Raw genomic sequence first — 57,671 nt, forward strand, 5'->3', positions numbered from 1 at the left:
AGACCAACAGGTCCGATACCGATTACAAGAACAGTATCACCGAACTGAACATCTGCGAGCTCTACACCATGGAATCCGGTAGGAACCATATCTGAAAGCATGCAGGCATCTTCAAGTGTCATACCCTCGGGCATGTGTGCAAGGTTACCGTCAGCGTCGTTAACGTGGAAGAATTCTGAATCAAGACCATCCTTGAAGTTAGAGAACTTCCATCCTGCAAGCATTCCGCCGGAATGCATTGAGTATCCTGCCTGTGCCTCAAGTGAGTTCCAGTCAGGTGTAATAGCAGGAACAAGAACCTTGTCGCCGGGCTTAAAGTCTTTAACCATACTACCAACTTCTACAACCTCAGCACAACCCTCGTGTCCAAGGATCATATTGTGACGATCTCCTACTGCACCTTCCCATACTGTGTGTACGTCGGATGTACAAATAGCGATCGCAAGAGGACGGCAAATCGCATCCATCGGGCCGCAAGCCGGGCGTTCTTTTTCAATCCAGCCCACCTCGCCAATTTTGAGCATCGCAAAACCTTTCATTTACCTTCTCCTTTTCTTTTGTATTTTAGTACCCCAAAGCATGTAACAATATAAACATTATATCGTAGGCGCGATTGCTCTGTCATTAAATTTTTAACAAAATAAAGCCCAAAATTGTTTTTATTTTTTTATTTATTCTGCCTTTTCAATTGTATATAAGTCGCTATCGTTTTCTGTAACACCGCCGAAATACGAGAGCTGTTCATCCTCAAAATAAACACCGTAAGAAATTCCGTCGTTCTTTCCGTCTTTCACTCCGTAAATCTCGACATCTCCTTCGATCGGAACCCCAAATACCGCCGGCTCATTTGTTAACATGAACGGGTCCGAATACGCTTCTCCGTTAACATAAATCTGAACATAATCAGCGTCTTCATCGGCATAATCCCATAAATACATATACGTGTAGTCTTCCTCTGTGTTGACTGATACATAATATCCGTCGCCTATAAAGCCATCATCTTCATCCGCTATCTTAGCGCCGGGACCGAGATTTTCAGATATTCGTGTATCCAAAGCTTCCTGCGCTTCAGCGCTTGTATCAACTTCTACGTTCGTAGTCATTACCGATGAAAAAATACCTGCAGCAAGAGCCACTCCCAAAAGAATCCAGGATCCTCGCTTTATTCGGGTAACAAAGTTCGTTCCCGCGCTTTCTTTTGGAGTTGCCTGAGTTTGCACAGCATCACTTCCCAAAGCATTCTGTGTTTTTTTATCCAAAACCTGTATCTTATCCATGGCTTCAACCTCCCTGCTCTACATTATCGTATTTACGAAGTGCCATAGGATTCTTGTTTAAGTAAAAGCACATTGCACCTCTGCAAAGAACGATCTGCACGATCATCATTAATATAGCAAGCTCGTGGCTGGGACCGTTTACAACCGTAAATCCTTTTGCAAGTCTTTCTTCTGCGATCGTCAATATGGAAAGATGCATTGTAAGCATCATTATCAAAGGATATAACCACGGCAATTTGTAAAAGCATTTTCTGAATGCGGGAATTATTCCGGTTATCGCAAATATCGAACCCGATATTGAACAAAAGATAACTCCGACAGTCGTCACGGCGTAGCCTGTCTTAAGCATTACAAAAATATCGGAGGTCATTATAAACGCCAGACTAAATCCGTATATAATTGTCCAAAGAAGCACACCAAAAAACCATATTATTGCAGGTAAATTTGATGCATCAAATTTTGATTTAGATTTATTTTCCATAACACTTACGCCTCCATAACATCGCTGTCGGTAACAGTGATCAATGTTTCTTTTGTAAGGTTGCTTTCCTTACTGAGTCTCATAGCCTGATTGTTTAATGAGCTTTCGATTATATTTCTCACATATCTGGCATTGCTGAACTTACTGTCTTTTCTCGCAAGCTCAAATTTATCTCTGAGAGCTTCTTTTGCGGTATCGCTTAATTCATATCCTTTATCCGAATACATTACATTGGCGATATCCATAAGCTCATCGGTTGAATAATCCGAGAATTCTATGATATTGGCAAATCTTGATCTGAGTCCCGGATTTGTTCCAAGGAAGCCTTCCATTTCATCACTGTAGCCCGCGAGGATAACAACCAGACTTTCGCGGTTATCATCCATCATTTTCATAAGCGTATCTATAGCTTCCTGTCCGAAATCATTCTCGCTTCCCTGAGCTAAGGTATATGCTTCATCTATGAACAAAACTCCGCCGAGCGCCGACTCAATAACCTGTCTTGTCTTTATAGCCGTTTGTCCGACATATCCCGCAACAAGCCCCGATCTGTCCGTTTCCACAAGCTTATTGGTAGGAATCACTCCCATGTTATACAAGACATCCGCTATCGTTCTTGCCATCATTGTTTTTCCGGTTCCCGGATTTCCTGCAAAGATCATATGCATTGTCTGTGTATCATCTGTCTTAAGTCCCGCTTTCTTTCTCTCTGCCTGAAGCTTAAGTCGTGCATTCAAGCTGCTGATGTACTTTTTGACAGAAGAAAGTCCAATAACTTTGGAAAGCTCTTTTTCAAGATCAAATTCTTTTTCCTCATCAATTCCGAAGTCGTCCGGAATAAGAAGCTCCATGTCCTGCGACGAATCATTCATGATTCGCTTGGACTGCTTGATAATAGCGGCTTCTATCATATTTCTAACAAGTCTTCCGTTACCGCTGTCATTCTTTCCTTTTATCTGATGCTTCTCAAACTGCTGCTTGAGCATATCCTTACAGTCGTCCGATATCTTATATCCCTTGGAAGAAGCCGTAAGCTTTGCTATCTCGAGCATTTCGTCTGAAGTATAATCCTCAAACTCTACAATATTGGGGAATCTTGAGCGAAGTCCCGGATTGGTATTAAGGAACTCTTCCATCTCCTCTTTATAACCGGCAAGGATCACTACAAGATCGTCTCTGTAATCTTCCATTCCTTTTACAAGAGCATCGATTGCTTCCAAGCCGAAAGCATCCTCTTTGCTTCTGTTAAGCGAATACGCCTCGTCGATGAACAAAACTCCGCCGACGGCATTTTTAATAACGTTAGTCGTTTTGATCGCAGTATGTCCCGCATACTGTCCGACAAGATCTGCCCTTGTAACCTCGCAAAGATGTCCTGAAGAAAGAACTCCGATAGACTTAAGATTCTTGGCAACAATCCTTGCGATCGTGGTCTTACCTGTACCGGGATTACCGGCAAAGATCATATGCATGGAGACATCGGAAGTCTTCATTCCCTTACCTTCACGCATCTTCTGAACTTTAAAATTGTTTTCAAGGCTGCGGACATATTCCTTAACCTTGGACAGACCAACAATATTGTCTAATTCCTTCTGTGATTCTTTTATCTCAAATGCTTTGTAATTCTTGGTGTAATCCGATAATCTGGCGGTCTTGCCTTCTGCATTTTCAATATAAAAACCGTTGTCGTATCGCAGGTTCACCTGAGAATCATCTGCTATAAGCCCCTGCAGTTTCATCTCCGAAAGCGGTCCGTAAATCTGCTCGTCAACGAACTCATTGAGTCCTTTTACACCTAGATTGGTCTTATAGTGTGAACTAATCTGTTCCTTAAGATCATCATTGTAAACAACATATGCGTGAAGGTTATCCTTACACTTACGGAACAGGCTCGCAAGAAGCGTAGCTGTCAGATCCTTGACCTGTTCGTCCTCAATGGGATTAATCTTAATGATATCTCCGAGAAGTTTAACAATCTTATTTCCAAGCATCGATATAATCTTTGTCTCAGGCGCTGTTGTGGCAAATACAAAGAACTTACCGTTAGATGCTATTTCCGAAATTGAATCAACATCAAATACGCCAGTCATTTCAACCAGACTTCCGTCTTTCATCATATAACGCTTTGACAATTTGTAAGTACCGTCCGAAAGCAGACTGTATATGATATCGAGCTGTGCGGCCGTAGCCTTTTCGATATTCTTAAATACTATCGTCTCTGAATGGTTATTTAAATTTTTATATAAGTCGGATAAAAAGATAGCGTTGTCTGTATCCGAAGAATAATCATTGATATCCAACTTGGAAACCGCATCGTATCTAAAGATGCCATTCTGCTTAAGAAGTGAACTGATGCAGCTGACCGCATAGGTTTTTCCTGAGTTTTCAGGTCCTATGAAAAGTATCGCATTTCTTGGTCTGCTGTTATCAAAACCTCTGACATAAGGTCTCTGAAAAGCCTTACATATAGCGATCCTATCAGCTTCTGCGCCAACCCATGATCCTTCGAGCTCTTCATGTAACTGTGCAAATACTTCATTTGCTTTCGCCATTATCTTTTCATCTGCCGTTGCGGGAACATAGGTATTTTTGGAAGAAGTGCTGCCGCCACCGACAATTGCCGATATAGCCTGCGCACCTATTGAAGACTGCATGGACTGAAGCATACTTGCGGGATCGCTCTGCCACTGCACGCTTTTACTTCCGCCCGTCTGAGATGAAGTCTGAAACTGGCTCTGAGCAGTCACAGCCATGTTCTTGGCAATAAAGCCTCTCTCTTTTATGATCTGAACAATCTGGTATTCCGGGAACAAAAATTTAAGAATATTTACAATACTTATTTCCATTTCAATCTCCCAACTTTCTTACTTTTTTCTCCAGTTTCTGTATTCACCGGAAGTAACTCTTCCGTCTGCAGGTCTCTTGGCATCTGCAGGTATCGCCCATTCATATCCAAAACGCGTCGCTCCTTCTATCTTCCCCTCGGAGCAAAGTATCTGAACACGCCGCGGCGTAACTTTCCATTTTTTAGCTATGTCTTTAATTGTTAAGTATCCTTCTATCATATTATCCCCTTGTTCCTTTTATAAGCGCCTTTTATGTACTATTTTTATACATAATGTTTCTGCATCTATTACATTTGTCTTAATAATCATATTCGAAGGAACGAAGTTTGTCAATTACTTTTTTACATTCTTTATGTGATTCTCTTAACAAATACTGTCAAACGTAGATTTCACCTGACTTTTTTTATTAAAAAAGAAGGTCGCAGCACTTAGCCACAACCTTCTTAAAATCAATTAACTATATTTCTCGGCTCGCCCTTCATAAATGCAAGCACATTCTTTTTAACTTCCTCAAGACACCTCTTTCTTGCCTCGGTACTGCCCCACGCCATATGAGGTGTAACAAAGAGCTTGCCGCTGTCCTGTATATCAAGAAGCGGTGAATTCTTCGCCATAGGCTCGGGGTTGAGTACGTCAAGTCCGGCAGCTTTTATCTTTCCTTCTTTAAGTGCATCTGCCAGGTCTTTTTCGTTAACGACTGCACCTCTTGCTACATTGATAAGAATAGCGGTTTCTTTCATCTTATCGAATGCATCTTTGTTAAAGAGCTCTCTGGTCCTGTCCGTCAAAGGACAATGGATGGAGATTACGTCGCATCTCTTTAAAAGCTCATCAAATTCCACTCTTTCATAATCTGTACAAGTGCTGTTACCGGAAGCCGAGTAAAAGATAACATTGGCTCCGAAAGCCGTAGCGATCTTGGCAACCTTCCTTCCGATATTACCCATACCGACTATTCCGTATGTCTTACCGTCAAGCTCCTCAAAAGGTATATCAAGACAGCAAAAATGCGGCTGATTCGAATATGCCCCGCTCTTTACATATTCATCATAGTGACGGCTGTTCTCCATAAGATAAAACAACAATGCAAATGTATGCTGTGCCACGGAGGCAGTTGAGTAATTAACAACATTGGCAACCTTAACTCCGTGCCTGTTGCACGCCTCTATGTTGGCATTATCATAGCCTGTCGCAAACTCGCATATAAGCTTAAGCTTAGGCGCCGCATCAAGGATCACATCGGATATCGCACTCTTATTTATCATAAGAACTTCCGCATCCTTAAGCCTTTCCGCAGCATTCTCATCCGTTATCTTATCCGGATAATAAGTCACTTCTCCAAGATCATCATATAAGCTGTAGTCCATGTCTGAACCAACGCTGTCTATATCAGCTACTACTACGTTCATAATTATCTCTGTCTGATCGCTTTCATCTGTTTTTTATTTTCGTACATCTCTCTGTCTGCACGCTTAAGAACAGAATACGCCGTTTCATCAATATTGTCATCATAAACCGCAACACCGATAGCCGCGGATATTCTCTCCCATGGCTGTAGCTCCTTATCGTTTTGAAGCTCTTCCATTCTACCACGCATCTTGGCGATAAGCATATCCTTATGCTCATAATCTCTGTTCTCAAGAAGAACCACGAACTCATCTCCGCCTATCCTAAATACCGGCGAATGCTCGAATGTATCGCAGATAAGCTTACACATATTCTTGATATAAAGATCTCCGCACTCATGTCCGAATGTATCGTTGATTCGCTTTAAGTAATTGATATCAACCATGATCATTCCGAACTTGGCTGTCTGAGTAATAATATCGGAATTAAGTCGTACCTCGGTCTTGTCATAAGCAGCCTTATTCTTAACTCCCGTAAGGGCATCTCGGAGCGCAAAGTCATTAACCTTGGTCATCTCGAGTGCCATATTGTCAATCTTATTTGCCGAAACAATGATCTCTTCAACATAGTTCTGCATATCTTTTGACATGCTGACTATCGTATCGGACAAGGACTCAAGCTCGTCACCCGTGTGAATTCCGGGATCTTCAAGCACAAGCATTGAAGGATCCTTTTGTAAATGGCTTCTCTTTGCAAAATCGGAAGCACTCTTCTCGATTTTCTGAAGAGGATCGATAACTCTTCTCTGCAGCCAGAATACCATGATAGCCGCAAATATTATAGCAAGTATGAGGGCGAAAAGAGCTATGACCATGACATACTCTTTTAATGCCTGATTGACTTCGGCAAGGCTGACACCCGTTGAAAGGATTGCAACAGGCTTACCGTCAGAAGTTCTTATGATTGCTTCTGCTCCGTACTCATCACCGAAATCACTGTGCTCAATCTTATATATTGGTTCTGTAAGTGTATTTTGTTCTTCATAAAGGCGTGGCAGATCGTCGGGGTTAAAAAACTGTCCGATAAGATCGCCAAGGTCGGGTATCGGAATATCGGGATTAAGATCGGCTCCCGTCTTTTCTCCTTCGCTAAGTCCCGACACAACCTGCATCAGATCATACTTGTCATCAACCTTAACAGCCTTGGTAAGAACGATATAATCAAGCCTCGACCATTTTCGCTCCTGCTCAAGAAACACCGTCATCTCTTCAAATTTCTCGGACTTTTGCTTAGTCTCGATACAATTATCAAGATCCTCGGCGTCAATCCTCTCGAGCGTAAGATTTACGACGTCTTCAAGTCTCTTAGTGTACATATCCATCATACTCGTCCTGAAGATATAGAAGCTGACAACACTCAACACCAGGCACAGGAACACAATGATCAACATGCATACCAGAATAATGTGGAACTTAAGCGAATTCTCATAATTTTTCTTCATCATTTTACCCTCATAAGATATGCTGAATAAAAACTACAATAGCCCTATGTAAATGAATTACTCTACTGAATTGATAAGTCCGAATATTTCTTCTTTTATCTGTTTATTTGTCAAAAGAGCATTCTCTCTTGAGTTTCTGTTTGAGTAGAAATAAAACTTGATCTTAGGCTCTGTTCCGCTTGGTCTTATCGCAAACCACGAACCGTTATCAAGGAAGATTCTGATAGCGTTCTGAGGCGGTATATCCTCATAGCCGTTAATATAATCAATTACCTTCTCAGTCCTTGCACCCGCAACCTCGGAAGGTATATTTTCTCTAAACCACTTCATCATACGCTGTATTCTCTGAGCCCCCGGAATACCCTCAAGTACGATATTGGGTTCATCCTCTGCAAAAAATCCGTACTTTGCATAAATCTCCTGAAGAACGTCCCACAGAGTCTTTCCCTGCTTTCTGTAATATGCAGCCGCCTCAGCAACAAGCATACCTGCCGAGATTCCGTCCTTATCGCGAATATCCTCGCATACCGCATATCCTACCGATTCCTCATATCCAAAGAGATATGTGTAACCGTTTTCGTGAAGATAAGGTATCTTACCGCAGATGTTCTTAAAGCCCGTTAAGGTCTCAAACATCTCTACGCCGTAAGCGCTTGCCATTATGGTAGAAAGAGTCGACGTAACAATAGACTTTACCATGGCACCCTTTTCGGGCAGTGTTCCTGCAGACTTATGCCCCTCAAGAACATAATTTACAAGAAGATATCCTGTCTGATTACCGTTAAGCGGTATATAATTGCCATTGTCATCGCGGATCTCAATAGCAAATCTGTCCGCATCGGGATCTGTCGCCATAAGAAGCTCAGCTCCAAACTCTCTTCCGTACTGCTCGCTTAATTTAAATGCCTTGGGATCTTCGGGATTGGGATATCCGACCGTTGTAAAATCGGGATCGGGATTTTCCTGCTCGGGAACGATCTTCCAGTTTGTAAATCCTCTGTCAGTAAGCATCTGTCTGAAAGGAATGGAACCGCAGCCGTTTAGAGGCGTATAAACAAGAGGAATACTAAGGTCGAGCTCATCGCCCTCGTGAATAGCCATTCCCTCTATCTTATCAAGATATTCTCTGTCATAATCGGCGGAAAGAACCGTGATCATTCCGGACTTTACGCCCTCATCAAAATCAGATGTCTTGATTCCCGTCCAGATATCAACTTTATTGATCTCTTCCGTCATTCCGTCAGCAACATCGGATGAAACCTGGCATCCGTCATCCCAATATGCCTTATAACCGTTATATTCCTTGGGATTGTGGGAAGCCGTGATATTGATTCCGGATGTTGTTCCAAGCCTTCTTATCATGAACGCAAGCTCGGGTGTTGGTCTTAAATCCGGAAATGTATATACTTTAATGCCGTTTGCAGCAAAGATTCCGGCTGCAAACTTAGAAAACTCTTTTGAAAAATGTCTGGGATCGTGAGCAATAACAATGCCCTTATCCATCGCTTCTTTTCCCTTGGAAACGATGTAAGCGGCAACTCCCTGTGAAGCCTTACCTACAGTAAAATAGTTCATTCTGTTGGTTCCGGCACCTACTTTTCCGCGAAGACCGGCAGTTCCGAATGAAAGATCCTGATAGAATCTGTCCTCAATCTCCTTGTCATCGCCCTTGATTCCAAGAAGCTCTGCCTTTAACGGATCGTCGTCCTTAAGATTTGTAAGCCATTCATTATATCTCGTAATATAATCCATAGTTTAACCTCCGCATATATCAATATTTTATCATTTTTTAGTCAATAAATCATCTTTTTCCAAACTGCCAAAATACCACTGCACTGCACGCCGCCACGTTTAAAGAATCGACATTGTGACTCATCGGTATCTTAACGCAGTAATCGCTGTCTTCTATGGTCTCAGGAAGAAGTCCGTAGCCCTCAGAGCCAAGTAAAACAGCAAGTTTCTCCTCACCACAAAGCCTATTGTCATCAAGCTCCGTCGTATCATCCCTAAGTGCAAGCGCAGCCGTCTTAAAGCCGTATTCCTTCAGGATACTGACAGGCTCCCCCTTCGGGATATATGTCCATGGGATCGCAAATATCGTACCCATGCTTACTCTGGCCGCTCTCCTGTAAAGAGGATCTGCGCAGCCCGAGGTAAAGAGTATCGCATCCATATTAAGAGCCGCCGCATTTCTTACTATCGCTCCTACATTGGTCGGATTCGTGACATTTTCAAGGACAGCTATCCTCTTTGCACCCATGCAGATATCGGAAACCTTCGGAAGAGGCTTTCTTTTCATAGCGCATAAAAGACCTCTCGTAAGATTATACCCCGTTATAGCCTTTAAAGCGTCACCTCTTGCCACATAGACAGGTATATCCTTGTCTATGGCCATACTTCTTTCTATAACAGTCTTTCCCTCTTTGGAAAGCTCTTTTTCATCAACAAGAATGGATGCAGGCTCGTACCCCGCATCCATTGCTCTCTCTATCACCTTGGCGCTCTCAGCTATAAACAATCCGAGCCCGGGCTCATAGATCCTGCTAAGCTGATTCTCTGAAAGCTCATGATATATTTTAAATTCATCAAGACTTAAATCATCAACAAATATCATATAATGTCCCATTCTCCGAATCGCACAGGCTCCGGATTATACGTATGCTCGGACAGCATCTTTTCCATCCATATCATGTCATACCAGGTTCCGAATTTATAGCCGCTGTCGTGGAATATCCCGACAGGCTTGTATCCGAGCTTTTCATGGAATCTTATGCTGTCGTCCGTAAGATGCTCATCAAGCTCATCAGCAGCCATGTAAGCTATGCAGGCGTTCACATTGAGGATTCCCATGTCTTTCAAAGACTTTTCAAGAACTGCATAAAGCATCATTCCTATGCCGTTTCTCTTAACGTCTTCCCTTACATAGATCGTTGTCTCGACGGAATAGTCATATGCCTTTCTTTCCTTAAACGTATTGGCATAGGCATATCCTACTATCACTCCGTTTTCTACAGCCTTAATATAAGGGTATTTCTTAGAAATATTAATTATTCTGTTTTTAAATTCTTCTATCGACGGCACTTCATATTCAAATGAAATTGCTGTCTTCTCAACATACGGAGCATATATTTCAAGAAGCTCCGCCGCATCGTCTACCGTTACTTTCTCTATAGTCATTTCAAAAACCTTTATCCAAAAACCTTCTTGCTCATCTCACCCGTAAGATACGCTATTGTTCCGTCCTTGAACGGGCTCTTTAAGCCGGCAGTGGCGAGCTCATTCTCATAAAAATCTTTGGCGGATAACTTACAGAGCAAAAGATAATGCTCCCAAGCCTCCTTGTAATCCTTATCCATCCACACTTTAAACTGCATAGCGACAACGCTTGCAAGAACATAATCAATGTAATAAAAAGGATCCCAGAAAATATGTCCCTGCCTCTGCCAATAACCGCCTTTATCAAAGAACGGATCACCATCGAAATCAAGCCATGGTCTGTAAGTTTTCTCCAGCTCTTTCCAGGCATTCTTCCTTTCAAGAGGAGTCATGCCGGGATTGTCATAGATAATATGCTGGAATTCATCAACCATGCATCCGTACGGAATAAATGTGATGGCATCAGCCATATGCATCTTGCGATAATCACCTGCTCTGTCTCCGAAGAACTTATCCATCCAGCCGTAGGTAAAGTATTCCATGGACATTGAGTGGATCTCAGCAGTCTCCATGGTAATATCGTTTTTCTCAATAATATCTTCATCTCTGGTGATATAACCTTGGAAAGCATGTCCGCACTCATGTGTAATAACATCGACGTCACCGCTTGTTCCGTTAAAGTTAGCGAAAATAATAGGAGCCTTGTACTTTGGAATAAACTCCATATATCCGCCCTGCTTCTTGGTCTTTCTTCCGAGCACATCAAAGAGTTCGCTCTCCATCATAAAGTCAAAAAACTCTTTGGTCTCAGGTGAAAGCTCGGAATACATCTCCTGTCCGGACTTAAGGATCTCTTCGGGAGTTCCGATTGGAGCGGGATTACCGTTTTTAAAGAACATATCGTCATCGTAGTATTTAAGCTCGTCTACACCGATCTGCTTTCTTCTCTCTTCCTGGAGTTTGACAACAAATGGTACAAAAGACTCTTTAACCTGCTTTCTAAAGTTCTCAACCTCGGCTCTTCTGTATGAATTTCTGTTCATACGGTTGTATCCAAGCTCAACATAAGATTCATAGCCAAGCTCTTTAGCCTGCTTGGTTCTGTTTTTTACAAGCTTATCGAAGATATCATCGATCTCATCCGTAACCGATAAAAAGAAGTCGGAAAGAGCCTTCCACGCTCTCTTCCTAACATCTCTGTCGTCGGAGGTCATCTTCTTATAAAGAAGGGAAATATTGTAGATCTCACCGTCTAAAGGAATCTTTGCAGATGCGATTATCTTGTCATATCTGGCAACAAGAGCATTTTCCTCCTGCATAAGAGGAAGTATCTTGTCGTTTATGGACTTATTGGCAAGCTCCATGTTCTTAAAAGCCACTTTACCGATCTTTTCTTCAAGATAAGGTCTGTACGGAGACTCATATACAACCTTCAGATAATCGTTTTTAAGCTGCGAAACAATAGGGGAAATCTCATCAATGTACTCTTTTTCTTTTTCATAGTACTTATCCGTGGTATCGATATCATAACGGAATCTACCGATGACGAAATTGGACCAGATCTCTCCTCTCATCTCATAGTACTTCTTGTGGAGCTCGAACTGCTCTTCTCCACTCTTAGCATTCTTGCTGTCGCGAATAAGCTCTTCAAAGAAAGCTTTTACCTTATCCATATCAAGGCGTTCATATGGAAACTCTGAAAATTTCATAATAATTAAATCCTACTTTCATTTCATTCGTTCCATTATTATAACACAAAATAAGAGGAGCGCCTGCATAAACAGGCGCTCCAATATCGTAACCATATACCCCTATAAGATTAACCTTTTCTCTAAAAAATCAGTTCTTTGCAAAAAGCTTTCCGCCACGCTTTGAAACTACGTCGAAGATAACAGCTGCAAGAAGAACGAGACCTTTAACCACCTTCTGCATGTTGGCATCGACACCCATAAGTGACATACCAAGGTTAATAACACCCATAAGAACCGCACCGATAATAACCCCGGGAACTGTACCGATTCCGCCGTAAGCAGATGCTCCACCGATGAAGCAGGAACCGATAGCATCCATCTCGTAGTTCTGACCATATGTAGGCTGAGCGGATGTAAGTCTTGCGATTGTAACCATAGCTGCAAGTGCTGCAAGGAATCCCATGTTTGTGTATGCAAGGAAGTAAACCTTATCTGTATTGATACCTGAAAGCTTTGTAGCCTTCTCGTTGCCACCTACTGCATAGAAGTGACGACCGATAGTTGTGTTACCTGTGATATAAGCATATACAAGAATAACAGCAAGAACCCAGATAAGAACAGTAGGAATACCCTTGTGCTGAGCAAGCTTATAAGCAAAAGCCATGATAACGGCAACGATTGCAACAAGCTTACCAACAAAGATCCAAAGTGCCTCAACCTCATAATTCTTGGTCTTTTTCTTGATGCGTGATCCGAACTGTGTAAGTACGTATACTGTAGCAGCTACAAGACCACCGAGAAGACATGTAAGGTTAAGTGTTCCGTTTCCGAAAACATCGTGGATATAACAATCTGCGCCACCACCAAAGAGGTTGACGAATGTAGTCTTATTAGTAATTGAAACTGTAAGACCGTTAAGTACTACGTTTGAAAGTCCTCTGAATGCAAGCATGCCTGCAAGAGTAACGATGAAAGGAGGAATTCTGACAAACGCGATCCAGAAGCCCTGGAATGCACCGATCGCTGTACCAACTGCGATCATGATAACGATCGTAAGCCAAACAGGAACACCCTTATTAACCATAAGAGTTGCACCAACGGCACCAACGAAACATACAACCGATCCAACAGAAAGGTCGATGTTACCACCGGTTAAGATACAAAGAAGCATACCTGTTGCAAGAATAAATACGTATGCGTTCTGTGAGATCAAGTTACTAACGTTCATGGGAAGAAGAAGCGCTCCGCCTGTTCTCCATGAAAAGAATGCCACTACAATGATCAAAACAAAGATCATAGTATATTTTTTTAAAAATCCAAGAATTTGCTGTCCGCTCATTATTTAACCTCCTTATTTCCGGATGACTGCAAGATATAAGTCATAATTTTTTCCTGAGTAGCGTCTTTACCATCAAGCTCTCCTACCATCTGGCCTTCGTTCATAACATATATTCTGTCACACATGCCAAGAATTTCAGGAAGCTCGGAAGAAATCATGATAACAGATTTTCCTTCCGCAACGAGCTGGTTGATAATACAGTAAATTTCATATTTAGCACCTACGTCGATACCTCTTGTAGGCTCATCGAGGATAAGTATGTCTGGATTAGCAAACATCCACTTAGCAAGAAGAACCTTCTGCTGGTTACCACCACTAAGGTTTCCAACATTCTGTTCTACAGTAGGACATTTTGTCTTAAGCTTTTCCTTATACTCTTTCGCAACAGATAATTCCTTATCCTTATCAATAACGGAACGATTACTTACTTCTTCAAGATTTGCAAGCGTTGTATTTATCTTGATGGGATTGGTAAGAATAAGTCCGTTTCCTTTACGATCCTCAGTAACATAAGCAAGCTTATGTTTAATGGCATCTTTAACCGATTTAAGGTGAACTTCCTTGCCGTTAATAAAGAGCTGACCGGAAATATTCTCTCCGTAGCTTCTTCCGAAAATACTCATGGCAAGTTCTGTTCTTCCGGCACCCATAAGTCCGGAAATGCCGAGTACCTCACCTTTTCTGACGTTAAGATTGACATTCTTTACTATCTTTTTATCAGTATATAAAGGATGGTAAACATTCCAATTCTTAACTTCCATCATCACATCGCCGATATGAGGTTCTCTCTTAGGAAATCTGTCTGAAAGTTCACGACCAACCATTCCCTTAATGATCCTAGCCTCAGAGATGTCATCAACACCCTTTGTAAGAGTCTCAATAGTTGAACCGTCACGGATAACCGTGATCTTATCGGCAACATAAGAAATCTCGTTAAGCTTATGAGAGATGATGATAGATGTAAGGCCCTGTTCCTTCTTAAGCTTGAGCATAAGATCAAGAAGTGCCTTAGAATCACTCTCATTAAGTGATGATGTGGGCTCATCGAGAATAAGAAGTTTTGCATTCTTGGAAAGAGCCTTCGCAATCTCAACAAGCTGCTGTTTACCAACACCAATATCCTTAATCAGTGTCTGAGTACTGTCCTTAAGTCCGACAATATCCAGATATTTACGAGCTAAAGCGTTTGTTTCGTTCCAATCGATCTTGAGAGAATTACCTCTCTCATTACCTAGGAACATGTTCTCAGCTATTGTAAGATAAGGAATAAGTGCAAGCTCCTGATGAATGATAACTATTCCTTTTTCTTCACTGTTCTTTATATCTTCGAATTTGCAAACCTCGGAGTCATATATGATATCACCTTCATAGGATCCGTAAGGATAAATTCCACTAAGCACGTTCATCAGTGTGGATTTACCAGCGCCATTCTCTCCAACCAGCGCGTGAATTTCGCCCTCTTCAACCTGAAGATTTACATTATCCAAGGCTTTCACACCGGGGAAGGTTTTGGTGATATTCTTCATTTCCAATAATATCTTCGCCAAGTTTACCCCTCCTTATTAAATAAATTAAGATTAGTCATTTTTTTCCTATAAAGAGGCGGGTCTTATAAGGCCCGCCCCCCTGTTTATATTGTTTTGTTTAAATCAATTACTTAAGATCATCCTCTGTGTAGTATCCTGAATCGATGAGAAGCTTCTTGTAGCTGTCCTTATCAGCGAATACAGGCTCGCAAAGGTATGAAGGAACTGTGATCACACCGTTATCATAAGACTCTGTATCATTTACAGGAGCTTCTCCGCCCTTCATGATAGAATCAACCATCTTTACAGTCTGAGCTGCAAGATCACGAGTATCCTTAAAGATAGACATTGACTGCTTGCCTTCGATCATAAGCTTAACGTTAGGCTTATCGCAATCCTGACCTGTAACTATAGGCCACTCACCTGTGTAGTTAGCCTTAAGTGAGTTGATTGCACCAAGTGCTGTAAAGTCGTTTGAGCAAAGAACTGCGTCAAGCTTTGTTCCGTCTGCATAGTTAGCAGAGATGATACCATCCATTCTTGACTGAGCTGCTTCTGTTGCCCATCCGGGTGTAGCAACCTTATCAAACTCAACCTGTCCGGACTTAACAACAAGCTTTCCTTCGTCGATGTAAGGCTGAAGAACTTCCATAGCACCGCTATAGAAGAAGTTCGCGTTGTTATCACCGGGATCTCCTGTGAAGATCTCAAGGTTGAAAGGACCAGCCTGGTTCTTAAGATCAAGCTTCTCTTCAATGTACTGACCCTGCTTTGTTCCTACCAGCTTGTTATCGAATGTAGCATAGTAAGTAACAGCGTCAGAGTTCATGATAAGACGGTCGTATGCGATAACAGCAACGCCGGCTTCCTTAGCCTGCTGAAGAACTGTTCCGAGTGAATCACCTTCGATAGGAGCGATTACAAGCACCTTTGCACCTGAGCTGATCATGTTCTCGATCTGAGAAACCTGTGTAGGTACGTCGTTAGATGCATACTGAAGGTCAACCTCATAGCCTGCTTCCTTGAGCTGTGCTTCCATGTTAGCACCGTCCTGGTTCCATCTCTGAAGATCCTTAGTAGGCATTGAAACACCAACTTTTCCGCCGGCAGCGGGTGCCTCTGCGGGTGCTTCTGCTTCTGCTGCAGGTGCTTCCTCTGCTGTCTCAGCAGGAGCTTCTGCTGCGGGTGCTTCTGCTGCAGGTGCTGCAGCTGAGCCGCATCCTACAAGTGCTGAAGTAACCATAGCAACTGAAAGAAGTGCGCCAATGATCTTTTTCTTCATAACTGTTATTTCCTCCCTATGAAATATAGTTTTTTGCAGATTTATATCTGCTCTTTACAAATAACAATCTAACACAAATAAAATAGGAATAATTTATGATGTTCTGTAAATTTTTACTGTCACTCAAAATAAAAAACCGACTATGCTAGCATTATTTTGCTGTCATAGTCGGATATATTAATTTTGTGCTATGCGCGATATTAATCTCGCATTATTGCGGCATTTTATCGCGGACATTGAGATAAACATCCTCTTTTAAATGGAAACCGCTGTTTATGATAACGTCATTTATATTTTCTTCGGTAACGATCTGAGGCTCGATCTTCATATAAGGTACATCATAGCTTCCGTCGTTTATCTGTGAAATATTGCTGTCGGACAGCTCCCTGTTCTTAACAAGCTCAACCGCACTGACCGCAGCCTGCTTCGCAAGCTTCTCGATAGGCTTGTACACCGTCATAAGCTGTGATCCCTCAACGATCCTCTGGCACGCTTCCAGATCGGCATCCTGTCCCGCAACCATTTTCTTACCCGCAAGCCTTCTCTCGGCAAGCGCATGAACCACTCTGCTTGCAAGATCGTCATTACCGCACATTATCGCATCGGCTTCTCTCACCGTGTCCATGTTTTCACTCATATATTCATATGCTATATCTGATTTCCAACCGTCGCAGTATATGCAGTCTATAACCTCACCGCCATTCCTTGCCAAAACATCCCTAAAGCCGCTCTCAACCTGAGGGACATTGTTATCGGACGGAGATCCGCAGATCATGATGACCTTTCCGTCACCAAGTCCCGCGTCCACAAACGACTGCGCCATCATATTTCCTACCATCTCATTGTCAAAAGAAATATAGAGATCAACATTCGCATCGTTGATAAGTCTGTCATAAGCTATTACAACAATACCCTCGTCCCTGGCCTTTTTAACGGATTCACTTAAAGCACCGGAATCAATGCAGATTATTACTATCGCATCCATGCCCTTTTTTATGAAGTAATCAATCTGCTTTTTTTGTTCTTCTATATCGCCGTTTGCATTCTGAACGTTAACTTCCGCACCAAGCTCTTTTGCCATAGACACAAATACGTCCCTGTCTCTCTGCCATCTCTCAATAACAAAAGAGTCAAAGCACATACCTATCTGTATCTTGTCGTCATACTCATCGTTGCTTGCGCTGTTTTCCGCATTTTCGCTGTCACAGCCAAAAAGACAAAAAGCCGTTAAGATAAAGGTGAGAAAAACTGATATAAGCTTAGTAGCATTTTTTTGTAACGTTCCTGCCATGATCTTATTTTCCTTCCTTGTACTCGGTGGGGGTTACGCCTACGTTCTTCTTAAAGCTTCTGCTGAAGTAATTGGGATCCGTATATCCGCAGGCAACACATATCTCCTTCATTGACATGTCCGAATTAAGAAGAAGCTCTTTGGCCTTGTCGATCCTGATATTGGTCAGGTACTCGATAAAATTAAGCCCACTCTCTTCCTTAAACAGCTTACTGAAATAGTAAGGCGAGATATTTACGGAACGCGATACGTCGTCAAGAGATATTTCTTTTGAGAAATTATCCTCAATATAACGCTTGGCGTTCTTTATTATGTCATTACTCTTTTCTTCTCTCTTACTTATGACGTTTCTGCACGCCGCAGTGAGCTTATTTATAAACCAGTCCTTAAGTCCGTCGGCCGTATCTATCGACATAAGCTCCGGAAGATAGTTGTCTCTTGATGAATACTTATAGGTCTGACCGCCGTTCATAAATGCGATCCTCTCGGCGTAAAGAGAAAACTCAAGAACCTTTATGCGCATGGACTGAAGATCGCCGTTTACGGCTCTTTTGCACATCCAGTCCGTATATTTGCCGGCAGTGACAAGCATTTCATTGAGATCACCGTTACTTACGGCGTCAAACATAGGCTTTTCAAGCTCTATCGGGTAATCGTCCTCATAGTTGCAAGCAATAACAAGGTCGTCGGCGTGTGCCACGGAACCTGTTGTCGCAATAAGCGCATTGAGAGCTTCCCTGTACGAATCTCCGAGTTCCCTTAGAGGCTTTACTCCGCCTATACCTATTCTGAAAGAAATATCGGTTTTCTTCTTAAGTCCCCTTGCAAGCTCTCTTGCCCTGTCGATAAGCTCCGTTCTTTCGTTATATTCCATCTTGGAATTTTCAAAAGGAATAAGAACCGCAATCTTATTGGCCATGACGTTTCCTATCTTACAGGAAAAATAGTCCTTTACCGCATCTCTTATCTCCTGATATCTTGTCGAGATCTTGACCGAGCTTCCGATCGCGTTGGTCATATGATTGCCTTCCTGCTTGTCACCACAGACGATAGCCATCATATAGCCGTAGTTTTCACTGATTCCAAGAATCGTCTTATAGTTGTCAAAGTCCTCTTCAAAGTGCTCCTGAAGAAGGATGTCATAGATAAGCCCGTTTTCAAGGATAGGTTCTATTGTCTCAAGCTTTTCTTTTATCTTAAGCTCGTTACTTCTCTTTTCTCTCTCGCCGTCGATCTTGGCCATGGCTTTTCGAAGAACGTCAACTACCTTGGCCTTTTCCATGGGCTTGTTGATATATTCAAGAACGCCCAGCTTGATTGCCTCTTTGGCGTAGTCGAATTTATCATAGGCTGACATAACGACAAATACGGTTCCCGCGGAAAAGCGCTTAATCTCCTTGATAGCCTCTATTCCGTTGATACCCGGCATGTGAATGTCCATGACGGCGATATCCGGCCTGAACCTCTCGGCGAGCTCTATTACACTTCTTCCCGTCTTGGCGTACTGCACCTCGCAGTCGTTTCCGAACTCCTTCTCGATTATGAACTTCATTGAATCGATGACTATTCCTTCGTCATCGGCGATCATTATTCTGTACATTGTAAATACCCGTAATTCCTATTACTTATAAAAAGAGCTTGTTTAGTGCCGTTCGTCATACGGAAGTCTTATTATAACCTCGCAGCCCTTATCTTTGCCCTCACTTGTTATGCTAAACGAATTCTCACTCTCTGTATAAAGACGAAGTCTCGAAATAACGTTGTCCATTCCGATTCCGTTATTGTCGTATTGGTGCTCCTTGCGCTGCCAGTTTCCGCTCATGATCTTTTCTATATCTTCTGCACTCACGCCCTTGCCGTTATCGAAAATACTGATGCAGACATTATTGTCTTCCCTGTAGACTTTAAGTATGATCTTGCCCTTATCACCCATCTCTCTGATACCGTGGTTTACGGCATTTTCGACAATCGGCTGCAGGATCATGTTGGGCATCGGTACATCAAGAAGCCTTTCGTCTACCTGCTTATCATAACCTATATCACCCGAAAAGCGAACATTGAGAATCCTGATGTAGTTATCTACAAGCGTAACCTCTTCTCTGATCGTCGCCTCGGTCTTTTTGCCGTTAACGTTGTATCTGAAGAAATCGGCAACCGTCTGTACATATTCATAGGTCTTGTCGGCGCCCTCCATCATGGCAAGCTGAGCCCCGGCATTAAGCGTGTTAAAAAGAAAATGCGGATTGATCTGCGCCTGCAGATACTTAAGCTGAGCATCTTTAAGGTGAGATTCCATCATCAGCTCTTTTTCCTGCATGTATCTTTCTTTTTCCATGCTCTCACGTATCTTCTCGATATACTGCTTAATACTGATGACCATCTTGTTGAAGGCATTGAGCACGGTTCCTATCTCATCGTTGTAGGTAAGCTCGGGAAGCTCCGTATCGAAATTACCTTCCGCAACTTCATTGGCTGAATCGGCAAGACGCCTAAGCGGCATGATCATGGTGCTTACAAAGCTTGTGATGATAAGGATATTGCCCGCCATAACCAAAGTGATCACGATAAAGCTTATAAACTCATAGTGTCTGAACGCTGTATTGAGCTCCGAATAATGCTTGGAGTTATTTACAAAGAGCTCAAGGTTAAGGCTGGTGATATACGCATTTATGTATTCGTACATAGCCGTTGAGTTCTCATAGTATGCGCGATATTTCTCAACATTACGTCCGCGCTTGGCTTCTATGGTCTGCGACACTTCATCAAGATAATTCTGCGACATATACTTGATATTTCTTTCCATTCTTCCGAAGGAAAGCTCGGTTATCTTGTCATCAAGCTTATCCGTGAGCATCAAAAAACGCTGCGCATTCTTATAATAGTTTTCAAGCGAATCCGAGGTCTTGGCACTAAGATACTCCGTCATCGAATCCTGTACGCTTGTCAGAGATGCCGACAACTCATTAAGATTTCTGTTGTCCTGATATACCATCTCCATCTCAACGGACATGCTGTTGATACCGAGAAGCAAAAAGATATTTACAAAAAAGATAATGATGTTTGTAAGCACGCATATGCTTATAATCTTGTACTGAAGGGGCTTATCAAGAAATCTATTCATCCTGCTGCGCCTCCTTCTCTTTTTTGTACGACGCAACATTATTCTGATTGATAAGCTTAACGTCAGCAGTATAGTACTGGCTGGTATTGCCAAACTCATAATAGTCTGACAGCGCGGTTATGCAGTACTCTCCAAGCTGTTTGGAATCTATGCCTACCGTCGCATAAACAGTACCTTTCTCAATCTCTCTTATGATCGCATCCGAATCATAATATCCGAGGATATAAGTCTCTCCAACCTTTGTAAAATCAACGACTGCCTGATATGTGCAGACCGTATTAAGCTCATTTAGGCATACGATGACATCCGGAATATCATCATTTGAATTCAAAAAGATATCCCTGATCGATTCTTCAACAGAGAATGCATTGGTATCAATTATAGTAATGATATTAAAAGAGAATTTGTCTCCGTCTTCTCCGCCCTGTTCTATTGCATCTTTTATAGCGGATATAAGTATATTCTGTCCGGTCTCTTCCGAACTTGAATTAACAAGGACAGCTATATTGGTAACATCATCCCCGGCTTCGGAATCGGTATTCTCGGACTTTTGATCTTTGTCCTTAATGATATTGAGGATCTGCTTGCCGTACTCTCTTCCTATGTTGTAGCTTCCGACACCGACAAAGCTAAGTCTGTTGGAGTGCGTGTTGTCACTGTACAGCGTAACTACAGGAATGCCCTCATCTTCCGCCTCGTTAATGAGCTCCGTCATCTTATCCGATTCGTTGGCATAGACCATGATACCGTCAACCTTAGAAGCTATCGCTATTTTCATAAGCTGTTCACAGGAATACTGCGTGGGAAGATTGTCTCCCAAAAGATCCACATAGATATTCTGCTCCTTGGCAGCTTCAAAAGCTCCCTTATATATCTCCTGCCAGAAGTCAGACTTATAGTTATCCGTGATCATAACGTAGTACTTGTCATACACTTTGTCATCGGTCGGAACGTTATACTTAAGAATATTGAACCTAAATATAACAAGACCCACGACAATTACAAGTATCACAAAAAGAATTGTAAGTGAGAGAATAACATTAGACTTATTAAGTTTATTTCTTATAAAACCCAGTGGCTTTTTACCCATATCATACATTATAGCATTACTTTGACAGTACGTTGTCAAAAAATAATTTTCTGTTCACCAGCCACGTATATACTTCCTGAGCTCTATCTTCTTCATCTCCCTCGTTATGGCTCCATCTGACGTCATCCATTTTCATTGAAGGGGCAATGGCTGACATTTCCTTTGGAAGATAATCGTCTATAATGTCCTCCAGAGCAGGTGAAAGCTTATCTCTGTATACTGTTTTTGAAGCTTCGGAGACATCACTGAATTTGCTAAGCTGTCCGTACCAGCCGCCAAGCTCGATACAATCGTTATAGGCAAATCTCTCATCCGAATAGAAATCATCCGTCATAGACTTGTCATAATCCCAGATCGGTCCGCCATATATCTTGTCATCGCCTGCAAGCTTGTACATAAAAAGGCTTCCGTCCGAATAATCCTGCAGAGCAAAGAAATCCTGCATAAGACACATGGTACTCCAACTCTCCACATCCAGATAATCATTGTAAGAAAGTCCCGTGTCGTGATTGATTCCATCTTCGCTGTACACAGCCTTTTCGACCTGCCTCACATAATCCGCGATATAAAAAGTCTCCTCTTTGGACGCATACTGCGGCGAATTGATAACAACGGTCTTATTCTCGGTATTAAACCAGCTGTTTACGTACTGCTCTTCCTGCGGCCTTCCTTCAAGATCAAATTCCATCAGATAGCTGCCCGTAATATCCTCGGGATCCTTGTCAAGAAGACTGTATTTTATCTCATCTCTCGTCTTTTCATCCAGAATTTCCGACTTGGGCACATCCGTCAAAAGTACTCTGTTGGCAATTTTATTGGCGTAATCAAGATTGTGCTCAAAGTCCACGCTTCCGCCTCTTGTATTGATCCTTGTGGAAAGAAGATAGAGCCCTGCGTATTCACCGTTCACATACAGATTCACATGCCTAAACTGCGGAGAATACTTCATCCCTATCATATCTGCTGCCTTGTAAACAATAGCATCCTTAAGATTCGAAGGATCCATATAATTAGCTATAAGCGCATACTTGGAAGACGGCGACATTCCGAACAATTCAATATCATCGGATAAATTGATCCTAAGAGGTCTCTTTGGACATGACGCCCACGTAGAGCCGCCTCTTCCGCCCGTAATGCAGTGGATCATCTTATCCTGCTGCCCTTTTGTATCAGTCGTTATCATCACGGCATTTATAAGCGCATATCTGTCCGTAAAAACAGCCTCCGAATCCTGTTTGGAGGTTGTAAGAAAAACAGAGTTTAAGCCATCTGCAACGCACACAGAAAGAAGGCCCTCGCACAGCACATTGCTGCGACGGTCCAAAAGTCTTATCTTGGCATCTTGTAACGAAGTGGAAATCTCAGAATCAGAACGATAAATATGTCCGTCTATTTCAAGCTCGGTGCCCTTTGGAAGCTTACATTTGTAGCTCCCCACCGTGTCCGTTGAATACGGCAAAAAGAGATACCATCTGCCGGCGTTAACAACCATACCGGATCCTTCTTTATCGGATTTTTCCATATCAAGATCATAGCTTTTGCACATACATATCTCATTGCCAAAAGCTGTCTTTCCGTAATAAACCGCAACCTTATCAAAGCCCGCATTAAAGCTGTCCCCGTCATCTTTGTCCTTTTGCATGACAAACGGAACCGATAACAGAAACAGCGAAATAACAAGAAAAATAAATACTTTTATATTTAATGCTTTCAAATGATCCCCCGACCCCAACTTTTTTATTTTATCTGCTTAATATAAAGAACTCCTCAAGCTTGTCCAAAAGCTCTCTTCTATCTATTGTCTTTAAAAGATATCCTTCAGGCTTAAGCGAAACAACACTCATTACGCTGTCCTTGTCACTCTTTCCCGTAAGGAATATAACAGGTATGTTCTTGGTATCCGTATCGCTTCTTAGCATCTCAAGAACCTGAGGTCCCGATGTAACGGGCATCTCATGATCAAGCAAGATAAGGTCTGCCTTGTTCTTGCCAAGCCACTTTATCGCCTGAAGTCCCGAACTTGCCATAGATACCTTGTACTTATCCTTAAGCCACTCTCTTACTAGATTTAGATAACTCGGATCATCGTCCACTACCAATATAGTCTTTTTAAACTCACCCTGTTCGGCCTTGTTGAACTGCTCCTTTACCGTCATGATATATTCAACATTGTCTATAGGGCGCAGCATTGACTTATAGATAAGCTCCAAAGGAACGCTCTTTTGGATAAATACAATATCGTTTTTCTCGCCTATAGGGATCATCATCTTATCTTCATCGGTAAGCTTATCGATCAAAAAACGCAACACTTTCTCGTCCGGTCTGTCACCGTCGTTCATATAGATAGTGACTAGATCGGTACCTTCCCAATCCATTCCGATCGCATTGACATCAAATGGTTCAAAAACGCCGATCATCCCGGATTCATTTATCTTTTGTACGAGTACTTTTACGAGAAAGGTCTCTTTTTCCCCGATAACCATAATACGTTTCTTTTGCATATGATCTCCTTGGAAGTAAACGCTTATATATATAATAATATCACAAAATTCTGATATCTGTTATTACGCATTGGTCACCTGTAAATGCCAGATATACATCTTCTTTGCCTTTTGGAACATTAGTCGTACATCTCAGATTTATACCGAAATTCTCGGTTTCCATAGTGATCTTGTTGCGTCTTCTCATAAATGTCACAGTGCATTCAAATCCCCTTTTATTCAGCTTCTTCCATTCATCCCAACCCTTGAAATCTTCTCCCCTGTGAACACTGATCTCGTTGTCTGCAAGATCGTTTTCCGTGGCATCTTCACCATCGAGACGAATACAGCAATGCTCTGTATAACCGCTACCCTCCGGAATTCTGTCATCTGATGAAAACAGCAGTATATACGCACAGTGCCAGATAAGATTCGCAGTCGGAAGACTCATTGTACGAAGCTTGATCCTCATGCCGTTGATAACGGGTATTGCTTTTGAATAAGCCTTTCTGTACCCCTCAACCTGAACATTCGGAATATCTCCCTCGATCCTGTCGGTATAGGTTATTTCCTGCACTATTCTCGGAATGTACTTTTCGTCAATCTGCTGCCCCGTATCATTAAATGACACATTCATGATATGACAATGCTCCCCCGTAAAAGCGAGATAACAATACCTTATCGCATCCGGCAGCGCCACTGTCACATCGAGAACATGCTTAGAATTGACAATCTTAAGCCTGACATGATCTCTGTATTTGGAAGCCTCAATCTCATAGTGAGTAACACCTTTTTTATCCTCACCGCTTCCTTCCTCAGCAGGAAGATCCTGAACTCGTATATCTCTCGCCTGCGTAGCGATCACATGACCGTCAAGCCATATCTCTGCATACTCAACATACTGAAGCAGTCTTATCTCTCTGTCATCGTTATGCACGCAGGCGTCATGTGAATCAAAAAGAATTATCGTAGGAATCGAAATATCCTCTTCAAATCCCACCTCTGCCTGGCTGTCCAACTTAATCTCCATCTTACTTTCAGTAATCCTGATTCCCTCAGAAACATGCTCCTTGTATTCATTAAAATGCATTGCTCCCGAAGTTATCAGATCATCACTCTTTCGCGATTCAAGATAATTATCCTTGTATCGCATCATATATTCCGTATCGTGATCGATCATATCAACCATGATCTCACAGAATTTCGGATCAAGCTGAGTTCCTGCCTTTTTGATGATTTCTTCTCTGACTGTACTCTGAGGCATGATCTCTCTGTTACTTCTCTTGGATGTCATCGAATCATACTCATCAGCCACCGCAACTATTCTGGCATACACAGGAATATTCTCCCCTGACAGTCCTTCGGGATATCCCTTACCGTCATATCTTTCATGGTGATACTTGGCGCCGATATAAAGAGACGGAAACTCATCTATATTTGAAAGAAATTCCGCACCTATCTCGGAATGTTGCTTAAAATATTTGTATTCTTCCGTCGTCAGCCCGGTATCCTTTTTTATTATCTCATCGGGTATTCCGATCTTTCCGACATCATGCATAAGCCCCGCAAAGTATGCCTCATCACATTCTTTTTCATCCATACCGGCAAGTCTTGCTATTTCCCTTGAATACTCAGCAACTCTTAAGGAATGTCCTTTGGTATATTCAACTTTCGCATCGATAGCCGTCACAAGCGCCGTCGCGGTTTTTTCATATAAACGCCTAAGACTTTCATGCTCTCCTTTTAAGTTATCAATCTCAATCTTGTTGGCTCTTTCCACTCTCTCATTCATATCAAGCAGCGCAAAAATATACAATCCGACAACCATCGATACCGCAGCAATATCAACAAATGAGAAGCCTGCGATGTAATACTGTGTCAGTGATGCAAATATACAAACAGCATCAAAAAGAAATACCGATAAAGCCAGCTTTCCTTTAATACTCTTTCTGTATATGAACAGAGTGATGATCTGCAATATCATGATCGAGTACGGGAAAATATAACTTACATAAAACAACGAAGACCTATGGTACAGGTTGTTTTCATCAAAAGTATAATAAAGTCCCGTAAACTGTGATAGGATCACAAGAAAAAGCGCTATAGCACCTAAAACATAAGATATCTTAAGAGTTATCGGAATCTTAGGTACATCACCTTCATTTCTTAAAATATCATCCAGATAAAAGTTTATTGTAAGTAAAACGAACACCGTCATGAAAAAGACAAAGAAATTGCCGACTCTGACCGCATAATAACTATGCGCATCAAGCAATCCTTTGTACAAATAGGAAATCCTGTCCGCTTCAAGCCATATCGCCGCGCCCACTTGCATCATCAAAAGAATAATCTTTCTGCGCCTTGACATGATCTTACTTATAAAGGTAAAAAGAGCTATGATGGCACATACGGATGCAAGCGCAAGCATAATATCAACTTGATATAGTTTAAGCGTATCCAACATTCTCGTTTTCCTTTCCCTACCGTTCTTTCGATGTCTTTACTCAATTCCCAATAGCTTTTCCATATCATCCCAGTTAAAGATCTTTAGATTCTTTCGCAGATCTTTCATCTTAGCGGCATCTTCTTTCGGGAGTCTGTATTCATCAACCTGATCAAGCACCATCAAAACACCGTCATAATCCATCATTGGAACAAGCTCTTTTAATGCTTCATAAGCATCAGAAAGATCCTCTGTAGATATTTCAGCCTTATTGGCATCACCTGCTTCATCAGACATTTCTCTGAGCTTTTCAAGCTTATGTTCATACTCTCTGTAGTCCTTCATCAGTTCATCGATGCCGTTACTGATATATTCAATATCATGCGCATTTCCCGCATCTTCCATAAGGCGGAATCTCTCTGAAAGATTAAGCGCTCCTATTATCCTTGAGGAACTCTTTAGTGCGTGCACCTTTATGGTATACAGCTTGATATCGTTATCCTTATACGCTCCCTCAATAAGCGCAGCATTATCTTCAATCGTATCAAGGAACATATTCAGCGAATCGATAAATGCATCTGCCCCTCCGCAGTATTTGATTCCGTCATCCACGGATATCTCCGGAATATTTCTAAGCCACTCATATTCATTAGGAAGCTCATTTTCTACAGCCTCGGCATCGGCATCCGTAGGCTTCATCATGATATTTTCAGGCAGATGCTTCATAATGGCATTCTCAACCTGAACCGTATCAATAGGTTTTGCAAGGAAACCGTTGAAGCCTTTTTCCAGATAGAACGATTCTCCAACCGTCTGATTGGCGGTAAGTGCATATACGGGAAGATCGGGATGATTTTTCCTTATATGCTCAAGAGTCTCGATTCCGTCCATTCCGGGCATCATATGATCAAGCAATACCACGTCGAATTTTCCCGTCTTTAATTTCTCAAGACACTCTTTTCCACTCTCGGCTGTAGTTATAAACATCTTTGTCGGTTTCAAAAGACCTTTTATAACCGCAAGGTTCATCGCATTATCATCTACAACTAGGATATCCGCTTCGGGCGCAATAAACTTAGGCACGTAAACGCCCTTGCCGGCCGTGTCGTTATCTTCATGGAATGCTCCTATCTCATGGTCGTCTATTATCTTCTGAGACAGCGTTAAGATAAATTCACTTCCTTCACCGTATTCACTCTCGCACCAGAGCTTGCCGTTCATAAGAAGCGCAAACTGCCTTGAGATATCAAGTCCGAGTCCTGTTCCCTGGATGGAGCTGTTCTTTTCCTCATCCAGACGTTCATAAGCATTAAAGAGCTTATCAAGATCTTCTTTCTTAACGCCTATTCCGGTATCTTTTACGGATATCCTAAGTGCGCATGAAAGCTCACTTTTTTCCGTAACCCAGACCTTTAAAACAAATCCGCCTTCTTCCGTATATTTAACGGCATTGGTAAGCAGATTAAGTATTATCTGTTTGATCTTTCCTTCGTCTCCGTACAGTCTTACGGGAGTGGTAGGATCGATATCAACATCAAAACTCAGCTTTTTGGCTTCACTTCTTACCCTGATCATCTTGATAACGGATCTTAGCATCTCTACAACGTCGTATTCCTGCTCGACAAGATGCATCTTCCCCGACTCAATCTTTGAGATATCCAAAAGGTCGTTTATAAGACTAAGAAGCGATTCCGTCGCTCCTTTTATGTCATGGGCATATCCAAGAACCGATTGATAATAACCCTCCGGTACACCTCGTCCATCCTCTCTTATGATCATCTCATCCATTCCCAGGATAGTGTTAATGGGAGTTCTGATCTCATGGGACATATTGGCAAGAAACCTTGATTTTGCCATATTAGCCTTCTCGGCTTCTTCCTTACTTTCCTGTATCTGCAGGTACTGCTTTCTTATGACGGTTCCGTTCATAACACGCCACACGATAAAGCCTACCAAAGAAACAAGCAGCGCGATCATAAGAATCCTGACTGTAATAAGTTCAAAGAACTGAGGTTCTTTTCTTATGTCAAAAGTAGTATCGTTAAAAACGGTCTTTCTGTCTCTTCCCAGGATCTGTATATGCAGAACATAGTTGCCGTATCCAAGCCCCGTATATTCCAGGTTGGACAGCCTGCTCTGCTCTATCGTCATACCTTCGTCATCCGTTCCTTCCAAAAATACCCTTACGGTCGGATTGGACATACTGTAATCAAGTACCGCAGGAATGATCTGGATTCGTCCGTTTCCGGCAGGGATTGAATACCCGCCGTTTTCATCCGGAAGTACCACTTCTCCGTCATATACAATCGAAGCTATCGCAACTTTAACAATAAGTTTTTCTTCCAGGAAGTTGTTGATATTAACCTTGGAAACTCCGGTCCTGCCGGCTATATAAAGATTTCCGTCATCCGAAAGAAAACTGTAACTATGCGCAACGGGTATACTGGTAACTCCGTTTACCATGGTATATAGTCTGTAATCCGATATATTGTCATCAAACAATTCCTGTTTTTTTACAACATACAATCCCTGCGATGACATAAACCAGTAATTGTCGACGTTATCCGAAAAAACATCAAAAACGTTGTTATACGGGAATGATTTTACTTCGGTAATTTCTCCGTCTTTCATATACTCCACTGAATTGGAAGTTATTATCCAGTAAAGCCCATTTACTTTATCTTTTTTTAGTCTCATGATAACGTCGCTGGTAAGCTTTCCTTCCATTTTTCTCGCGCCGCTATCATCTATAACATATACGCCGTCTCCATCTGTTCCCGCAAAGATCTCACCGTTATCGCCCTCGGTAACGGTAAGTATAACGGTATTCATCATTCCGTCATCGCTTCCGACAGTTCTTTTTACCTGATAGTCTTTTATATAAACAAGCCCATCATTGGTACCAACGGCAACAGTTCCGTCCGTCATCTCATATGCACAGCGGATCTCGTTGGAAGGAAGCCCGTTTTCGATAGTGTAAGATTTTATCGAGGTATCTTTTTCATAACAAATAAGCCCTTTATTCCCTGAAAAAGTGGAAATCCAAAGCTTACCGTTTTTATCTTTCATAAAGTGGCGTATTCTTATGTTTTTGAGATATTTTGTAAGATCGTTACTTACCGAATTATGCCCAAGTCCCGCTATATACAAGCCATCATCAGTTCCGACGTACAGTTCTCCGCCGTAGAAGCATGTGGCGTTGACCACTTCATCAGGGATTCCCGAAAGCGCGGTGAAGTTCTGGAAATTGTTTACTACAATTTTCATTACCCCCTGTCTGGAAGATACAAACCACATGTTTCCCTGATAGTCGGAGGTTTGCATTTCAATAGCCGCATCCATAGGAAGATTTTCAAGCACATTAAATCTTCCGACCTCGGTAAAATAACCGATCACCGAGCCCGAAGAAGCCCATATTCTCTTACAGTCATAGCTTAGCCAGTGAATATTACCGGCATCTGTCGCATCATAGCAAATAAGACTTTCGACATTTTGACCAAGGCTACCGTAATAGATATGCCCGGTTTCCGTTCCGAAATACAGGATTCCCGGTTCGCGGGGATCCGCAAGAATAGTGGTTATAAGACCTGTCCCAAGCTCTTCGCTTTCATAGTATTGGCTCACCGTATCACGGGATAATTGAAAAACGGCACCGTTCTTGGTCTGGCCGTAAACATTTCCGACAGCATCCGAAGTAAGCTTTAATACTCTCTCACCATTGATCCTGTCATCATCTATAGAATGAAGATTCATTTCTTTATCCACGTAGTCAACACCGGATGTTGTCGCAATATAGACATTTCCGTGCATATCCTCTGCGAAACACCTGATTGATGAAGACGACAATCCTTCGTCCTTTGAATAATGGATAAAATCATTTTTATCAAGAACAACCACACCGTTGTCATTTGTTCCGACCCAGATACGATTTTTACTGTCTTCAAATATATATCTTCCGTTTGTAAGTCCCATAGATGCGGGTAATCTTTCAAAAGATGAACCGTCATATCTTATGATTCCGGCATACCCGCCTATCCAGATGTAACCGTCGGAAGCTCCGAGAATACAGTTTGCTTCCGATGTTGGAATTCCGTTTGTCGCATCATAAACTTTGGCCATGTATCCGACATCGCCAAGCTGGCCGGTTGCCGCATATCCACCGCCGTTCAGAGATTCCTCTTCCTGCTCCTCGTCACCTTGTACATCTGCAAAAGCAGGTACCGATATATTTCCCAAGCAAAAGACAAAAAGAAGAATTGCAATATATATTTTTTTAATGTATTTGCCCGTCATTATCAGATACGACCTCCATTGTAACCGGTAATCATATCAGGAATATTTTCTCAGAATGTTCTTAACTTCGCTGAATGAATCAGCAAATGCCTCTACACACTTTGGATCAAATCTGGTTCCCGAACCGTCAAGGATTACATCCAACGCATCTTGGTAGTTCGACGCAGATTTATATACACGCAGTGACGTTACCGCATCAAATACATCTGCAATTGCCATGATACGCGCAGACAAAGGAATAACTTCTCCGTGAAGTCCCTCGGGATATCCTGTGCCGTCCCAGTGTTCATGATGGTAAGCTGCCATGTTCCTTGCCTCTTTGAGATAGTTTTCTCCCTTCATGGAGCTTATCGTATTGTCCAATATCTTTTTACCCTCAATTGTATGAGTCTTCATGATCTCAAATTCCTCATCGGTAAGCGCATCCGGTTTATTGAGGATTGATTCGGGTATCTTGATCTTGCCTATGTCATAAAGAGGCGTAGACATCTCAACATCCTTCATATATTTGAGAGTAAGTTTCTCAGGGTAATAGCCTTTCCTCTTTAGTCCTTCCAATATGATCCGCACATAAGCGGTCGTCTTCTGAATATGCGCTTTTGAGTCGATGTTCTGACTTTCCACGATATCCGCCATAGTGGCCACAAGTCCGGCCTGCATCTTTTCATTGGACTGTGCGAGTGTCAAAACATTTCGCATCTGTTCGGCTGTCGTATTGGCCATCTTGCAAATGGAATTATAGAGCCTCTCAAGCTCGTCATTGGTCCTTATATCAAGTCTTTCAAGCTTTCGAACACTCTCATCGAGTTCATCCTGATCTTCTATACTCTCCATAAACTCGTCAATGCGCATTTCGAGAGCACCTATCGGATAAACAAGATTGTGCGCCGCCATCATAAAACCGCACGAAAGAATTAGCGCGCAGAATCCCGAGAAGGTCAAAGTTATTTTGATCACATATTTTTTCAGGAACATGTTGTAATCTTTAAGCGAAACTTCCGCACCTACATAAAAGGCTTTATCTTCCGTTGCATGTATCTGTTCATAAGAAGTGATCAGATAACCGTATTTTCCGATAGACTCGCGGGAACCGCTTTCCGGTCCGTCATAAAGTACATTCAGTGAATCCATAAGGAAATTTGCATCATCTGTCTTTTCACCTAAAATGCCGCTCTTTTGGAAATCCTCGTCTGTATCAAAAATCATATATATGCTGTCATCTTTTATATCAAAAACATATAGACGTTCGATCAAAGGAATCGATTCTTTTAGAGACATTAGCATTTCGTTATACTGAAGATACTTAACATCTCTGTATTCGTTAACCTTGACATTCTTTTGGGCAAATGCCTCAAGATATCTTTGTTCTATCGAAGTCGCCACCAGTTTGGCGACATCAGCCGACATATTTCTTCCTCTTTCTTTTGCCTCATCAAAATTGACTCTGGAACTTACCACTCCGAGGATAACGGATGTAAAAATCGTAACAAGCATGAGGACAACCACAACTTTTACCATAATGGATGTGTTGCCCTTTTTGCTGTTCTGCACTATTTCTTTTCTCTCTTTGTTGGAAAGAGGTGTCTGTTTCCATCTGCTGTTCCACATTATCATCCTTAAATCCTGAGGAACCAGTCTATACAGACCATATGCAGCCAGAACGGAGATGCTCTTATCGATCACATTAAGCGTTATGACCAGAATTATCATTGCTATAACAAAGTTCTTTTCACTGGAACCGCCCATAAGCCTAGCGGTATCATTTATGTAATTGAGCTGGGGTTTTTCTAAAAGCAGCCACTGAAAGAGCGCACCGAATACACCGCTCATAAATGCGGAATCCAGAATAAAGCAGAGTAATTTTTTAATAGTTATATTTTCTTTCCCGATATATACCGTAGCCCTGATGGCCACAAAAACTCCTATCATTGCATAGCACATAGAATCGGGAATAAAAAAGCCATAGATAAGATATGTCAGGACAGCTACCACAATTGCAGGTAATTGTCCCCACACAAACGCCATAGAAATAGTTCCGATAGTATCAAGATATATCGGAAGATTAAAAAAAGCCGTGATTCTAAGGGCAATGATATTAACTGCCACGCATATCACTACCCAACGAATAAACTCTATTCGAAGTTGTTTGCTCTTACTTAAATGTCCCTTCACTAAGATAAATCCCCTCATGGATATAAAGAGGCGGTAACGAAATCAACATTACCGCCTCCCAACTTCTTAATAAATCAAGTCAAACACTATTCTTTTATTCTTCAGGTAATTCTTCGGAAATTTCTTCCGGAACTTCTTCCCAAACTTCTTCCGGAGCTTCGTCTGAAATCTTAAATACATCGATATCCTTCTGTACATCGTTTGCGATATCGGAAATCTGTGTAGCGATCGAAGAAACTTCTTCCATCATATTGCTTACAACAGATGTAGAAGCACTGGTCTCCTGAGTTGTTGCGGCATTGGTCTCTGCGATCGACGACAGCGATTCAACAACACCGACAACGGATTCACGGATATTATCAAGTCTCTCAACCGTTGACGAGATCTCATCGATACTTTCGAGGTTATTGATGATCTCACCCTCAACAGATCCGAATATCTCCTTGGTCTGCTGAACATATTCATTCTGTCTGTCAATTATCTTCTTAACGTCATCCATAGCCTCGATCGATCTCTTAGAGTTATCGATAAGCTGCTGGATGATATCGTTGATCTCTTTCGTTGTATCTGCGGTCTGTGAAGCAAGTGAACCGATCTCACCGGCAACAACCGCAAATCCTCGTCCCGCATCTCCTGCTCTTGCAGCCTCAATAGAAGCATTCAGTGACAAAAGATTGGTCTGGGTAGCGATAGATGCAATAAGCTCTGAAGCCTTTGCGATCTGGTCCGCGGAATGGCTTGTCTCTGCCGTCTGCTCGTACATCGCATCGACCGCCTGCTTGGTCTTTTCGTTGACCTCTCCGAGTTCTCGAAGGATCTCTCCCGCTTTCTTGGAAGAATCCTGCATGGACTGAGAAGCCTCTTTTAACTGCATTGTCTTTTCCTTGGTCTCCTCAACCATAACTCCGATCTCTTTTACGGAATCGGTAGCATTCTTGGTCTCGATAGACTGATTGGTTGCGCCCTGAGCAATATCGTGAACCGCTACATCAACCTGACCGATAGATTCAAGTGTTGACTCCGAATTCTCACGAAGCTTGCCGGAACCGGACTGCAGATTTCCGGAAAGTGTACGAAGCGATCTGATCGTCGATTCAACAGCTCCCGAAAGGTTCTTGGTAGCATTTGCAATAAGTCCGACCTCATCCTTACGTCCGTCGTATTTAGCAAGTGCAGCCTGCTTGGTGATATCAAGTGTTCCAAGATCCTTGATAACGTGTGTAACTCCCTCGATATCCTTGGATATTGCTTTGGATACAAGGATGACTCCTACAAGTGAAAGGATGAACACGATAACAGTCAAAATAAGAATCTTATTACTAAGAGCATTTATATCGCTCATGAAATCACTTTCGGGATCTTCTACTATGAAACAGAATCCGAAAGCGGGGATACTTCTGTATGACATGATCATCTTGCCGGTTCCCGCTCTGTTAAACATAAAGAATCCCTCGGGATTTTCCTGCATTTTTTCAATTGCAGCAAGGTGATTTGGATCTTCGATTGCTACTCCAAGAAGTGCGGGATCGGGTGCAAATACATAAGCCGGAGGTGAATCGGTATTGGGGTCTCCACTGCTAAGCAGATACATCTGCGCCTCATCAAGTCCCTCGGCGCTAAGTCCGACGATAATATCCTGAAGCTCTTCAACATAAACGCAGCTTCCGACAAAACCTATGGCCTTGCCCGCTGCATTATAAACATTTGAAAAAGCCATCGCAACGTTCGTATTGGTTGCCGGCGAAAGAACAATACCTGCGACAAACTGTCCGCCCAGAGTATCAATGATCTGAGTAAAGCCTGCAAGTTCGGCATTGGCTATCTGTCCGACAAATGATTTATCGGTATGAGTGTAAACCTTGGTGGCATCATCGGCTACGTACATACTCTCTATGTCAGGTCTGGTCGTGACAATACTCTCCAAAGCCTTCTGTGCATCCTGCTGTGCCTCCGCGTCGTCTACGTGCTCCATGAGGTAAACGACCTTAGGGTCTCTTGCATAGGTATTACAAAGCCTTTGCAATTCCGTCAGGTGCTTATCAATTATGATCGCACGGCTCTCGGTAAGCTCAGCCAGCCTTACCTCTGTCTGTTTTCTCATAATAGATCTTGTTGTTGTATTGATTATGCCGTAAATAGCTCCAAGTCCGATTAGAATAACAAGACCAATTACAAGACTCATCTTAACGTAAATCTTCAAATCGTTGATCTTCTTCATTACTCAGCCTCCTTGACACACCAATGAAAAACTTGCCGGGAATAATTATCTGACAATTAAAAACGTTATATATACATCTTACCATTTTGTTCGTAAATTTATTCTAAATCTTATCGGCAAATCATTAACTTTTTATAAAATTATGCAATTTTTCAAAGCTCGTATTTGGACTTTTTCCTGGTGATCTCATTCATGTAGGAAGCGGTGATGATACCTGTAGGAAGCGCAATGACAGCCATTCCCATAAGCGCAGAGATCATGGTGATCATACGTCCTACCGGAGTAACGGGCGAGATATCACCGTATCCGATAGTCGTGATAGATATAGTTGCCCAATAAAGGGCATCAAAGAACGTGTTAAAAAGATCCGGTTCAAGCTGAAATACCAGCATGGCGGATACAAAAATATACACAAGTATCAGAATAAGAACTGCCAATAGCTGCGTCTTAACCTTCCTGAGCACGTTGGCAATTATTATCATAGTCTTTGAATAACGGATTAGTTTGAATATTCTAAAAAATCTAAAGAGCTTAAGAAGGCGGATAAAGCCGGAAACAGGCACAAACAGTGCTATAACGGGTAGAATGGACAAAATATCCATGATCGCAAGAGGCGTAAGGATATAAGCAAAATAAGTCCTTACGCTCTTAAAGCCCATCTTGTAATCCGCAGTATAGACTCTTGCGCAGTAATCAGCAAAAAAGATAAGGCTCGTAAAAAGCTCGATGATGCGGGTGTACGTATTCTCCCCTTTCATAGTCATGGGAAGAAGACCTACAATGACGGCTGCAGTTATCATAACGTCATAGGCCCTACTGGATTTGTCACCAACACTTGAAACTTCAAGCACTTCATAAATTCGCTTTTTGATGTTATACATACTTATCCCTACCTTGTTCCGACAAACAGCGCCATAAAGCCAAGCACTGCAAGCGCAACGGTAATGATCCTGCAAAGCGCTATAAACACCTTGGCCTGTCTGATCTTGACATTCTCGTATACACCGTCATCCCCGATGAGATGGCTTGTTTCATTAACATCATTTCGCATACAAATTACCTCTATTTCAATGGTAGCACAGGAGTGTTACAGAAGCAATTTGATTAATTTATGAAAGATATCTGCTCGTATTTATCCGGCAGATCATTTAGATATCCAAAGCACTTGTACGGATCCGAGATGATCCCGTGCTCTGCACAGAACTTATTGAATATGGTCAAAAGAGCTTTCTCATTCGGGCTCTGAAGCTCATAGGCATTACCGTATGTCTTGATATAGCGCGACTTCATTCCGGGGAAATGCTTATCGAGCGCCGCGTAGTAATATTCTCTGTCGCCTTCTCTTAAAGTAAGCCCCATTCCGAATATTATGATGCCCTTAACGCCAACACGGGCGCATTCATTAAGTATTGGAATCAAATTCTCTTCCGTGTCGTTTATAAAGGGCAGGATCGGCGTCATCCATACTACGGTCGGAATTCCTCTTTTCTGCAATTCTTCAAGAACCTCTATGCGGCGTTTGGTGTTGCAGACATTCGGCTCAATGATCTTGCAAAGCTCATCGTCATAGGTCGTCAGAGTCATCTGGACAACGCACTTAGCCTTCCTGTTTATCTCTTCAAGAAGGTCTATATCACGAAGTATCCTATCTGATTTGGTCTGGATCGCAAGTCCGAACTCATATCTTGAAATGATCTCAAGACACTTCCTTGTGAGCTCAAGCTGCTCTTCGCAGTGCATGTACGGATCCGACATTGCCCCCGTACCTATCATGCACTTCTTCCGCTTAGATCTGAGCGCCTTTTCAAGGAGCTGTGGTGCATTCTGCTTAACTTCGATATCCTCGAAATCATGCGTGAATTGATAGCACTTGCTCCTTGAGTCGCAATAGATGCAGCCGTGAGTACAACCTCTGTAGATGTTCATCCCGTTAAGACCGTTATGTGAAGTTAATATTCCTTTTGCATCAACAAAATGCATAGGTCACTCCTTATTACTTAGATCCAAGGATCTTATCAATGCTCGTCGGAAGATGCATCATGTGGTGCGATGTCATCGGTGTTAAGATCATACCTCCGATAGTAAGTCTTCCCCAGAATACGAGCAGCCATACCGAACGAAAATCAGTCGTGACGCCGCCCTCTTCCAGTATCCTCATGACCCATTCCTCTGGTACCATGTTCTTGATCTGTTCTAAGGTAAGTCCCGAGAGGATCCGGCGCGTGTTCTTGCCGACGGTTATCATGTAGTTCTTAAGCTCCTCAGCGTTTATGTTCTTGGCCCACTCTGTTAATTCATCGGGCTCAAGAGCGTTACCCGTATCGGTTATTGATGAACCGATCTTCTTCTGCCACTCATCATTAAATATCTGCTGACCGTTCTCCATAAGTATATTACTTACTAAATCCTCGATCCTATAAGTATGCCAAAGCTGCCAGCACAAGGGAACCGTCTTGCTTCCCGCATAGTGAAGATCCGCATCCCAGGTTTCCCTCTGAACGATCTCGTTCTGATTTCCGGCAAGCATATGATCGAGCACTATATCCGCTACTGTCTTCTCAGCTCTGCCCGAAATCTCAGCAGGGTGCACCAACGCATGGAGCTCCAAAGTAAGCTCTTTGATCTTCGCAAGGTCATCTCCCTCAAGTGCAGCCTTTAACTCCTCGAATGTACTGTTGATGGTATTAAACATCTCATCCTTGTTCATTACCTATTCCTCCTTGTAAGTTTTAGTCATAGCGGTAACTATCTCCCTGATCCGCTTACGCACATCTTCAGGTTCCAGTACCTCTGCCTTATCTCCGAATGTCATTATCCAACCTATAAAATAGTCCGCATCGGTGTAATCTGCGGTAAACAAAAGCTTTCCGTCTTTGGTTTCCTGATAGCATCCGGGGCCGAACTCTTCTACAAGCCGCCACTTTACATCAGGAGTAAAAAGAGCTTTCACCTTTATCTCCATCGGATAGATATTCTCCGTTTCAAGGTCCGGAAGCGGTGCATTTCTGCAGACAAAATCCTTCCCTGTGTCCTTGAGCATATCCATTCTGTTCAGCTTAAAGAGTCTGTAGTCTTTTCTCTTTCTGCACCAGCCGTATACGTACCAGCTACTCCACTTAAATACGACATAGTACGGCTCAATGGTACGCGTGCTCTCGCCTGTAGGTGCATAGTATTTAAAAGAAATGATATGTCTGTTCTCGATCGCATCCTGAATGGTTGCTATCTTCGGAGCAAGAGAAGTCTTGTACCACGACGAAAGGTCGATGAGCATGGAATCTTTTCCGCTGATCAATTCGGAAGAGCCGGTCTGAAGCTTCTCCATGAGCTGTCCGTAATACTTACTTCCGCTCACACTGTCCAGGCTACGAAGACCCGCCAGGATCACCTGCATATCTTTGGATGTGAGGATAGTCCTATCCATGCGATAGCCGTTCATTATACTGATGCCGCCGCCTGTACCCTGCGTGGTCTGTATCGGGACTCCGGCTTTACACAGCGCTTCAATGTCTCTGTTGATAGTTCTTCTTGAAACTTCAAAGTGCTCTGCGAGCTCCGGCGCAGTGGTCATCTCCTTTTGCAAAAGAATCGATAATATTCCGATCAGTCTGTCAATCTTCATATTTCCTGCTCTCCATGAATATGATAGCTCTTTTAACATGACAACATACTGTCATGTTTATAAAATAATTTTACCCGCTTCCCGGAAATAATTCCAGAAGGCGGGTAAATATCTTTTATCTTGATCTAAGAGTCTGCCCGAAATGATATCCGTTCATATATGCAAAGATCGTAAAATGTGCGATCAATGCAGAGAGCGCTATCCCTAAGAAAAAACCTGTGATCACTCGTTTAAGGTTTGTGCTTTCATAGCTAGTAAAGCGCTGGACTAAACCGTCAACCATGGCCGGTATCATCATAAGCAGTGAAATCAGTATCGTCGGCTTCCAAAACCAGAACAATATAATGCTAACCATTATTCCGGCAAGTTCACCGGTACATCTAGCGCATATCGGAAATTGGCGTCCTTTGTAAAAGAACGATCTGTCGCTCCGACAGTGACAACCAAATATCCTGGGAAGCCAGCGATAAATACTTTCTATCATATCTTTAGTCCTGTTATCATTACATACTTGCGCCGATACCCAATGCGAATACTGCGATGTAGTAGATAACAGAAATGATCACTGAAATAAGTGCTCCCATTCCGGCAGCCTTTGATGAATTAGGCTTTGTATCCTTCCATACAAGGAAAAGGATAAGTCCTACAAGAGGAATACAGAAACCAAGAAGTCCCCATCCAAATCCGCCACCATCGTTTACAGGTGTCTGATACTCAGGTGTGCTGTACTGGTTGTCGAAACCATTGTTCTCATTGTTTGCCCCAAAATTATTTTCGCTCATTTTATTTCTCCTTCCAAAACCATAAATTTTTTGAGCTGTTATCATGTGTGTTTTTTAACAGCTTTCTTAATACATTTGTAATTCTAAAGCAAACAGTATAATAATACAATAGCTAATTTAGCAAAATATAAAACAATTATTTGATAATATGAAAAAATAAACCGTCTTTATTCGCCAATCGCTCTTTCCCCCTCATTTCGCGTGTCTAAAGCATCCATGATAATGTCCACAGTTTCTTTTACGAACCTTTCAGCACGCTCTTTGGTCAAATACTTATATTCTCTGTGAAGATCGCCATGGTTATCACTTCTGTAAAATCCGCATATATATTCACGCCTGTTCTCAAATGCATAGTCCGGAAATTCCTCCATAAAATCATTGGAAAGCTCTTCCTTTGTTGCGTTCTCGTAAATATTGAACGCTCTAAAATCGGGGTGTTCTTCAAGATATAAGAAATCAAGATCATACCAGTCCGCTTTATTCTTCCAAATGAAATCAATCAGAGACATGTTTTCCTTGCGTGCATTTTCCTCGTTAACGCCTTCTGAGTGAGTCATATAGGTCCACTCTCTGTCAGTCAAAAGATGTGTGTAGTAGCCAAGGAAAAATGAATACTCACGCTTATTGTATTTCCTTATCTTTTCATCCGTAAAATAGCGATCGGCAAATTCATCTACGCCGACATATGTCCTGTCCTTTGAATCCCCTTTAAAATGAGAAATATTTTTTGACGGTGTAAATACAGACCAGTCCTCATTCGGAACTCCGCTGTCAGGTGCGATGTTTCCGATAACAAACGCGGTCTCATCAAGCTCTTTTAACCTATCCAAAAGAGCGTCCGTGATCCTTAAGTGTACCATCCATGATGCCATAGTTTTTCCTCTTCCCTTCTGTCAGTCTCAATTGATTTCTTTTAGCATGTATCGTGCATAGCGTTTGGCAAGCTCTATGTCGTAAGAAGCGTTTCCTCCGGTTTCATATTCACGCATAGCTTCTTTTATCTGATCGTGATATTCCTGGGGGACCGCGTTAAGAGCCCACTCGCCGCCCTCTTTTTTGGAGAGGACGAGATCATCTTTTTTGTATGCCAAAACTCTCGCCAGATTGAGCGTTATGTACATCGTATTGTCCACGATGTCATCCTCGGCTTCCGCGATATCATCCTTGATGGAATCCATGTAGTCGGCGCTCGGAACTTCACCGAAAACCTCATCTATCGGATCGCCGTAAAGGCACTTGCCTCTTTTCTTGATGATGGTAAAATGAGCCGCAAGATCTGAATCTTCTCCGTTCATCTTCTGAATGTAGTCATCCGGATTGTCCTTGTACCATCCAAGATGCATCACCGAAAAGTGCAGTTCAAACGGTGTCGGATAAACAAAGGGCTTACACACCTCTCTCTTTACGACACTCATCTCTATGCCTTTTGCCGGGCCGTTTTCATTTAGCTCAACGACCATGTCCATGAAAGCTTTTTTCTCGCTATCAGACATCGCTCCGTTTACAACAATGATGAGATCGAGGTCGCTCTTCTTGGGATTGTAGCATCCCATAACAGCAGAACCGTGCAGGTATACTCCTACCAGGTTTTCTTTTAAAATGTCTTTTGATCTGTCTACGAATTGAGTTAGTATTGTGTTCATAATGAATCATCCTATAACTGTTGCAATCTTCTTTCCCAAGAAAACCCCAAAAAGGCAAAAGAAAACGCTCAGCGCCGTATATAATCCTCCAAGCATGTATGCCTTGTTTTCAAAGAGCTTATATGCTTCAAGTGAAAACGTTGAAAATGTTGTAAATCCGCCACATACACCGGTCTTCCAAAAGAGCACTGTATTGGGCGATACGTCAGCTTTTTTATCTGTTAATCCAACGATAAAACCTATAATGATCGCACCCAGAATATTAGTCACCAAAGTAAGTATCGGAAACTGCCCTTTTACCGGTATCAAACTGATCGCATATCTTGCTACTGCTCCAAGTGCGCCTCCAAGCGCAACAAAAACAAAACTCATTTTTCACTTCCTCTTTTGTCTAACATTAAACATGACTTGTTTTATTTATTGAATTTATGGATCACTGATACATGTGTGATCTTATTAGCCTCGTCAGGATACTCTTTATCAAAGTGCATTCCTATTGCTTCTGCGGTCTTATATGAGGCCTCGTTGGTATACTTGCAGTAAGAATACAGCGAAGGATAATCGGTATTCTCAAAAGCCCAATCGCGCACCGCACTTGCCGCTTCCTTAGCATATCCTTTACGTTGGCAATCCTTGCGGATGTGATAGCCAATCTCAGGAAGCATCTTTCCATCAATGTTCTGCAATGTTAGTCCGCAGTCGCCGATCATTTCTCCTGTTTCCTTTAGACATACCGCCCACAGACCAAAGCCATTTTCTTTATAACGATTCATGTTTCGCTCGATCCAATTTCTGACGCGTTCCTCATCAAAAGTATAAGGATAGTGCTGCATAATATCCGGGTCAGCAAGGACGGCATACAACGCATCAAAATCATCCATATTCATTTCACGTAAGAATAATCTTTCTGTCTCTATGATCATAGTTGCCTCGCTTTTCTTTGTAGTCCTTTATAAAACATAGATCAATATTTTTTTCTTAACTGATAGTACACTCCGATACCAATAACGTACTGCAGGATCATCAAACCAACCAAATACAGCACAATGATCTTGTGATCGATGATCATTCCTGCTTTTCCAAGAATAGCGAATAACACCACAGAAAAACATAATATATAAAGCCCGATGTTATAAGCAATCCTGCCTGATCTGTCGCGTAGCTTCTCATTTAGTTCATCATGAGCATTGATTTCTTTCTGCTCAAGGCTCTCTTGATACCTCTCCTGATTCTTGGGAACAGACAAATAAAAATGCTTAATGAGTATTCCAATGCCGGGGCCTAAAGCTCCTCCGGCGAGTCCCCATAACAAACCATCAAACGCACTCTTTGTAAAAATTGCAGCTATTACTAAGCATATGCCTACAAGCACCAATATTATACCCTTATTCAGATAGCTCTTATTCATTGTTGTCACCTCCCTTATGAATAAAGATTTCTTCTATTGTCATGCCGAAAAAATCAGCAATATCAAATGCTAGCTCAAGGGACGGATTATACTTCCCGTTCTCAATTGAACTGACCGTCTGCCTGGAAACACGGATCGCTTTGGCAAATTCATCCTGATTTAGACCACGTTCCTTGCGCAGCTTTTCTACAATGTTTTCCAACTCATCTCCTCCAATATTTTTTGACAAGTTTCCTTTACGTTTTAGAATATAACATGATGGCGTGTTTGTGTCAAGGTTCCTTTACATTTTTTTGATATAAAAAACAGCCTTTCGAAATGGGCGCGATTTCATACCCAGATTTAAAGGCTGCTGAATCATTTTTTATACTCGAATACATCCATATCTGCTATAACTGCTATTCCACTTTGAATTGCTTCATTATACGATACATCCTCATAAAGCAACCTCTTAGTGATATTATTGTAATCAGATTCGTAGAACCTGCTATCTATAATCTCATGGAGCATTGAAGGAATGTTATGCTCAAGCTGTGCAGAAGGATTGTTTTTAGATAACATCCTATCATCTCTGACATCATCTATAAGCTCATCAAGTTCCTTACCCATTTCAATATGAGGAAGTATTTTAGCTATATCATATAGATGTCTGGAATCTCTATCCTGCATATCCTTAATTCTATAATCACATATAGCAAAAACCTTATCTACAAATGTTCTTTCTAAAGATTGAATGTTCATCGTTACTAATGCAGCATCAAAAGGAATTGGCAAAGTGATCCCATTCTTTTGGCAGAAGTCTCCAACAAAGCTTTTTACTACATGTTTTTCAACAGGATATACTGTCTGATATAAACTTGTTTCCACTATCAGTTCAAGAGGAATATCACTAAAGAGAGATTCATACTCATACACATATTTGTTATAGCTATGCCTAGACTGTATATTCTCCGGATTATCCAACACCATTCCCAGACCATCTGCAATTCTCTCTATTTCAGCTTTAATCTGTCTTTTTTCAAATTCTGTAGGTTTCAGATTCATAGATAAATCAATATCTTCAGAAAATCTATCAATCAGGCCATATCCTTTTGAAAGTGATGTACCACCCTTAAATACAAATGGAAGTTCTGTTTGAGATAATTCAAGCAGAAACATCGATTGTATTGTATCTTTTTCTATCATCTGCGGAGTTCTGTTCACCTCACGAGATACGGTTTCTATTATCTCCTTCCATTCCTGTTTGAGTCCCTTAAACCAGCTCACGCATCAAGCCTCCTTCATAAATGTTTCTATATACTTTGTCTGGATAAAACGGAAGGTACTCTTTAACAACAGAAAAGTCCAAGCCTAGGGTTTTCACATACTTTTTCAGTTTTTTTAATAGTTCAGTTCCTTTGATTTCACTGTATTTATCAATATTAGTCATTAGATCAAGAAACTGTAATGCTGATTTATTCCGTTCGGTAACTGTTTCCACAGGTTTATAAACTATAATTGTATTGCCGTCAAAATCCAGCTTTCTCTGCTTAGTAGTAGCCTCATTGCTACAAATTTCATAGCATGATGGAATTTGCGTAGTAAAACCATACTTGTTAGCTAATTGAAGCCCTGTAATATAACCTGAAACTACTCCATCTGCATTTAGATACTTTTTATCTATATACTTGTCAACAGAGATTCTTCCTTTTGTGCCAAGTATAGTGACATAAGGCAAGTAATATACTCCGTTATACAGTCTTTCCAGCTTACCCTCGTCTACAAGCTTTTTCATCTCCTGCCGAAGATAATCCTTGGATTTTCCTGGTAGTTCATCTATAAAAATAGGTTCCCCATCTGTAAAATTTTCAATGATATAATCAATTACCATAGTTGTGCCTCATATATTTGAAATCATTGTTTTCACTTTTATAATACAACTATATCATCAATATTTCAAGCAAACAAAAAATTCGGCACCGATACTAGATAGCATCAATCTCCTCATTTTTTGCATAAACTTTATAATTTATAATAATGTAAATTTTGTTGTTTATGTAAACAGTTGACATTTGCAACTAAATTCTATATGCTATTCTTCAACAGGAGGAGCCATATGGATAAAGTAAAGCTATTTCGTGAATACACACGAGAGCTGGAACGCAATCTGGAAAACATGAATCAATCCGATTGCAGCCAGTGCAACATCAATACTCTGCAGTGTTTTCTTGTAGTAGAGATCGGACGACAACCGGGCATATGCATCAAAGACTTAGCCCGGACTCTTAAGCTTGATAAAAGTGGTATCAGCCGCGCTATAGAAGAACTTGTGCAAAAAGGCTTTGTACTGCGTGAGCCTTCTAAAAAAGATCGCCGAAGCGTCGTTTTATCGCTGACCAAAGATGGCGAAGCCAGATTCAACAAAATTGAAAATGATATGTATGATAAGTTCAAAAAAGTGTTCTCATACATTGAAAAAGATAAACAGAATATGGTTTTAGAGGCTTTGCAGCTTTATAATGCTGCATGCTTAAAAGCAGAGAATAAATGTTGTAAAACGGAGGAGAATTGTTGTGATAAGAAAAATGCTTGATACGGATTGGACTAGAGTAGCTGATATCTATAAACAGGGTTTGGACAGTGGTATCGCCACATTCAACACCGAATGTCCCAGCTTTGAAGAATGGGATAAAAGTCATATCAAGGAATGTAGATATGTCTATGAAGAAGACGGTATGGTTGTTGGCTGGATATCTATAAGTCCCACTTCCAGTCGTTGCGTCTACAAAGGTGCAGTTGAAATGAGTGTTTACATTGATTCTGCGCATAAGGGAAAAGGCATCGGGACGGCTCTTGTAAATCATCTTATCAGCGAGAGTCAAAAGCTTGGATACTGGAGCATCTATTCTGCAATAATCTCCGTCAACAAAGCCAGCATTGCTCTCCACAAGAAATGTGGTTTTAGGGAAATCGGTTACAGAGAACGTATTGCTAAAGACAAATTCGGAGACTGGCAGAATACAACACTTATGGAATATAGAGCATCGTGACACTTTGTCACGATGCTTATGTAATTATCGTTGACAATTCCAAAAAGTGCCCTTACCATAAAACTTAAGAAATGGGTTTTTTACTGAGTAAAGTCTTCGGACTGGAAAAGGTCGCTCGTTTCTTTTTTTATGTTCATTATGTCATATAGATACTTCTTTCCATCCTTTGCATGTCGCAATATCATCGCCACATGATAAACATTATACCTTTCAAGTTCTCCGGATGAACCATATTTGTTGCTGTATTTATTAGTCCTGGTAGTCTGTCTGTGTTGCTTGTTGCTTTATTCATACAAATCTATTGTATCCTATAGCATGCCTGAAATTTGGATTCTTATGCTCTACAGCATATACCTCGCTCATGTCCTCTTCTATGCTGTAGAATAATCCATAATCCCCCAAAAACTCTAAAACCACACCACCATAAGAGTTGGAAACATTTACATCATCAAAAGAATACCTTCCTATTGTCCAGCTGCATGTTCCACAAAGCCACCTGTTCTCAACATTATTATCATGCTCCAGACTTGTAACGAATCCATAATCGCCTCTATAGAAGCGTTTTATAAACTTCAGGAGTTCCTCTTCCATCTTGTCATTATTTTCAAGCCATTTTTCCAACCTGCCATAAGCATATATGTCTGAGAGTCTATAGAAAAAACCCGCAAATCCATGAACCTTATCCGGTTCCTTGATACCATATCCTCTCTGGCAATCTTTATACACTTCCTCATAAGTGCGTTTTCTTGAATCATCATGATATATAAGCTTCATTGCTTATTCCTCCTTTTATGAAAATTCCCATAAAAAGAGGCCCATCGACTGATGAGCCACGCTTACTTATAAGGCCCATCATACAAGCATTCGCACCTTGCTATAAACAGTAGGTTGCGGAAGGGTCATTGAGCTTGTCTCTCGCCTTCTCTTTATGGTGATTACATATTATCAAATTGAAGAATCAAAAGTCCATTAAATAAACATAAATTCTACTCTGCTTAGAAGAAACAGTGATGCGGTGTCCAACTCACTTCGTTTTCCTGTATAAGATTCCTTAATTGTTCAAGTTTCTCAGAAATCTCATTCCTACGCTCAATTATCATGGCCCGTGTTTCCTGCGCTTCTTCGTCATCATCATCGTCAGCAGGATCATGCAAATCCCATCTAACCCACTCTTCCAGATCAGAACTAATGTCATGGTATAAGGCTCTGCAAAAATCAATCATGGAGAGATCTACTCCAAACAAATCTTTATAGTCATTCTTCTCACCCCAGCCACCATCTGCTTCAAAAACTACATAGCATGTATAATAACTTACTAAACATACCATCCTTCCGGGTTCACAGTAACCATGCACAGCAAATGGTGCCAACGTCTGTAACCCATGAATAGCTTGATCAAGCCATTCATAAGCAACATCAGTAAGATAGCTCAAACTGTATGCGTGATCATCACATATTTGAAATTCACTCCATCCATAATCAGGCTTACTAAGCATATAGCTGGTCTCCTTTCATTAATCTGGCATACCTGCATAGAACATTTCATATGCCCCTAACTCATACATTCTATCTATTAGTTCATCCTTAATTATCGCAAGTACCTCACCAGAGCAATCAAGCATTCCTGGAAAGATGCTATAGGACTTTCCTTCATATGAGTAAAATAATTCAGAACCCTTATCAAACCAACAAGGTTGTGGAATTTCTTGTGCCTTTACCGTGAACTCTTTCAAAAGTTCATCAAACACAGCCGGATGTCCTGGCTGTATTTTGTCGTTGTAATACTGAGGAGCCAAGTATCCTATGCATTTTTCTTTCATAATAGACCACTCCTTTCTTGATCAGTTCTTCCCTTCGATTCTATCTTACTACAAATATATGGGTTATAATCCGGACAGCACAAGCCGGCTTATAGTCTGCATTTCTTTTGAGCCCCAAAAAGCTATCGTTAAACTGTATTCACTTTTCAAATCCAACAGGTCCGACGTCTCGACTCTAGCGTGGTCCAATTCCCATACACTTTCGAAAGAGCATAAAAATAACGGTCCGCTTCGACTTGCTAACACTTTTTAACGTTAGCTACAAAGCGCACCGTTAAGCCACTTACGTTTTTATATTCAACTGTGTTCAACCTTTGTCAGCAAAACCACCGTCTCAACATGGCAGCCAGCAGCTCTAAAGCACGATAAATACTGGCTTTGAACACATTTCACCTTTTAACGATAGGCCTTAAAATAAACCCAGTTTTGAAACCACCATAAAGTTCCGTTTCTTCAATATAAGCCTTTTCTTCACCTGCCGCTGTATTAGTATGTTCTTTTTCATATCCTTTATAAAAGTCCATTCTTACCTTGATAATATTCGGAAGACTAATATCTCTTACTTTCATTTTTCTATCTCCAGTGTTTAGATATAATCAACATCTGTTCTGTAGCCGTAAACTGTAGCAACTCCATTTTCAACTGTTCCGGGAACATGGATCCTTTTAAGACATTCCATAACATAAGTTTTATTTTCCGGCGTCAGCTGAATCTGAAGATATTCAATCTTGTCCCAATCCCTTGGTTCACAACCAAAATGAGTCCATGTTCCGTCCCAATTACTCAAGCAGCCGGTCTCTGTGTCTTTTGTTCTCCAGCTTATGAGTGGAGCATCCTTTATTAGTTCATTATCATAGTAAAAAGCTCTGAATATCTCATTCCACTTTGTATTGTTCATTGTTCTACCGCCCTTTATGGTAATTCCTTCTTTGCCAGCAATGACTTTATGTACTCGCTTCGGCTTCCATTAATATGTCTTTTGAGCGGTTTACGAATTCGGTTAGTATTTCATTTATGTCCATTTTTAATCCTATCTTGATTGATGACTTTATATTTATAACAATAACATTCTCATCAAAACAGTTCCTTCGTTGTTTTCAAGCTCTTCGAATCCCATCTTTTTATAGAGAGCATACCCAATACTCATCACTTCAGGCTTCGTAGTAAAACGAACTTCCTTAAATCCTAACTCGCGACATTTATCCAACATCGCATTGAGCATATACCTAGCATGCCCTTTGCCTCTTTGTTCAGGTTTAATATATAATCTCTTTGCCTCAGCTTGATCATTATTAAGTTTCTTGATTGCTATTGTTGCAATCGGATCACTATCCTCATAGCCAAGAAGCAATGCCCCACCTTTATAAAATCCCTCTAGATCAGCTAATTCTTTATCAAGAGATACGAAGCAGTTCTCTGCCCCTTTTATCTTTGAATAGTCCAAAATAAGATTCTTTGCTGCTTCATAATCATCACATTCTTTTATATCAATCATCTCTGTAACCTCGATTTGTTTAATATCGCAATTATTATTAGTTTTTCTTTCTTCTACAAGTGCAGCTATTTACTTATTATATTCATTCCACTGTCCATTATCGTAATAAATAATCCCGTCATAGGTTGCTTTTGCTCTGCCTTCATCCCTAACAGCACATCCAACCTTTATGGCATTTTTATTTTTACCATCTACCTCTACTGTAGTCTCTTCCTCCAAGCAAGCGTTCTCATCAACTTCAGTGATTCCGGTATTACCGGGAAACCATAGCTCTGCTTTATTATCATCAACCTTGTACACATAGAGAAATTCATTCTCTCCAATAGTATTTATATAGGTGATATGGAATACATATTCTTCTTCACCATCATTATCCATATCATTTTTATTCATAGAATCCACTGTACTATAGGTGCCAATTACAACTTCCTGAGTGGTTCCATCTGTAAAAGTAAATTCTATTGTTGCATCATCACCATAAAAAGTTTTGGATGAATCATTAGTGCTGTCAGACCAAGTGACTTTGCTTACCTTTGAATCCAAAGGTTCCTCATTCTCCTCTTGATCGGCCGGTTCTTCCACCTCGGAATCAACCGGTTCTTCCGCCTCGGAATCGACCGGTTCGTTAATCCCGGAATCAACCGGTTCTTTATCAGGAGCACCGGTATGACCACAACCTGTGGCAGCAAATGACATGGCAATTAAAAGCGAAAGCAATCTAGTTCTATTTTTCATAGTTTTATCTCCTCAATAATAATTTGTATATTATATAAAGGTAACAAATCTCCTGTAATAATGCAAAAAATCACTTACCTTCCTCAATCATTTTTTACAGCATAATCTATGGCCTGCCTATGGAAGTTTGATCATCTTCTTGATTCCGTTTGGTATAATTTCAAAACCAAGTTTTTCATAAAAAGGTTCTTTTCCCTTGGCAGAAACACCACCGATAGTAGTAAAGGTACCGGTTAGAGAATTCCTTTTTGCATAATCAATAAGATGATTCACAATCAGAGTTCCTATTCCCATCTTCTGATATTCAGGCAAAACCATTATTTCCTGGAGATACCAATACATGGCTCCATCCCCGACCATTCTGCCCATACCGATCAGTTCTCCCCGATAAATTACCGAAACATTTATCTGACCATTTTTTAGGGCCTTCGCTGCATGTTCAATCGGAACCTCTGCGAAGCCATTGATAATACGCATTTTTATGAAGTCTTCTGCAGACAGTACATTATCCTTAAGTTCAATTTCATTCAATAATACTTCCATGTACTTTCCTCCTATTTCCCATAAATGGTCCTGGGGACGGGGGAGTGGTCCTTTACATATAGAGTTCCCCCTCAAAGAATCGCTCCTGAAATGATATTTGATCCAAGATTTCTTTTTCCGTAATCTCATATCCATCAGGAACAACGATCCATTTATCTTCATTATCATTTAGCCTGTGATATACCGCAACAACACGCCCGAAATACTCTTCAACGGGCTCATTAATACCCAACAGATAAATATCCTGCTCTGCTCCGTCTCCAGCAAATATCCCTTCAACATACCCATAGTTAACAGGGTACACCATTTGTGGAAATCTAGGATGCGTACTTCCGAGCGGGCGATCCATCTTACAATTGACGAGTTTACCTATTATATCTGAATAATCGGGATCTCTGTGTTCTTTACGCATTACGGCCTCAATAATAGTCTTCTTAAAATTTTTTCTCATAATATTTTATCATTGTAATCTTTACATCAAATAATTATCAATCATTATTTTGATGATCCTATCATTAAGAACCACTTTTGTAGTCTCAAAAGTAAGTATCAATCTGTATCCGGGAAATATTCCATTAGAAATATAGGAATTAATCTTCTTTACTGCTTGTTCCGAATATTGCGTATCATCCATCCTACCGTCGTGCTCCCAGTAGATTTCTTTTCCTGTCTTTTTACTTAGTATTGTGAAATCGGGATAGACTGTTCCGTATCCCTTGAGTTCGAGCGGACATTCGTACTTATACTCGATGCCCATGTCGTAGAATGTATCCGCAATTAGTTTCTCTGATTTGGACCTGACTCTTTCACCTTTCTTGGTATATATTTCAGGTGTTCCTTCTCTAAACTCTTTTTCCAAATACGGAATTGATTTCCAATCGGAAACCACTTGATCCCATGTTTTTTCTACAGGATTCACCAAATTTTGTCTTGTGGAAATCATCTTGATATAGATGTTCTCTATCTCATTATCGCTATAATCCATAATAATTGTTTGGATTTGTTTTAATCTCTTCTCAACAAGTCTTTTTATTTTCTGATCATAGGTTTTTTGAGCAAGTGCTTTAACAAGAGATATATCCTCTTTCTTTAAGTATTTGCCTTGCTTCTTATAGATACCATTATCTTTCATGCAATGCATGTACTGTGCGTGCTTTCCGGATGTAGTAATCCTAAGATTTCCTACCGGAGTGTTTATAAGCCTTTTATCTACTACTTGCTTTATCTTTCTAAGTCTTTCCGCTTCTTCAGTTAAGTATTTCTGTAAACCTATCATTTCTTTTTTAATTCTCCTATTTATTTTTTATATGATTATTTTTATTTGATCTGCTACTATCAGAAATATTGCGATAGTGGCAGTTCGTTTTGTAATTGGTCTTCTGCCACTATCTTGTTATTTGTAATAGTGGCAGCTTGTTTTCCACACGTCTTACTGCTACTATCTAGAATTCCGAAAAGGTGGCAGTACAGTTTTCCTATAATGAACTGCTACTTTATGCAAAACGATGATAGTAGCAGAATCCCCCACAAAATTGCGACTGCTACTTTTTGCAAATCAAAAATAGTGGCAGTATTCACTTTGTAAATTCAACTGCCACTATGCTATGAATGGCGATAGTAGCAGTAAAACTTGTTTAATTACGTTTTTGTTGGAATCTCAGCAGTGACCAGAATGGATATTCCACTGCCTAATTTATGAATTGTAGAATAGTAGCAGTCTGCATAAGAAACAGATTGCAAATATGATAGTGAGCGTCTCAGCGGTTCGCATGGACCGTTGTTTTTCACAAGGAAGTTCCGCTCTCGCAGATAGTCGAAGTTACGCTTCCCGCTGGTCAGCGTAACACGTTCGAACTAGGCTCATAAAAAACTTCGCCAAGTTCTCTCAGCCGCCGGAACAACAGTCGTCTCTAAGCTCAAACTTCCTTATCAGTCGTTTTCGCTAAGAGAACCACGGTTTCAGCGGTTCGCTGTCTCCAATCAGTGTTCGCCTAAGGCTCCACTTCTTGGACAGCTATCGCATGGACCGTTGTAACTTCTAGCAAAGGTCATTCGACCTTTGCTAGAAGAACAACGGTCTCAACGTGACTTGTCCAGGGGAACTGATCTACGGCGACGGCGCGAGTCATGGCGTAGCCGCTTTCCTGGAGGATCTCAAGGTCTCTGGCAAGGCTTGTGGGCTTGCAGGAGACGTAGATCATGTAAGGAACGCCGTATCCAATGATCTTGGTAAGTGCCTTGGGATTGATGCCATCCCTGGGGGGATCCAAGATGATCATGTCGGGCTTTTCTTCGATTTCATCAAGCACCTTAAGGACGTCGCCGGCGATGAACTCGCAGTTATCGAGGCCGTTAAGCTTGGCGTTGTCCTTGGCGGCTTCAACGGCTTCTTCGACAATCTCGACTCCGATGATCTTGTTGGCGACAGGCGCAAGGAGCTGCGCGATTGTGCCGGTTCCGGAATACAGGTCGTAGATCACGCCGTCTTCTCTAATCTTCTTTTGATCAAAAAGGCTCCTTATATAGCCGCGAACGGTCTGATACAGAACCTCTGCGCTAAGGCTATTGGTCTGGAAGAACGAGAACGGATTGATCTTGAAACGAAGTCCGAGCAAGTATTCAAAGAAATAGTCCTGTCCGAAGAGAATCTCCGTGCCTTCGTCAATTACGGCGTCGGCAAGAGAATCATTCTTGGTATGAAGAATGCCCACAATCCTACCGTTAAGCGACAATGACAACAACGCATTCTTGAACCCAGTAAGGTCGTGCTCTTCCTGAGTTGTCGTAACGAGATCAACAAGTATCTCGCCTGTCTTTACAGCTCTTCGCACAAGAAGATGGCGCAGATATCCTTCCTGCTTCATCCTATGGTAAAAAGAGATTTCTTTTTCCTCATACAAAGGTGCAAAATAATCAAGCGTTGCAGAAAGGATTGCCTGATAATCGGAATCAACAATTCTGCATCCGCTAACTGTCACAATGTCATAAAAGCTGCCCTTTTTGTGCATACCAAGAGCAAGGGGTCCTCCCATGACTTCATCGCCAAAGGTAAACTCCATCTTATTTCTGTATGCAAATTTAACGGGGCTTGTCTTGATGCCTTCCCATGTAAATTTAGTAGCCTGTCTGTCGATCGCAGGCTTAAGAAGACTTCTGACCTGCTGCTCTTTGAGACCGAGTTCCTTTACATAAGGCATTGTAAGATAACTACAGCCTCCGCATTTACCAAAATGAATGCAGGGGCTTTCGATAGAATCAGGTGCTTCCTCAAGGACTTCAACAAGTCTTCCTTCGGCTTTGTCCTTGCGCACCTTCTGAATCTGGACTGATATCTTCTGATCGGGAAGAACGCCTTTAACGACGACCTTCCCTTCAGAAGTTTCCATTATTCCTTTATTAGGGAATTCCACCCTTTTTACTGTTCCTGTTATTATTTCTTTCTTCTTCACGCTGTCAACTTAACTTTCTCTAATGAAATCTTCGTCTTCAAAGTCGTCCTCGAAGTCGTCGAAATCATCGTCATAAAAATCATCCTCGTATGCCGGTGTCATGTATTGATATACGAGGTAAGCGATTATTGCAACCGCTGAAATGCAACCAAGAATCGCCAAAACCCAGAGGATTATGTTGGAAGGCTTCTTGGCATTTTCTGCATCTCTCTTATCAAGAAGTTCATTTAATCTAGTCATCTGTATTAAGTCGTCAATCTTGTTCTTTACTTCCATAGATAACCCCTTTCTTACTCCACAATTGATATTTACAGTATAGCACATAAGTAACCACTTGTATTTCAGGCAAAAGAACTCACTCTTAATTTTTTATGAAACTTATAAAAAGAATTTGTATTCACACCTTCTGCAATTTGGCAAAAGCGGCGTACATTACCTTCTGTCCCACTTCGTCGAACATCACAGTGACCTTGTAGTCTCTCGGACCTTCCTGAAGGTCAGTTACTGTTCCGATGCCGTATTTAACATGGCTAACTTTGTCTCCGACTACATAATCTGGCTTTTGCGCCACCTGAGGCATGCCCTTGGATAGTCCTGCAAGGCTTCCTCTTGCATGTGTCTTGGCAACGCCCGCAATGTAAGGCTTCTCGGACGGCACAGCCCTAGGGATCTTCTTCACAGGCTTGGGCGTAGCCTTGAGTTTATAAGTATTTGCAAGCGAAGATCTTGAAGTGCCTCCGCTGTATGCCCCGGAGCCTGTTCCTTTGCCATACTTTGAAGAGCTGCTTCCTCCAAACGATGCCGAGCTTTTGCTCTTTCCAAACGTATCCTCAACGCTCTCGTACTCATCGATCGTCTCGCCGTCATCGAATAAAAATGACGGTGTAGTCGATACATTTGATTCATCCAAAAGGTTCCTCGGGATCTCGGTTATGAACCTGCTGAGCCTGTTGTACTGAGTCTCACCGCGCACCATACGACGCCTTGCGGCAGTGAGGGTAAGATTCTTTTTCGCTCTTGTTATCGCAACGTAAGCAAGACGCCTTTCCTCTTCGACTCCCTCGGGGTCCGAATCCTCGTTACCGAGTGTCATATATGAAGGGAAAACTCCCTCCTCCATTCCTGCAATATAAACGTGCTCAAACTCAAGTCCCTTGGCACTGTGTATGGTCATGAGAAGAACCTTTTCATTGTCCTCTCCGATCCTGTCTATATCCGATACAAGCGCAACCTCTTCAAGGAAGCCTGAAAGAGTGGGCTGCTCGATCTCTTCGTTTTCCTCATAAGCAGCGATCTTGGAAATAAGTTCATCCACGTTGGCGGCTCTGTCGTTACTCTCTTCATCGGTATCGTCATCAAGTGATCTAAGATACTCCATATATCCCGTGACATCAAGGACATCCTTAAGGAGTTCTTCAAGAGAATAGCTCTTCATCTTGGTCCTGAACGCCCTGATCATCGTAACGAAATCAGTGAGCTTGGAAGCACTTCTGTTAACCGCAACAATCTGATCTGCCTCGCACATCGCATCGTAAAAGCTTATCTGCCTCTCATCGGCATAGCTCTGAACATGCTCAATTGTAGTAGCTCCGATACCGCGCCTTGGCACGTTGATGATTCTTTTAACCGCAACATCATCAAGACCGTTGTCGATAGTCTTAAGATAAGCCAAAAGATCTTTTATCTCTTTTCTTGAATAGAAATTGGTTCCGCCTACAATATCGTAAGGGATTCCGTTTAAGACAAACTTCTCTTCAAGAAGTCTGGACTGCGCATTGGTCCTGTACAAAACAGCCGTCTCGCTGTAACGAAGCTTGCCGTTTCGCATAAGCTTTCCGATATCATCGGCGATAAAAGTAGCTTCGTCGTAGGCAGTGTCAAACTGCTTAAGGCGCACGATCTCGCCGTCTTTTTCATCCGTCCAAAGAGCCTTGTCTTTTCTTCCGTAGTTATTTCTGATAACGGCATTGGCTGCATCAAGAATCTGCTGCGTCGAGCGATAGTTCTGCTCAAGCTTGATGACGGTCGCCTCTTGGTACACCTTTTCAAAATCTAGAATATTCCTGATGTTGGCGCCTCTGAATCTGTAGATACTCTGATCGTCGTCACCCACAACGCAAAGATTTCTGTACTTATCCGCAAGAAGCCTTATAAGTTCAAACTGCGCATTATTGGTATCCTGATACTCATCGACCATGATATATCTAAAGCGCTCCTGATAGTTATCAAGCACATCGGGATTGGACTTAAACAGCTCAACGGTCTTAAAAATTAGATCGTCAAAATCCATCGCGTTGTTCTTTTTAAGAGCGAGCTGATATTCAGTATATGCCTTGGAAATCTTGAGTTTGATAAAATCATTCTGCGTATTTAATGCATACTCTTCGGGAGTTACCAGATTATCCTTACATCTCGAGATGCTTCCCATAATGCTGCGAAGCTTAAGCTGTGTGGTCTCCAGCTGATATTTTTTGCATATATCTTTCATAAGACTCTTGGAGTCGTCGGTATCGTAAATTGTAAAATTGGTGCCGTAACCGAGCCTGTCTGCGTATCTTCTAAGGATCTTTACGCAGCTTGAGTGGAAAGTCGAAACCCAGATACTCTCGGCGCCAAAGCCCACTATCTTGTCTACTCTCTCCCTCATCTCGCCGGCCGCCTTATTGGTGAACGTGATGGCCATGATGTTCCATGGATTAACTCCGCACTCATCAATAAGATAAGCGATCCTGTGCGTAAGAACCCTCGTCTTTCCCGAGCCTGCTCCCGCAAGTATCAGAACCGGTCCTTCCGTCTGCAGTACCGCCTTTTTTTGCTGCGAATTAAGTGTATCGTATATTCCCATTTATATTATGTTTCCTTGCTTCTTAATTTCTTTTAATACTAAACATCGGAGCCTATTTGCTCTTCTTATCTTTCGCGGGCTTTTCTTTTTTCTTTTCCTTAGCAGCCTCATCATCAGCGCCCGTGATATTGTCGAGGATCTTCTCTATGAGGAGCTTTTTGACATAAACGTCGTAGGATAAAAGAGTGATAAAAGAAAACATCTGCATCTTCTTTTTCTCATCATCCGAAAGATTGTCATCCTCAAACGTCGTAAGCGACTTCTCGTACTTTTTCTTAAGATCGTCGATGCAAGGCTCAAGCTCCTCTTTTTGAAGCTCATACGCAAGCTCATAGATTTTGCTTAAATTAAGCTCGTCGTCGCTGTGATGGAACCTGTTCTTTAAAGGCTCAAGCAGAGTCTGAATGTCATTTATCGACAGGATATTTTTAAGGTAAAAGATAAAGATGAGGAGTATAAGGTGATCCTTTGAATACTTCTTCCTTACGGGAGGAGGTAAAAGATCGTTCTTGGCGTAGTTGTTGATCATCGTCTTTGTAAGGATCTTGTCTTCGCCGGGATGACGGGTTGCTTTCTTGAGCCTCTCATCCATAAACGTCGTAAGCTGATCCATATAAAGATCGATGTTCGGAATGTCCTCGAGCTTTATCGCATCTATCCTTCCAAGTGACGCCATTATGCTGTTTATAAGATCGTCATTGTCAATTGTCATCTCTTTGCCTTTTCTATAAGTTCACGTGCGTTTG

Annotated in this window: 56 protein-coding genes and 1 riboswitch (1 of these 57 running past the window's edge); of the genes, 2 read left to right on the forward strand and 54 right to left on the reverse strand. The window is 41.6% G+C overall.

The genetic code is table 11. The features are described 5' to 3' along the window. The 39 genes from D6853_RS07770 to D6853_RS07955 all read right to left on the reverse strand — a co-directional run. A partial coding sequence (locus tag D6853_RS07770) for an alcohol dehydrogenase catalytic domain-containing protein (protein ID WP_158588695.1) occupies positions 1–539 on the reverse strand: 539 nt, incomplete at its 3' end. Positions 540–671: 132 nt separating this feature from the next. Next, positions 672–1,277: a hypothetical protein gene (locus D6853_RS07775; protein ID WP_120657452.1), complete on the reverse strand. Its 606-nt coding sequence runs from the start codon at positions 1,275–1,277 to the stop codon at positions 672–674. 4 nt (positions 1,278–1,281) lie between these two features. Further along, the gene (locus D6853_RS07780) at positions 1,282–1,758 is read right to left on the reverse strand and encodes a hypothetical protein (RefSeq protein ID WP_120657453.1); all 477 of its coding nucleotides are present in this window, start codon (positions 1,756–1,758) and stop codon (positions 1,282–1,284) included. A gap of 5 nt (positions 1,759–1,763) precedes the next feature. Continuing rightward, the gene (locus D6853_RS07785) at positions 1,764–4,604 is read right to left on the reverse strand and encodes an AAA family ATPase (RefSeq protein WP_120657454.1); all 2,841 of its coding nucleotides are present in this window, start codon (positions 4,602–4,604) and stop codon (positions 1,764–1,766) included. A gap of 18 nt (positions 4,605–4,622) precedes the next feature. Further along, positions 4,623–4,823: a DNA-binding protein gene (locus D6853_RS07790; protein WP_120657455.1), complete on the reverse strand. Its 201-nt coding sequence runs from the start codon at positions 4,821–4,823 to the stop codon at positions 4,623–4,625. A 230-nt stretch (positions 4,824–5,053) separates the two neighbouring features. Then, positions 5,054–6,013 (reverse strand): D-2-hydroxyacid dehydrogenase, encoded by a 960-nt coding sequence (locus D6853_RS07795; protein WP_120657456.1) that lies wholly within the window; start codon positions 6,011–6,013, stop codon positions 5,054–5,056. Between the two features lie 2 nt (positions 6,014–6,015). After that, positions 6,016–7,455 (reverse strand): GGDEF domain-containing protein, encoded by a 1,440-nt coding sequence (locus tag D6853_RS07800; protein WP_120657457.1) that lies wholly within the window; start codon positions 7,453–7,455, stop codon positions 6,016–6,018. Between the two features lie 54 nt (positions 7,456–7,509). After that, positions 7,510–9,204 (reverse strand): phospho-sugar mutase, encoded by a 1,695-nt coding sequence (locus D6853_RS07805; protein ID WP_120657458.1) that lies wholly within the window; start codon positions 9,202–9,204, stop codon positions 7,510–7,512. A 49-nt stretch (positions 9,205–9,253) separates the two neighbouring features. Beyond that, positions 9,254–10,066, reverse strand: a complete 813-nt coding sequence (locus D6853_RS07810) for a TrmH family RNA methyltransferase (RefSeq protein WP_243108317.1) — start codon at positions 10,064–10,066, stop codon at positions 9,254–9,256. Continuing rightward, positions 10,063–10,629: a GNAT family N-acetyltransferase gene (locus tag D6853_RS07815; RefSeq protein ID WP_120657460.1), complete on the reverse strand. Its 567-nt coding sequence runs from the start codon at positions 10,627–10,629 to the stop codon at positions 10,063–10,065. Before D6853_RS07815 ends, D6853_RS07810 begins: the two co-directional genes overlap by 4 nt. 11 nt (positions 10,630–10,640) lie before the next feature. After that, on the reverse strand, positions 10,641–12,317 hold the full coding sequence (locus D6853_RS07820) for a M3 family oligoendopeptidase (protein WP_120657461.1): 1,677 nt from the start codon (positions 12,315–12,317) through the stop codon (positions 10,641–10,643). Between the two features lie 130 nt (positions 12,318–12,447). Then, complete coding sequence (gene mmsB / locus D6853_RS07825) at positions 12,448–13,638, reverse strand: multiple monosaccharide ABC transporter permease (protein ID WP_120657462.1); 1,191 nt, start codon at positions 13,636–13,638, stop codon at positions 12,448–12,450. Beyond that, positions 13,638–15,185, reverse strand: coding sequence for a multiple monosaccharide ABC transporter ATP-binding protein (gene mmsA / locus D6853_RS07830; RefSeq protein ID WP_120657463.1), 1,548 nt, complete (start codon positions 15,183–15,185; stop codon positions 13,638–13,640). The genes mmsB and mmsA overlap by 1 nt, the downstream gene beginning before the upstream one ends. 106 nt (positions 15,186–15,291) lie before the next feature. Next, entirely contained in the window at positions 15,292–16,446 is a 1,155-nt protein-coding gene (gene chvE / locus D6853_RS07835) for a multiple monosaccharide ABC transporter substrate-binding protein (protein ID WP_120657464.1), read from the reverse strand. Positions 16,447–16,657: 211 nt separating this feature from the next. Beyond that, a complete protein-coding gene (locus D6853_RS07840; RefSeq protein WP_120657465.1) occupies positions 16,658–17,737 on the reverse strand; it encodes a sugar ABC transporter substrate-binding protein in 1,080 nt (359 codons plus the stop codon). A 4-nt stretch (positions 17,738–17,741) separates the two neighbouring features. Beyond that, complete coding sequence (locus D6853_RS07845; RefSeq protein WP_120657466.1) at positions 17,742–19,337, reverse strand: helix-turn-helix domain-containing protein; 1,596 nt, start codon at positions 19,335–19,337, stop codon at positions 17,742–17,744. A 42-nt stretch (positions 19,338–19,379) separates the two neighbouring features. Continuing rightward, entirely contained in the window at positions 19,380–20,858 is a 1,479-nt protein-coding gene (locus D6853_RS07850) for a histidine kinase (RefSeq protein WP_243108318.1), read from the reverse strand. Further along, the gene (locus D6853_RS07855) at positions 20,851–21,948 is read right to left on the reverse strand and encodes a substrate-binding domain-containing protein (protein ID WP_158588696.1); all 1,098 of its coding nucleotides are present in this window, start codon (positions 21,946–21,948) and stop codon (positions 20,851–20,853) included. The genes D6853_RS07850 and D6853_RS07855 overlap by 8 nt, the downstream gene beginning before the upstream one ends. Positions 21,949–21,964: 16 nt before the next feature. Further along, complete coding sequence (locus D6853_RS07860; protein WP_120657469.1) at positions 21,965–23,662, reverse strand: CotH kinase family protein; 1,698 nt, start codon at positions 23,660–23,662, stop codon at positions 21,965–21,967. A 28-nt stretch (positions 23,663–23,690) separates the two neighbouring features. Next, positions 23,691–24,449: a response regulator gene (locus D6853_RS07865; protein ID WP_120657470.1), complete on the reverse strand. Its 759-nt coding sequence runs from the start codon at positions 24,447–24,449 to the stop codon at positions 23,691–23,693. 40 nt (positions 24,450–24,489) lie between these two features. Then, positions 24,490–26,892, reverse strand: coding sequence for an HD-GYP domain-containing protein (locus D6853_RS07870; RefSeq protein ID WP_120657471.1), 2,403 nt, complete (start codon positions 26,890–26,892; stop codon positions 24,490–24,492). 36 nt (positions 26,893–26,928) lie between these two features. Beyond that, positions 26,929–31,164, reverse strand: coding sequence for a hybrid sensor histidine kinase/response regulator (locus D6853_RS07875; protein WP_120657472.1), 4,236 nt, complete (start codon positions 31,162–31,164; stop codon positions 26,929–26,931). 36 nt (positions 31,165–31,200) lie between these two features. Continuing rightward, entirely contained in the window at positions 31,201–33,336 is a 2,136-nt protein-coding gene (locus tag D6853_RS07880) for an HD domain-containing phosphohydrolase (protein WP_147367728.1), read from the reverse strand. A gap of 94 nt (positions 33,337–33,430) precedes the next feature. Next, a complete protein-coding gene (locus tag D6853_RS07885; protein ID WP_120657474.1) occupies positions 33,431–35,554 on the reverse strand; it encodes a methyl-accepting chemotaxis protein in 2,124 nt (707 codons plus the stop codon). 152 nt (positions 35,555–35,706) lie between these two features. Then, on the reverse strand, positions 35,707–36,435 hold the full coding sequence (locus D6853_RS07890) for a potassium channel family protein (protein ID WP_120657475.1): 729 nt from the start codon (positions 36,433–36,435) through the stop codon (positions 35,707–35,709). Positions 36,436–36,443: 8 nt separating this feature from the next. After that, a complete protein-coding gene (locus tag D6853_RS15280) occupies positions 36,444–36,605 on the reverse strand; it encodes a hypothetical protein (RefSeq protein ID WP_158588697.1) in 162 nt (53 codons plus the stop codon). A gap of 53 nt (positions 36,606–36,658) precedes the next feature. Next, positions 36,659–37,534 (reverse strand): SPL family radical SAM protein, encoded by an 876-nt coding sequence (locus tag D6853_RS07895; protein ID WP_120657476.1) that lies wholly within the window; start codon positions 37,532–37,534, stop codon positions 36,659–36,661. A gap of 13 nt (positions 37,535–37,547) precedes the next feature. Next, positions 37,548–38,261 carry a hypothetical protein gene (locus tag D6853_RS07900; protein WP_120657477.1) on the reverse strand — a complete coding sequence of 238 codons (714 nt, stop codon included), beginning with the start codon at positions 38,259–38,261 and terminating at the stop codon, positions 37,548–37,550. A gap of 3 nt (positions 38,262–38,264) precedes the next feature. Then, positions 38,265–39,176, reverse strand: coding sequence for a helix-turn-helix transcriptional regulator (locus D6853_RS07905; protein ID WP_120657478.1), 912 nt, complete (start codon positions 39,174–39,176; stop codon positions 38,265–38,267). A 115-nt stretch (positions 39,177–39,291) separates the two neighbouring features. Continuing rightward, on the reverse strand, positions 39,292–39,660 hold the full coding sequence (locus tag D6853_RS07910; protein ID WP_120657479.1) for a DUF2085 domain-containing protein: 369 nt from the start codon (positions 39,658–39,660) through the stop codon (positions 39,292–39,294). A gap of 19 nt (positions 39,661–39,679) precedes the next feature. Further along, entirely contained in the window at positions 39,680–39,958 is a 279-nt protein-coding gene (locus D6853_RS07915; protein WP_120657480.1) for a zinc ribbon domain-containing protein, read from the reverse strand. Between the two features lie 167 nt (positions 39,959–40,125). Next, a complete protein-coding gene (locus tag D6853_RS07920; RefSeq protein WP_120657481.1) occupies positions 40,126–40,830 on the reverse strand; it encodes a zinc dependent phospholipase C family protein in 705 nt (234 codons plus the stop codon). 27 nt (positions 40,831–40,857) lie between these two features. Next, positions 40,858–41,601 carry an aminoglycoside adenylyltransferase domain-containing protein gene (locus D6853_RS07925; RefSeq protein WP_120657482.1) on the reverse strand — a complete coding sequence of 248 codons (744 nt, stop codon included), beginning with the start codon at positions 41,599–41,601 and terminating at the stop codon, positions 40,858–40,860. Positions 41,602–41,607: 6 nt separating this feature from the next. Further along, entirely contained in the window at positions 41,608–41,973 is a 366-nt protein-coding gene (gene crcB, locus D6853_RS07930) for a fluoride efflux transporter CrcB (RefSeq protein ID WP_120657483.1), read from the reverse strand. 41 nt (positions 41,974–42,014) lie between these two features. Beyond that, positions 42,015–42,524, reverse strand: coding sequence for a GNAT family N-acetyltransferase (locus tag D6853_RS07935; protein WP_120657484.1), 510 nt, complete (start codon positions 42,522–42,524; stop codon positions 42,015–42,017). Between the two features lie 41 nt (positions 42,525–42,565). Beyond that, the gene (locus D6853_RS07940; protein WP_120657485.1) at positions 42,566–43,009 is read right to left on the reverse strand and encodes a hypothetical protein; all 444 of its coding nucleotides are present in this window, start codon (positions 43,007–43,009) and stop codon (positions 42,566–42,568) included. After that, positions 43,002–43,211 (reverse strand): helix-turn-helix transcriptional regulator, encoded by a 210-nt coding sequence (locus tag D6853_RS07945; RefSeq protein ID WP_120657486.1) that lies wholly within the window; start codon positions 43,209–43,211, stop codon positions 43,002–43,004. Before D6853_RS07945 ends, D6853_RS07940 begins: the two co-directional genes overlap by 8 nt. A gap of 155 nt (positions 43,212–43,366) precedes the next feature. Then, complete coding sequence (locus D6853_RS07950) at positions 43,367–44,275, reverse strand: nucleotidyl transferase AbiEii/AbiGii toxin family protein (protein ID WP_120657487.1); 909 nt, start codon at positions 44,273–44,275, stop codon at positions 43,367–43,369. Further along, positions 44,262–44,879 carry a hypothetical protein gene (locus D6853_RS07955; RefSeq protein ID WP_120657488.1) on the reverse strand — a complete coding sequence of 206 codons (618 nt, stop codon included), beginning with the start codon at positions 44,877–44,879 and terminating at the stop codon, positions 44,262–44,264. Before D6853_RS07955 ends, D6853_RS07950 begins: the two co-directional genes overlap by 14 nt. Positions 44,880–45,104: 225 nt before the next feature. Here D6853_RS07955 and D6853_RS07960 point away from each other — a divergent pair, with 225 nt between their 5' ends. Together D6853_RS07960 and D6853_RS07965 are read left to right on the forward strand one after the other, a co-directional pair. After that, the gene (locus D6853_RS07960; RefSeq protein ID WP_158588698.1) at positions 45,105–45,581 is read left to right on the forward strand and encodes a MarR family winged helix-turn-helix transcriptional regulator; all 477 of its coding nucleotides are present in this window, start codon (positions 45,105–45,107) and stop codon (positions 45,579–45,581) included. Next, the gene (locus tag D6853_RS07965; protein WP_243108319.1) at positions 45,562–46,038 is read left to right on the forward strand and encodes a GNAT family N-acetyltransferase; all 477 of its coding nucleotides are present in this window, start codon (positions 45,562–45,564) and stop codon (positions 46,036–46,038) included. Before D6853_RS07960 ends, D6853_RS07965 begins: the two co-directional genes overlap by 20 nt. A gap of 288 nt (positions 46,039–46,326) precedes the next feature. On the opposite strand, the gene D6853_RS07970 is transcribed toward D6853_RS07965, so the two are convergent. The 15 genes from D6853_RS07970 to recN all read right to left on the reverse strand — a co-directional run. Further along, positions 46,327–46,812 (reverse strand): hypothetical protein, encoded by a 486-nt coding sequence (locus tag D6853_RS07970; RefSeq protein WP_120657490.1) that lies wholly within the window; start codon positions 46,810–46,812, stop codon positions 46,327–46,329. A gap of 75 nt (positions 46,813–46,887) precedes the next feature. Continuing rightward, positions 46,888–46,973: riboswitch (SAM riboswitch) on the reverse strand. 60 nt (positions 46,974–47,033) lie between these two features. Further along, complete coding sequence (locus tag D6853_RS07975; protein ID WP_120657491.1) at positions 47,034–47,534, reverse strand: hypothetical protein; 501 nt, start codon at positions 47,532–47,534, stop codon at positions 47,034–47,036. 18 nt (positions 47,535–47,552) lie between these two features. Further along, entirely contained in the window at positions 47,553–47,858 is a 306-nt protein-coding gene (locus tag D6853_RS07980; RefSeq protein WP_120657492.1) for a hypothetical protein, read from the reverse strand. A gap of 389 nt (positions 47,859–48,247) precedes the next feature. Then, positions 48,248–48,427: a hypothetical protein gene (locus D6853_RS07985; RefSeq protein ID WP_120657493.1), complete on the reverse strand. Its 180-nt coding sequence runs from the start codon at positions 48,425–48,427 to the stop codon at positions 48,248–48,250. A gap of 17 nt (positions 48,428–48,444) precedes the next feature. Next, the gene (locus D6853_RS07990; protein WP_120657494.1) at positions 48,445–48,756 is read right to left on the reverse strand and encodes a DUF6678 family protein; all 312 of its coding nucleotides are present in this window, start codon (positions 48,754–48,756) and stop codon (positions 48,445–48,447) included. A 156-nt stretch (positions 48,757–48,912) separates the two neighbouring features. Next, entirely contained in the window at positions 48,913–49,353 is a 441-nt protein-coding gene (locus D6853_RS07995) for a GNAT family N-acetyltransferase (protein WP_120657495.1), read from the reverse strand. A 69-nt stretch (positions 49,354–49,422) separates the two neighbouring features. Then, positions 49,423–50,088, reverse strand: a complete 666-nt coding sequence (locus tag D6853_RS08000) for a hypothetical protein (RefSeq protein ID WP_120657496.1) — start codon at positions 50,086–50,088, stop codon at positions 49,423–49,425. A gap of 117 nt (positions 50,089–50,205) precedes the next feature. After that, entirely contained in the window at positions 50,206–50,631 is a 426-nt protein-coding gene (locus D6853_RS08005; protein ID WP_158588699.1) for a GNAT family N-acetyltransferase, read from the reverse strand. Positions 50,632–50,683: 52 nt separating this feature from the next. Then, positions 50,684–51,082 (reverse strand): hypothetical protein, encoded by a 399-nt coding sequence (locus D6853_RS08010; RefSeq protein WP_330541884.1) that lies wholly within the window; start codon positions 51,080–51,082, stop codon positions 50,684–50,686. A 21-nt stretch (positions 51,083–51,103) separates the two neighbouring features. After that, a complete protein-coding gene (locus tag D6853_RS08015) occupies positions 51,104–51,907 on the reverse strand; it encodes a hypothetical protein (protein WP_120657498.1) in 804 nt (267 codons plus the stop codon). 772 nt (positions 51,908–52,679) lie between these two features. Beyond that, on the reverse strand, positions 52,680–54,080 hold the full coding sequence (rlmD, locus tag D6853_RS08020; protein ID WP_120657499.1) for a 23S rRNA (uracil(1939)-C(5))-methyltransferase RlmD: 1,401 nt from the start codon (positions 54,078–54,080) through the stop codon (positions 52,680–52,682). 9 nt (positions 54,081–54,089) lie between these two features. Next, entirely contained in the window at positions 54,090–54,356 is a 267-nt protein-coding gene (locus D6853_RS08025; RefSeq protein WP_092248451.1) for a DUF4366 domain-containing protein, read from the reverse strand. 121 nt (positions 54,357–54,477) lie between these two features. Beyond that, positions 54,478–56,925, reverse strand: a complete 2,448-nt coding sequence (locus D6853_RS08030) for an ATP-dependent helicase (protein WP_120657500.1) — start codon at positions 56,923–56,925, stop codon at positions 54,478–54,480. A gap of 52 nt (positions 56,926–56,977) precedes the next feature. After that, complete coding sequence (locus tag D6853_RS08035; protein WP_120657501.1) at positions 56,978–57,637, reverse strand: DUF1836 domain-containing protein; 660 nt, start codon at positions 57,635–57,637, stop codon at positions 56,978–56,980. Further along, positions 57,634–57,671, reverse strand: partial view of a DNA repair protein RecN gene (gene recN / locus D6853_RS08040; protein WP_120657502.1) — the final stretch only. 1,642 nt of this gene lie beyond the right edge of the window; the window shows 38 of its 1,680 coding nt (coding positions 1,643–1,680); its start codon lies off the right edge, out of view; it ends in the stop codon at positions 57,634–57,636. Before recN ends, D6853_RS08035 begins: the two co-directional genes overlap by 4 nt.

This window comes from Butyrivibrio sp. X503 (assembly GCF_003625475.1).
In the GTDB taxonomy this organism is placed as follows: domain Bacteria; phylum Bacillota; class Clostridia; order Lachnospirales; family Lachnospiraceae; genus Butyrivibrio.

Excerpts from the sequence above, each read along its gene's own strand:
- D6853_RS07775 (WP_120657452.1), bottom strand. The coding sequence starts at position 1,277 with ATGGATAAGATACAGGTTTTGGATAAAAAAACACAGAATGCTTTGGGA.
- D6853_RS07780 (WP_120657453.1), bottom strand. The coding sequence starts at position 1,758 with ATGGAAAATAAATCTAAATCAAAATTTGATGCATCAAATTTACCTGCA.
- D6853_RS07785 (WP_120657454.1), bottom strand. The coding sequence starts at position 4,604 with ATGGAAATAAGTATTGTAAATATTCTTAAATTTTTGTTCCCGGAATAC.
- D6853_RS07790 (WP_120657455.1), bottom strand. The coding sequence starts at position 4,823 with ATGATAGAAGGATACTTAACAATTAAAGACATAGCTAAAAAATGGAAA.
- D6853_RS07795 (WP_120657456.1), bottom strand. The coding sequence starts at position 6,013 with ATGAACGTAGTAGTAGCTGATATAGACAGCGTTGGTTCAGACATGGAC.
- D6853_RS07800 (WP_120657457.1), bottom strand. The coding sequence starts at position 7,455 with ATGATGAAGAAAAATTATGAGAATTCGCTTAAGTTCCACATTATTCTG.
- D6853_RS07805 (WP_120657458.1), bottom strand. The coding sequence starts at position 9,204 with ATGGATTATATTACGAGATATAATGAATGGCTTACAAATCTTAAGGAC.
- D6853_RS07810 (WP_243108317.1), bottom strand. The coding sequence starts at position 10,066 with ATGATATTTGTTGATGATTTAAGTCTTGATGAATTTAAAATATATCAT.
- D6853_RS07815 (WP_120657460.1), bottom strand. The coding sequence starts at position 10,629 with ATGACTATAGAGAAAGTAACGGTAGACGATGCGGCGGAGCTTCTTGAA.
- D6853_RS07820 (WP_120657461.1), bottom strand. The coding sequence starts at position 12,317 with ATGAAATTTTCAGAGTTTCCATATGAACGCCTTGATATGGATAAGGTA.
- mmsB (WP_120657462.1), bottom strand. The coding sequence starts at position 13,638 with ATGAGCGGACAGCAAATTCTTGGATTTTTAAAAAAATATACTATGATC.
- chvE (WP_120657464.1), bottom strand. The coding sequence starts at position 16,446 with ATGAAGAAAAAGATCATTGGCGCACTTCTTTCAGTTGCTATGGTTACT.
- D6853_RS07840 (WP_120657465.1), bottom strand. The coding sequence starts at position 17,737 with ATGGCAGGAACGTTACAAAAAAATGCTACTAAGCTTATATCAGTTTTT.
- D6853_RS07845 (WP_120657466.1), bottom strand. The coding sequence starts at position 19,337 with ATGTACAGAATAATGATCGCCGATGACGAAGGAATAGTCATCGATTCA.
- D6853_RS07850 (WP_243108318.1), bottom strand. The coding sequence starts at position 20,858 with ATGAATAGATTTCTTGATAAGCCCCTTCAGTACAAGATTATAAGCATA.
- D6853_RS07855 (WP_158588696.1), bottom strand. The coding sequence starts at position 21,948 with ATGGGTAAAAAGCCACTGGGTTTTATAAGAAATAAACTTAATAAGTCT.
- D6853_RS07865 (WP_120657470.1), bottom strand. The coding sequence starts at position 24,449 with ATGCAAAAGAAACGTATTATGGTTATCGGGGAAAAAGAGACCTTTCTC.
- D6853_RS07870 (WP_120657471.1), bottom strand. The coding sequence starts at position 26,892 with ATGTTGGATACGCTTAAACTATATCAAGTTGATATTATGCTTGCGCTT.
- D6853_RS07875 (WP_120657472.1), bottom strand. The coding sequence starts at position 31,164 with ATGACGGGCAAATACATTAAAAAAATATATATTGCAATTCTTCTTTTT.
- D6853_RS07885 (WP_120657474.1), bottom strand. The coding sequence starts at position 35,554 with ATGAAGAAGATCAACGATTTGAAGATTTACGTTAAGATGAGTCTTGTA.
- D6853_RS07890 (WP_120657475.1), bottom strand. The coding sequence starts at position 36,435 with ATGTATAACATCAAAAAGCGAATTTATGAAGTGCTTGAAGTTTCAAGT.
- D6853_RS15280 (WP_158588697.1), bottom strand. The coding sequence starts at position 36,605 with ATGCGAAATGATGTTAATGAAACAAGCCATCTCATCGGGGATGACGGT.
- D6853_RS07895 (WP_120657476.1), bottom strand. The coding sequence starts at position 37,534 with ATGCATTTTGTTGATGCAAAAGGAATATTAACTTCACATAACGGTCTT.
- D6853_RS07900 (WP_120657477.1), bottom strand. The coding sequence starts at position 38,261 with ATGAACAAGGATGAGATGTTTAATACCATCAACAGTACATTCGAGGAG.
- D6853_RS07905 (WP_120657478.1), bottom strand. The coding sequence starts at position 39,176 with ATGAAGATTGACAGACTGATCGGAATATTATCGATTCTTTTGCAAAAG.
- D6853_RS07910 (WP_120657479.1), bottom strand. The coding sequence starts at position 39,660 with ATGATAGAAAGTATTTATCGCTGGCTTCCCAGGATATTTGGTTGTCAC.
- D6853_RS07915 (WP_120657480.1), bottom strand. The coding sequence starts at position 39,958 with ATGAGCGAAAATAATTTTGGGGCAAACAATGAGAACAATGGTTTCGAC.
- D6853_RS07920 (WP_120657481.1), bottom strand. The coding sequence starts at position 40,830 with ATGGCATCATGGATGGTACACTTAAGGATCACGGACGCTCTTTTGGAT.
- D6853_RS07925 (WP_120657482.1), bottom strand. The coding sequence starts at position 41,601 with ATGAACACAATACTAACTCAATTCGTAGACAGATCAAAAGACATTTTA.
- crcB (WP_120657483.1), bottom strand. The coding sequence starts at position 41,973 with ATGAGTTTTGTTTTTGTTGCGCTTGGAGGCGCACTTGGAGCAGTAGCA.
- D6853_RS07935 (WP_120657484.1), bottom strand. The coding sequence starts at position 42,524 with ATGATCATAGAGACAGAAAGATTATTCTTACGTGAAATGAATATGGAT.
- D6853_RS07940 (WP_120657485.1), bottom strand. The coding sequence starts at position 43,009 with ATGAATAAGAGCTATCTGAATAAGGGTATAATATTGGTGCTTGTAGGC.
- D6853_RS07955 (WP_120657488.1), bottom strand. The coding sequence starts at position 44,879 with ATGGTAATTGATTATATCATTGAAAATTTTACAGATGGGGAACCTATT.
- D6853_RS07960 (WP_158588698.1), top strand. The coding sequence starts at position 45,105 with ATGGATAAAGTAAAGCTATTTCGTGAATACACACGAGAGCTGGAACGC.
- D6853_RS07970 (WP_120657490.1), bottom strand. The coding sequence starts at position 46,812 with ATGAAGCTTATATATCATGATGATTCAAGAAAACGCACTTATGAGGAA.
- D6853_RS07975 (WP_120657491.1), bottom strand. The coding sequence starts at position 47,534 with ATGCTTAGTAAGCCTGATTATGGATGGAGTGAATTTCAAATATGTGAT.
- D6853_RS07980 (WP_120657492.1), bottom strand. The coding sequence starts at position 47,858 with ATGAAAGAAAAATGCATAGGATACTTGGCTCCTCAGTATTACAACGAC.
- D6853_RS07985 (WP_120657493.1), bottom strand. The coding sequence starts at position 48,427 with ATGAAAGTAAGAGATATTAGTCTTCCGAATATTATCAAGGTAAGAATG.
- D6853_RS07990 (WP_120657494.1), bottom strand. The coding sequence starts at position 48,756 with ATGAACAATACAAAGTGGAATGAGATATTCAGAGCTTTTTACTATGAT.
- D6853_RS07995 (WP_120657495.1), bottom strand. The coding sequence starts at position 49,353 with ATGATTGATATAAAAGAATGTGATGATTATGAAGCAGCAAAGAATCTT.
- D6853_RS08000 (WP_120657496.1), bottom strand. The coding sequence starts at position 50,088 with ATGAAAAATAGAACTAGATTGCTTTCGCTTTTAATTGCCATGTCATTT.
- D6853_RS08005 (WP_158588699.1), bottom strand. The coding sequence starts at position 50,631 with ATGGAAGTATTATTGAATGAAATTGAACTTAAGGATAATGTACTGTCT.
- D6853_RS08010 (WP_330541884.1), bottom strand. The coding sequence starts at position 51,082 with ATGAGAAAAAATTTTAAGAAGACTATTATTGAGGCCGTAATGCGTAAA.
- D6853_RS08015 (WP_120657498.1), bottom strand. The coding sequence starts at position 51,907 with ATGATAGGTTTACAGAAATACTTAACTGAAGAAGCGGAAAGACTTAGA.
- D6853_RS08025 (WP_092248451.1), bottom strand. The coding sequence starts at position 54,356 with ATGGAAGTAAAGAACAAGATTGACGACTTAATACAGATGACTAGATTA.
- D6853_RS08030 (WP_120657500.1), bottom strand. The coding sequence starts at position 56,925 with ATGGGAATATACGATACACTTAATTCGCAGCAAAAAAAGGCGGTACTG.
- D6853_RS08035 (WP_120657501.1), bottom strand. The coding sequence starts at position 57,637 with ATGACAATTGACAATGACGATCTTATAAACAGCATAATGGCGTCACTT.